Annotated in this window: 48 protein-coding genes (2 of these 48 running past the window's edge); 28 read left to right on the forward strand and 20 right to left on the reverse strand. The window is 56.5% G+C overall.

Annotation, left to right across the window (positions count from 1 at the left end):
- On the forward strand, positions 1 to 1,045 hold the 3' portion of the coding sequence (locus AC0L6S_RS19350; protein WP_473425757.1) for a lipid-transfer protein. It extends 146 nt beyond the left edge of the window; the window shows 1,045 of its 1,191 coding nt (coding positions 147-1,191); the start codon falls outside the window, past its left edge; its stop codon occupies positions 1,043 to 1,045.
- A gap of 56 nt (positions 1,046 to 1,101) precedes the next feature.
- Positions 1,102 to 2,748, forward strand: coding sequence for an AMP-binding protein (locus tag AC0L6S_RS19355; RefSeq protein WP_473425758.1), 1,647 nt, complete (start codon positions 1,102 to 1,104; stop codon positions 2,746 to 2,748).
- A 14-nt stretch (positions 2,749 to 2,762) separates the two neighbouring features.
- On the opposite strand, the gene AC0L6S_RS19360 is transcribed toward AC0L6S_RS19355, so the two are convergent.
- On the reverse strand, positions 2,763 to 3,041 hold the full coding sequence (locus AC0L6S_RS19360) for a hypothetical protein (RefSeq protein WP_473425759.1): 279 nt from the start codon (positions 3,039 to 3,041) through the stop codon (positions 2,763 to 2,765).
- 397 nt (positions 3,042 to 3,438) lie between these two features.
- Between AC0L6S_RS19360 and AC0L6S_RS19365 the strand changes: the two genes are divergently transcribed.
- From AC0L6S_RS19365 to AC0L6S_RS19390, 6 genes are read left to right on the forward strand one after another with little or no spacing between them, the layout of a single operon-like run.
- Complete coding sequence (locus tag AC0L6S_RS19365; protein ID WP_473425760.1) at positions 3,439 to 5,538, forward strand: TonB-dependent receptor; 2,100 nt, start codon at positions 3,439 to 3,441, stop codon at positions 5,536 to 5,538.
- Between the two features lie 55 nt (positions 5,539 to 5,593).
- Positions 5,594 to 7,315 carry an N-acyl-D-amino-acid deacylase family protein gene (locus AC0L6S_RS19370; RefSeq protein WP_473425761.1) on the forward strand — a complete coding sequence of 574 codons (1,722 nt, stop codon included), beginning with the start codon at positions 5,594 to 5,596 and terminating at the stop codon, positions 7,313 to 7,315.
- A gap of 29 nt (positions 7,316 to 7,344) precedes the next feature.
- Positions 7,345 to 7,755, forward strand: coding sequence for a cupin domain-containing protein (locus AC0L6S_RS19375; RefSeq protein ID WP_473425762.1), 411 nt, complete (start codon positions 7,345 to 7,347; stop codon positions 7,753 to 7,755).
- Positions 7,756 to 7,794: 39 nt separating this feature from the next.
- A complete protein-coding gene (locus AC0L6S_RS19380; RefSeq protein ID WP_473425763.1) occupies positions 7,795 to 8,607 on the forward strand; it encodes a TauD/TfdA dioxygenase family protein in 813 nt (270 codons plus the stop codon).
- Positions 8,608 to 8,648: 41 nt separating this feature from the next.
- Positions 8,649 to 9,920 carry an MFS transporter gene (locus AC0L6S_RS19385; RefSeq protein WP_473428646.1) on the forward strand — a complete coding sequence of 424 codons (1,272 nt, stop codon included), beginning with the start codon at positions 8,649 to 8,651 and terminating at the stop codon, positions 9,918 to 9,920.
- Between the two features lie 47 nt (positions 9,921 to 9,967).
- Positions 9,968 to 10,438, forward strand: coding sequence for a hypothetical protein (locus AC0L6S_RS19390; RefSeq protein WP_473425764.1), 471 nt, complete (start codon positions 9,968 to 9,970; stop codon positions 10,436 to 10,438).
- Positions 10,439 to 10,470: 32 nt separating this feature from the next.
- Here AC0L6S_RS19390 and AC0L6S_RS19395 read toward each other — a convergent pair whose 3' ends face one another.
- The 6 genes from AC0L6S_RS19395 to AC0L6S_RS19420 all read right to left on the reverse strand — a co-directional run bounded on the left by AC0L6S_RS19395 (position 10,471) and on the right by AC0L6S_RS19420 (position 18,231).
- A complete protein-coding gene (locus tag AC0L6S_RS19395) occupies positions 10,471 to 12,630 on the reverse strand; it encodes a molybdopterin-containing oxidoreductase family protein (protein WP_473425765.1) in 2,160 nt (719 codons plus the stop codon).
- 37 nt (positions 12,631 to 12,667) lie between these two features.
- A complete protein-coding gene (locus AC0L6S_RS19400; RefSeq protein WP_473425766.1) occupies positions 12,668 to 13,801 on the reverse strand; it encodes an acyl-CoA dehydrogenase family protein in 1,134 nt (377 codons plus the stop codon).
- A gap of 2 nt (positions 13,802 to 13,803) precedes the next feature.
- On the reverse strand, positions 13,804 to 14,931 hold the full coding sequence (locus AC0L6S_RS19405; RefSeq protein WP_473425767.1) for an acyl-CoA dehydrogenase family protein: 1,128 nt from the start codon (positions 14,929 to 14,931) through the stop codon (positions 13,804 to 13,806).
- Between the two features lie 118 nt (positions 14,932 to 15,049).
- A complete protein-coding gene (locus AC0L6S_RS19410) occupies positions 15,050 to 16,615 on the reverse strand; it encodes an AMP-binding protein (RefSeq protein ID WP_473425768.1) in 1,566 nt (521 codons plus the stop codon).
- A 12-nt stretch (positions 16,616 to 16,627) separates the two neighbouring features.
- The gene (locus AC0L6S_RS19415; RefSeq protein WP_473425769.1) at positions 16,628 to 17,875 is read right to left on the reverse strand and encodes a metal-dependent hydrolase family protein; all 1,248 of its coding nucleotides are present in this window, start codon (positions 17,873 to 17,875) and stop codon (positions 16,628 to 16,630) included.
- 110 nt (positions 17,876 to 17,985) lie between these two features.
- Positions 17,986 to 18,231 (reverse strand): hypothetical protein, encoded by a 246-nt coding sequence (locus AC0L6S_RS19420; protein ID WP_473425770.1) that lies wholly within the window; start codon positions 18,229 to 18,231, stop codon positions 17,986 to 17,988.
- 50 nt (positions 18,232 to 18,281) lie between these two features.
- Between AC0L6S_RS19420 and AC0L6S_RS19425 the strand changes: the two genes are divergently transcribed.
- The 11 genes from AC0L6S_RS19425 to AC0L6S_RS19475 all read left to right on the forward strand — a co-directional run bounded on the left by AC0L6S_RS19425 (position 18,282) and on the right by AC0L6S_RS19475 (position 29,207).
- Positions 18,282 to 19,349, forward strand: a complete 1,068-nt coding sequence (locus tag AC0L6S_RS19425; RefSeq protein WP_473425771.1) for an LLM class flavin-dependent oxidoreductase — start codon at positions 18,282 to 18,284, stop codon at positions 19,347 to 19,349.
- Complete coding sequence (locus AC0L6S_RS19430; RefSeq protein WP_473425772.1) at positions 19,346 to 20,461, forward strand: hypothetical protein; 1,116 nt, start codon at positions 19,346 to 19,348, stop codon at positions 20,459 to 20,461. Before AC0L6S_RS19425 ends, AC0L6S_RS19430 begins: the two co-directional genes overlap by 4 nt.
- Positions 20,458 to 21,177 (forward strand): SDR family NAD(P)-dependent oxidoreductase, encoded by a 720-nt coding sequence (locus AC0L6S_RS19435; RefSeq protein ID WP_473425773.1) that lies wholly within the window; start codon positions 20,458 to 20,460, stop codon positions 21,175 to 21,177. Before AC0L6S_RS19430 ends, AC0L6S_RS19435 begins: the two co-directional genes overlap by 4 nt.
- 25 nt (positions 21,178 to 21,202) lie before the next feature.
- Positions 21,203 to 22,813: an AMP-binding protein gene (locus AC0L6S_RS19440; protein ID WP_473425774.1), complete on the forward strand. Its 1,611-nt coding sequence runs from the start codon at positions 21,203 to 21,205 to the stop codon at positions 22,811 to 22,813.
- Between the two features lie 79 nt (positions 22,814 to 22,892).
- Positions 22,893 to 23,951 carry an LLM class flavin-dependent oxidoreductase gene (locus AC0L6S_RS19445; protein WP_473425775.1) on the forward strand — a complete coding sequence of 353 codons (1,059 nt, stop codon included), beginning with the start codon at positions 22,893 to 22,895 and terminating at the stop codon, positions 23,949 to 23,951.
- A gap of 38 nt (positions 23,952 to 23,989) precedes the next feature.
- Positions 23,990 to 25,162, forward strand: coding sequence for a thiolase C-terminal domain-containing protein (locus tag AC0L6S_RS19450; RefSeq protein ID WP_473425776.1), 1,173 nt, complete (start codon positions 23,990 to 23,992; stop codon positions 25,160 to 25,162).
- 24 nt (positions 25,163 to 25,186) lie between these two features.
- On the forward strand, positions 25,187 to 26,116 hold the full coding sequence (locus AC0L6S_RS19455; RefSeq protein WP_473425777.1) for a cyclase family protein: 930 nt from the start codon (positions 25,187 to 25,189) through the stop codon (positions 26,114 to 26,116).
- The gene (locus AC0L6S_RS19460; protein ID WP_473425778.1) at positions 26,116 to 26,535 is read left to right on the forward strand and encodes a Zn-ribbon domain-containing OB-fold protein; all 420 of its coding nucleotides are present in this window, start codon (positions 26,116 to 26,118) and stop codon (positions 26,533 to 26,535) included. The genes AC0L6S_RS19455 and AC0L6S_RS19460 overlap by 1 nt, the downstream gene beginning before the upstream one ends.
- A gap of 6 nt (positions 26,536 to 26,541) precedes the next feature.
- Entirely contained in the window at positions 26,542 to 28,092 is a 1,551-nt protein-coding gene (locus tag AC0L6S_RS19465) for a class I adenylate-forming enzyme family protein (RefSeq protein WP_473425779.1), read from the forward strand.
- A 33-nt stretch (positions 28,093 to 28,125) separates the two neighbouring features.
- Positions 28,126 to 28,611 carry a flavin reductase family protein gene (locus tag AC0L6S_RS19470; protein ID WP_473425780.1) on the forward strand — a complete coding sequence of 162 codons (486 nt, stop codon included), beginning with the start codon at positions 28,126 to 28,128 and terminating at the stop codon, positions 28,609 to 28,611.
- Positions 28,612 to 28,625: 14 nt separating this feature from the next.
- Positions 28,626 to 29,207 carry an NUDIX hydrolase gene (locus AC0L6S_RS19475; RefSeq protein WP_473425781.1) on the forward strand — a complete coding sequence of 194 codons (582 nt, stop codon included), beginning with the start codon at positions 28,626 to 28,628 and terminating at the stop codon, positions 29,205 to 29,207.
- Positions 29,208 to 29,211: 4 nt separating this feature from the next.
- Here the strand turns inward: AC0L6S_RS19475 and AC0L6S_RS19480 are convergent, their stop codons facing one another.
- On the reverse strand, positions 29,212 to 31,335 hold the full coding sequence (locus AC0L6S_RS19480) for a TonB-dependent receptor family protein (protein WP_473425782.1): 2,124 nt from the start codon (positions 31,333 to 31,335) through the stop codon (positions 29,212 to 29,214).
- Between the two features lie 527 nt (positions 31,336 to 31,862).
- On the opposite strand from AC0L6S_RS19480, the gene AC0L6S_RS19485 reads away from it, so the two are divergent.
- Positions 31,863 to 32,435, forward strand: coding sequence for an outer membrane beta-barrel protein (locus AC0L6S_RS19485; protein ID WP_473425783.1), 573 nt, complete (start codon positions 31,863 to 31,865; stop codon positions 32,433 to 32,435).
- 54 nt (positions 32,436 to 32,489) lie between these two features.
- On the opposite strand, the gene AC0L6S_RS19490 is transcribed toward AC0L6S_RS19485, so the two are convergent.
- Both AC0L6S_RS19490 and AC0L6S_RS19495 read right to left on the reverse strand, forming a co-directional pair.
- Positions 32,490 to 32,870: a VOC family protein gene (locus tag AC0L6S_RS19490; protein WP_473425784.1), complete on the reverse strand. Its 381-nt coding sequence runs from the start codon at positions 32,868 to 32,870 to the stop codon at positions 32,490 to 32,492.
- Between the two features lie 142 nt (positions 32,871 to 33,012).
- Positions 33,013 to 33,231 (reverse strand): amphi-Trp domain-containing protein, encoded by a 219-nt coding sequence (locus tag AC0L6S_RS19495; protein WP_473425785.1) that lies wholly within the window; start codon positions 33,229 to 33,231, stop codon positions 33,013 to 33,015.
- Between the two features lie 261 nt (positions 33,232 to 33,492).
- Between AC0L6S_RS19495 and AC0L6S_RS19500 the strand changes: the two genes are divergently transcribed.
- A complete protein-coding gene (locus AC0L6S_RS19500) occupies positions 33,493 to 33,939 on the forward strand; it encodes an ester cyclase (RefSeq protein WP_473425786.1) in 447 nt (148 codons plus the stop codon).
- A gap of 3 nt (positions 33,940 to 33,942) precedes the next feature.
- Here the strand turns inward: AC0L6S_RS19500 and AC0L6S_RS19505 are convergent, their stop codons facing one another.
- The 4 genes from AC0L6S_RS19505 to AC0L6S_RS19520 all read right to left on the reverse strand — a co-directional run bounded on the left by AC0L6S_RS19505 (position 33,943) and on the right by AC0L6S_RS19520 (position 39,792).
- Positions 33,943 to 35,853, reverse strand: coding sequence for a pyrroloquinoline quinone-dependent dehydrogenase (locus AC0L6S_RS19505; protein ID WP_473425787.1), 1,911 nt, complete (start codon positions 35,851 to 35,853; stop codon positions 33,943 to 33,945).
- The gene (locus AC0L6S_RS19510; RefSeq protein ID WP_473425788.1) at positions 35,853 to 37,775 is read right to left on the reverse strand and encodes a Vgb family protein; all 1,923 of its coding nucleotides are present in this window, start codon (positions 37,773 to 37,775) and stop codon (positions 35,853 to 35,855) included. Before AC0L6S_RS19510 ends, AC0L6S_RS19505 begins: the two co-directional genes overlap by 1 nt.
- Positions 37,776 to 37,957: 182 nt before the next feature.
- Complete coding sequence (locus AC0L6S_RS19515; protein ID WP_473425789.1) at positions 37,958 to 38,716, reverse strand: hypothetical protein; 759 nt, start codon at positions 38,714 to 38,716, stop codon at positions 37,958 to 37,960.
- A 101-nt stretch (positions 38,717 to 38,817) separates the two neighbouring features.
- Positions 38,818 to 39,792 (reverse strand): hypothetical protein, encoded by a 975-nt coding sequence (locus tag AC0L6S_RS19520; RefSeq protein WP_473425790.1) that lies wholly within the window; start codon positions 39,790 to 39,792, stop codon positions 38,818 to 38,820.
- 392 nt (positions 39,793 to 40,184) lie between these two features.
- Between AC0L6S_RS19520 and AC0L6S_RS19525 the strand changes: the two genes are divergently transcribed.
- Together AC0L6S_RS19525 and AC0L6S_RS19530 are read left to right on the forward strand one after the other, a co-directional pair.
- Positions 40,185 to 42,281, forward strand: coding sequence for a hypothetical protein (locus AC0L6S_RS19525; protein ID WP_473425791.1), 2,097 nt, complete (start codon positions 40,185 to 40,187; stop codon positions 42,279 to 42,281).
- Between the two features lie 25 nt (positions 42,282 to 42,306).
- The gene (locus AC0L6S_RS19530; RefSeq protein WP_473425792.1) at positions 42,307 to 44,073 is read left to right on the forward strand and encodes an alpha-L-rhamnosidase-related protein; all 1,767 of its coding nucleotides are present in this window, start codon (positions 42,307 to 42,309) and stop codon (positions 44,071 to 44,073) included.
- 37 nt (positions 44,074 to 44,110) lie between these two features.
- Here AC0L6S_RS19530 and AC0L6S_RS19535 read toward each other — a convergent pair whose 3' ends face one another.
- The 6 genes from AC0L6S_RS19535 to AC0L6S_RS19560 form a co-directional block, all read right to left on the reverse strand.
- A complete protein-coding gene (locus AC0L6S_RS19535; RefSeq protein WP_473425793.1) occupies positions 44,111 to 45,805 on the reverse strand; it encodes a hypothetical protein in 1,695 nt (564 codons plus the stop codon).
- Between the two features lie 78 nt (positions 45,806 to 45,883).
- Positions 45,884 to 47,230: a sensor histidine kinase gene (locus AC0L6S_RS19540; RefSeq protein ID WP_473425794.1), complete on the reverse strand. Its 1,347-nt coding sequence runs from the start codon at positions 47,228 to 47,230 to the stop codon at positions 45,884 to 45,886.
- On the reverse strand, positions 47,227 to 48,597 hold the full coding sequence (locus tag AC0L6S_RS19545) for a sigma-54-dependent transcriptional regulator (protein ID WP_473425795.1): 1,371 nt from the start codon (positions 48,595 to 48,597) through the stop codon (positions 47,227 to 47,229). The genes AC0L6S_RS19540 and AC0L6S_RS19545 overlap by 4 nt, the downstream gene beginning before the upstream one ends.
- Positions 48,598 to 48,614: 17 nt before the next feature.
- Complete coding sequence (locus AC0L6S_RS19550; RefSeq protein WP_473425796.1) at positions 48,615 to 51,071, reverse strand: ABC transporter permease; 2,457 nt, start codon at positions 51,069 to 51,071, stop codon at positions 48,615 to 48,617.
- Entirely contained in the window at positions 51,068 to 51,799 is a 732-nt protein-coding gene (locus tag AC0L6S_RS19555) for an ABC transporter ATP-binding protein (protein ID WP_473425797.1), read from the reverse strand. Before AC0L6S_RS19555 ends, AC0L6S_RS19550 begins: the two co-directional genes overlap by 4 nt.
- 9 nt (positions 51,800 to 51,808) lie before the next feature.
- Positions 51,809 to 53,056 (reverse strand): efflux RND transporter periplasmic adaptor subunit, encoded by a 1,248-nt coding sequence (locus AC0L6S_RS19560; RefSeq protein WP_473425798.1) that lies wholly within the window; start codon positions 53,054 to 53,056, stop codon positions 51,809 to 51,811.
- Positions 53,057 to 53,489: 433 nt separating this feature from the next.
- Here AC0L6S_RS19560 and AC0L6S_RS19565 point away from each other — a divergent pair, with 433 nt between their 5' ends.
- The 5 genes in view from AC0L6S_RS19565 to AC0L6S_RS19585 are tightly spaced (at most 28 nt apart) and all read left to right on the forward strand, a layout consistent with a single transcriptional unit that may run on beyond the window.
- Entirely contained in the window at positions 53,490 to 54,362 is an 873-nt protein-coding gene (locus AC0L6S_RS19565) for a sugar phosphate isomerase/epimerase family protein (RefSeq protein ID WP_473425799.1), read from the forward strand.
- Positions 54,355 to 55,368 (forward strand): fatty acid desaturase, encoded by a 1,014-nt coding sequence (locus AC0L6S_RS19570; RefSeq protein ID WP_473425800.1) that lies wholly within the window; start codon positions 54,355 to 54,357, stop codon positions 55,366 to 55,368. The genes AC0L6S_RS19565 and AC0L6S_RS19570 overlap by 8 nt, the downstream gene beginning before the upstream one ends.
- 27 nt (positions 55,369 to 55,395) lie before the next feature.
- Positions 55,396 to 56,256, forward strand: coding sequence for an ABC transporter permease (locus tag AC0L6S_RS19575; RefSeq protein WP_473425801.1), 861 nt, complete (start codon positions 55,396 to 55,398; stop codon positions 56,254 to 56,256).
- 28 nt (positions 56,257 to 56,284) lie between these two features.
- Positions 56,285 to 57,310 (forward strand): ABC transporter substrate-binding protein, encoded by a 1,026-nt coding sequence (locus tag AC0L6S_RS19580; protein ID WP_473425802.1) that lies wholly within the window; start codon positions 56,285 to 56,287, stop codon positions 57,308 to 57,310.
- Positions 57,307 to 57,671 carry the start of an ABC transporter ATP-binding protein gene (locus tag AC0L6S_RS19585; protein WP_473425803.1) on the forward strand. 430 nt of this gene lie beyond the right edge of the window, so the window shows 365 of its 795 coding nt (coding positions 1-365); the start codon lies at positions 57,307 to 57,309; its stop codon lies off the right edge, out of view. The genes AC0L6S_RS19580 and AC0L6S_RS19585 overlap by 4 nt, the downstream gene beginning before the upstream one ends.

Consider the following 57,671-nt stretch of genomic DNA (forward strand, 5'->3'; position numbering starts at 1 on the left):
CGACCCGGCTGAAGTGGACGGTATCAGCACCTTCAAATCCGACAACAATCCGGAGTCGGAAGTGCACCGGATTATCGGTGGGAAAAACCTCAAGTTCTTCAGTCGTGTCGACTACGGCGGTGGGGCAGCCTGCGCCGTGGTGATGCAGGCGGCTATGGCAATCGCCATGGGGATTTGTGAAGTGGCTGTGGTGTACCGGGCATTCAATGAGCGCTCGCAGTACCGTTACGGCAGTGGCGCCTCGCATAAAACCGCGGCGCACAACTACGACGGTGCCACCCGGGCCTGGGGCGGTGTACACGGACTGGTCTCGCCGGCATCCAATGTCGCCATGAGTGCAACGCGATATATGTACGAGTACGGTGCTACCAGTGAAGATTTCGGGCGGTACTGCGTGCTGGCGAGAAAGCACGCCGCCACCAATCCCAAGGCGTGGTTTTACCAGAAACCGATTACGCTGGAAGATCACCAGAATTCGCGCTGGATTGTCGAACCGCTGCGCTTGTTGGACTGCTGTCAGGAAAGTGATGGTGGCGTGGCGCTGGTACTGACGTCGCCGGAACGCGCTAAAACCCTGAAACAGACGCCCGCGCTGGTGCGCGCTGCGACGCAGGGTTCCTGTGATGACCAACACACCATGACAAGTTACTACCGCGAGAATATCGCGCATCTGCCGGAAATGAAGCTGGTGGCGGACCAGCTTTGGGCGATGTCGGGTTTGCAGCCAGGCGATATGCAGTACGCGACAATCTACGATCACTTTTCACCGTATGTCTTCCAGCAGCTTGAGGCATTGGGTTACTGCGAACTCGGACAGGCCAAGGACTTTATCCGCGAGGGGAATCTGGAACTGGATGGCAGCTTGCCGACAAACACCCACGGCGGGCAGCTGGGCGAAGCGTATATCCACGGCGTAAATGGCATTGCCGAAGCCGTGCGGCAAATTCGCGGCACCTCCTGTAACCAGGTGAAGCGAGTAGAGCACGCCATTGTCACCGCCGGTACCGGTGTGCCCACCTCGGGGTTGATTCTGGGACAACTGTAGCGCGGCATGCGGCTTGCCTCAGTTGCCTTAACTGCCACAACGCTGGAGATTCTGTGATGACGACTGTACGCGAGCTGATTCAATCCCGCGCCGACGACGACAATATTGCGCTGCTGTTTGAGGATGCCAGCTGGACGTACAGGGAGTTTGTCCGCGAGTGTTCGGTGCGGGCGAACTTCCTGTTGGCGAACCGGCTTGAGGGGCCGTTTCATGTTGGTGTGTTGTTGCAGAATGTACCGGAGTATCCGATGTGGCTGGGCGCGGCAGCGCTCGCCGGTGCGGTTGTTGTCGGTATTAACCCCACACGGCGCGGCGCCGATCTCGCCCGCGATATCAATCATACCGATTGCCAACTGCTTGTTACCGAGCAGTGCTATCACGCTGATCTCGCCGGTCTTGATCTCAATGTATCCAGTGCGCGGATATTCAATGTTGACGACGCGCGTTACGACCATGCGCTTGCCCCTTACCGTGGCGCTGCGATACCCGACGTATCCGTAACGGAAAAAGATACGTACCTGCTTATTTTTACCTCCGGTACCAGCGGTGCACCCAAGGCCTGTATCTGTTCGCAGGGGCGACTGGCGGTAACGGCTGAGAACATCGTGGATCGCTGTCAGATCAATGCAAGCGATGTGCTTTATCAGGTTATGCCGATGTTTCATTCCAATACCCTGATGGCCGCCTGGGCACCCGCACTGGTGGCCGGTGCCACCAGTGCCCTGCGTAGAAAGTTTTCAGCGTCCGGATTTCTGCCCGATGTGCGCAAGTTCGGCGCGACCTACTTCAATTATGTCGGCAAGCCTTTGGCATTCATTCTCGCCACCGAAGAAAAGCCGGATGATGCATCCAACAGTTTGATCCGGATTTTCGGCAATGAAGCGGCCGAGCAGGACAGGCTGGAATTCAGTCGACGTTTTGGCTGTGAGGTCACCGATGGTTACGGCTCTACCGAGGGCGGGGTGAGATTGGCGCTCGATGACAGTACGCCGGCAAACGCCATAGGCCGGGCCACGGCTGGTGTCGCGATAATCGATAGCGCCACCGGCGAGCCCTGTGCCATCGCCCGGTTTGACGACCAGGGACGATTGCTGAATGCCGATGAAGCGGTGGGAGAGTTGGTCGACACCAGCGGCGCACGGATGTTTGAGGGCTACTGGAATAACGAAGAGGCAACCAGCAACCGTGTCCGCAACGGGTATTTCTACAGTGGTGATCTGGCGTACCGCGATGCCAACGACGTGATCTACTTCGCCGGGCGGGATTCAGAGTGGCTGCGCGTTGATGGCGAGAATATAGCGGTCACCCCGATTGAGAGAGTCATCAGCCGGCACCGGGATGTGGTGTTGGCCTGCGTGTATGCTGTCCCCGATGCAGTGGCTGGTGACAATGTGATGGTCGCCCTGCAGTTGCGTGAAAATGCCGATTTTGATCCTGCGCAGTTCATTGCATTTCTCGCCGAACAAAACGATTTTGGTACGAAATGGATGCCGCGCTACATTCGTGTCGACAGGCAACTGCCGGTGACACAAACGAACAAGATCATTAAAACAGAGTTGAGTAAACAGCGCTGGAGAGCGGATGCCCCTGTGTGGGGACAACTGGAGCGCGATGGCGAATATGTTGCCATCGGCGCCGAAGAAATCCGACTGATTGAAGAGGCGTTCGAGCAGCGAGGTCGAGGGCAGGTTCTCGCGCTGTAGCCTCATCGAGCCGCTTAGCCGGCCTGGCCCGAGCGCGCTGCCAACCGCTCCAGCGGTGTCTCCAGGCCTCTGCGCAGTGCGTCCCCAAGGAAATAATCGGTGTTATTCCAAGCAAGGCCAAGTGATTGCTTGGTCATTGGGTTGATATTGATTGTGTAACGTCGCCAGATGCTGCTGATCAGTTGCACGCCTATTGTGATGGTGGGCTTTGCGCGCGGCACTTCTTCGAACAAACATAGTTCTAAGTATCTGTTATATATATCAAATAGTTTTTTATTTCCTCCAAATTCCAACTCGAATCCTGACATCGCCGTAGTGATAAAGCCCCGTCTGTATGCGTACAGTAGGCGCACAGTGGAAGCGGGCTAATTGAATAAAAATGACACTTGTAATAGCAACCAAGTGTTTGCTAGGGTATTGGTCCTGCATCGCAGCACTGCCCGGCAAGTGGATAGCTTATCTCCGGGAAGTCGGTGTTCATATGCAGTACTGATGCGCGTTTATCTGATTGAAGGGTAATCAGCGCTTTAATAATAAAGGTGGCCCCGGAGTGCTTATCGCATGGGAAGTTCCAGCATAAAAACCAGATTAGATCGACCGCTTAACCTCGGCCGGGTTTCCAAACTACTCGTCCTGCCATTAGCTATGTCGACCAGTTCGAGTTTCGGCGCAGCCCTTGAGGAAATATTGGTGACAGCGGAAAAGCGCGCTGCCAATATTCAGGATGTACCGATCGCGATCAATGCATTCGATGCGGCGGATATCAACCGTCTGAACATCGTTGACACCAAAGATGTCAGCCGTTACACGCCTGGCCTCGTGATTGTAAACAGCACGGGCGGTAGGGGGCAGATGCAGGCCTACTCGCGCGGACTGGGAAATTTTGATTTGAATCCCGGTGGCATGCAACGAATCGGTATGTATCTCGATGGCGCGTATCTGGGTACAGGCATCGGGGGGATCTTCGACCTTGTGGATATCGAGCGCATCGAGGTACTGAAGGGACCGCAGGGCACGCTCTACGGACGCAATACCATCGGTGGTGCCATCAACATTATTGCGGTTAAACCCGATGAAGAGTTTTCAGCTCATGGCATGGCGCTGTACGGCGATGACAATCAGCAGTCGCTTCAGGGCTCGGTGAATATTCCGCTCACCGACACTGTGTTTGCCAGGGTTTCTGCCACTTATGCCCACATGGACGGACTTTATGAAAATACCAATCCCGGTGCCGATGATCCATCGGACCAGGATAAGGCCGAGTCGGGACGAATTGCACTGCGCTGGTTAGCCAGTGATGATCTGACACTGGACTACAGTTTTGACGGCTCCAACACCCGCGACTCAACGGCCGCATTCTGGATCACCGGCTACGAAGATCCTGCTGCGGGCTCATGTGCGAGGCTGTATTTCCCCGCATGTGTCAACGATACATACCCTGATCTGTGGGCCGACAATATTCTGGTAGGCCACCCCGACAAGATCGCGATGAACGATACGTACTTTAAGTTTGATAGTTATCGGCACATCCTGACGGGTGAATACGACCTGAATGACAATCTCACAATAAAATCCGTATCAGCGGCGTATGGTTACGATCGCAAGCAGTCGACTGATGTCGACGGCACCGCAGAAAGGCTGTTCAACTCCACGAAGCATGGCCATTACAACTCCATTCAACAGGACGTGAATTTTATCGGGACGGCATTTGATGATCGCCTGGACTACACGGTGGGCGCCAATTTCTTCAAGGAGTGGAACGAATCTACCGATACCAATTACATATTTGTCGATGTTCCACTCCCGTTCGGGCTGGATATCTCCAGCGCGCGACGATCGAACAATACCAATATCTCCTGGGGTATTTACGGTCAGGTGACAGGGTATATCACGGAGGCCCTGCAATTGACGCTGGGCACGCGGTACAGCGAAGATCACAAGGAATCCTCGACCGGAGAGAACAAGCTTGACGGTACTGTCGACGTACCTTGGAAGAAATCGGATCACAGCTGGGACAATGTGGCCTCAGTGGCGCGTCTGGCATACGACTGGACGGACCAGGTAATGACATATGTCTCGTGGTCTCAGGGTTACAACGCAGGTGGCTATCCGACCCGCGTGAGCGAGGTGTACGATCAGATTCCCTTCGACGAGGAAACTGTGGATACCACGGAGATCGGACTTAAATCCACCTGGTTTGACCGCCGCTTACTGATCAATGCTGCGGCGTACAACAACGACTACAAAGACCAACAAGTTGGCTCGTTCACAGAGGGTGTTGTGCGGATCGTCAACGCGGGCCAATCAACCATCAAGGGGCTGGAACTGGATGTCAAAGTGGCTCCGATCGAGGATGTGTTTGTCCTGCTCACCTTTTCCTATATCGATGCCAAGTACGATGAGTTTGGCGACGAGGATCCGGATTTGTTCGAGGCCGTACTGTCACCCAAATACACGGCGTCCGCTTTGGTGGAATATACGCTGTTGGACTCTGATGACTACGGGCGCTGGGTGGTATCCGGCGTGGCGGAGTACAAGGACAAGCAGAATTTTCTGTTGACCGTTGAACAGAATGATCATATTCGCAGCGAGTCGTATACTATCTATGATGCCTACCTGAAGTGGGAGCGAGCCTTCAAAGTCGAAGGCCTGGACTTAACTGTCAGAGGTCTCAATTTGACCAACGAGGTGTATAAAACCTCGGGTATCGATTTCGACGCGTTGGGATGGTGGGGGAACAACTTCGGTGATCCCCGCCGGTTTCAGATTGAAATGGAATACAGATTCTAGCGCGACACACCGTTACGCAAGTATCTATACATAGTGTGATGAGATGGAAAGTATGATGTATGACCTGATTTTAAGGGGAGGTACCGTTATCGATGGTACCGGGCTTGCGCGGCGTCGCGCCGATGTTGGTGTAAAAGATGGCATCGTGCAACAAGTGGGGGTGATTCCTGAATCTGCCACTGCCACCAGTACCATGGATGTCACCGGTATGATCGTGGCGCCCGGCATAGTTGATCTGCACACGCATTATGATCCGCAGTTGACCTTTGATCCCTACGCAACCAGTTCCTGTTATCACGGCGTAACGACTGTCCTTGCCGGAAACTGCGGCTTCAGTATTGCGCCCACCAAAGCCGATCAGCGCGATTTCATTGCGGCGCTGTTTGCCAAGGTCGAGGGTATGTCACCCCGTGCCCTCGAGGGTGTCGATTGGGCGTTTGAGAGTTTTGCTGAGTATCTGGAGTATCTGAAGGGTCGAACTGGCGTAAACGTCGCCTGTTATGTCGGTCATTCCAGTTTGCGACGCTGGGTGATGGGTGATGCCGGTTCCGAGCGTAAAGCCACGCCAGATGAAATCAAGAGCATGCGTGAACAATTGCGCGAGGCGCTGCAGGCAGGTGCCGCCGGGTTTTCATCGTCCCATGCGCCAACTCAGGAAGATGGGCAGGGCCGCCGAATTCCGAGTTGCTTTGGCGATCTTGAAGAGCTTAGGGAGCTGGTTGAAGAAGCGGGCTTGTGGGGGCGGGGGACAATTTCCTATCTGCCCGGCAGTGTTATCGGTGGTCTGGATAAGGATGACAGCGAATTGCTGTTGGAATTGGGCGAGCTCAGCCGCCTGCCGATCATTATTCAGGGGCTCGGTGGTCGCAATAAAACAGACGTGCCCGGTGCGGGTTGGCCTGAGGCGCTGAAACTTCTACAGCGAGCTGAGGATCGCGGTGTTGCGCTGTATTCATTGCTGCGCAACCATCCATTTGATCGCCCGATTAATCTGGCCAAGGGCTGTCCCTTGTACGCAGGTGTTCCCGCCTGGCACGCTATTATGTTTTTGCCGCACGCGGAAAAACTGCAGAAATTGAACGATCCGGCGTACCGAGAGACTATGCGCAACGCGGTGGAAAATCCAAACCGCGACAAGTCCAAGGGCTCGACTCTGCCACCGCCCGGTTGGGACAGCGTGTATGTCGATGTTGTGACCAAAGAAGAAAACCAGAAGTATTTTCGTCGCACCATATCGGAGATCGCCGAAGAGTTGGGCAAAACGCCCGCCGACACGATGCTGGATCTGGCGTTATCGGAAGATCTGGCGATGCGATTCCGCTGGGAGAATATTTCCGAGACCTGGGATCAGAGCGTGCGAGAAAGCATGCAGCATACGGCGATGCTGATGGGCGTCTCTGATGGCGGTGCGCATCTGGATCGCGATGACGGCTCGGACTGGTCCAGCTTCTTCCTGCGCTATTGGGTGCTGGAACAGGGGATCTGGAGTCTGGAGGAGGGGGTGCGCAAGATCACACAAGTGCCCGCTGCGCTTGCAGGGTTCAACGACAGGGGTATGTTGTTACCCGGGCTGGCCGCTGACATTATGGTGTTTGATCCAAAAACAGTGGGCCCGTACAGCAAGAAGCCGGTGAATGATATGCCGAACAATGAACACCGGTATTCTTCCCGTCCCAGGGGTTTCTACGCGACCATAGTGAACGGCGAACCCATTGTTGTGAATGGCGAATTAACCAAAGCGTTACCTGGCAAGGTGCTGAAGCCTCATCAGGTATAGCGAAGCATTGTAAAGGGAGAGACCGAGCGATGTCGGAAGAATCAAAGAGCGGTGCCGAACTAAAGGGCCCTGTGGCAATTAAATACGATGAGGTGCCCTGGGATATTAGCCGGCGACCGGTAAAAGAGCTCACCGGCCTGATGAAAAAAGCCGCAGAGATGGGAGCCAAGCGTAAGAAAGTTATTACCGGGCAGGCGGGTTTCTATATGAACCGCTCGGTGATGCCGGCAGGTTTCAGGGTGCCGGTACACAGCCACAGTCACGATGAATTTTTTGTTGTGATGGAGGGTGGTTGCACTTTCGACGATGGCATTGAACTGGGCAAGGGGGATTGTATCGTCTTCTATGCGAAGTATCGCTACGGTTTCACCTGTGGTCCCGAGGGCATGGATTTCATGACAATTCGAACTGGTGAAGCCACTTATGAGATGGGTGAGTGAACGGTAGTCGAATAGCGAACATTAAGAGAGGTCACGTTAGTGTCTAACATTGTTGTCAAGCCCATTACAGCCTGCATTGGCGCGGAGGTAGAAGGTATTGATCTCACCGGGGAACTGTCGCAAGACGATATCAAACTCGTGAAAGAGGCCTTGCTGAAGCACCTTGTTCTGTTTTTTCACGATCAGGATATCGATCAGGATCAGCACATAGCATTTGCCCGCTATTTCGGTGAGTTGAGTATTCCTCCGCTGAAGACCAAGTATATGGAGCGTCCCGAAATCACCGTGCTCGATCAGGTCAAACCGCTGGGAGAAGGCGCAGACCAGTGGCACAACGATAATACGTTTATGGCAAATCCACCGATGGGCTCGATACTCAAGGCTGAGTTGTTGCCTTCCGTGGGCGGCGATACCTGTTTTGCCAATATGTATGCAGCCTTTGACGCCCTGTCAGAACCCATGAAAACACTGGTTGAGGGGCTGACGGCGGTGCACGATATTACACGGCCTTTAACCAAGGCGATTCGCGATGGCCACAGCACCGCCGACCTCGCTGAAATGCAGAAAGCCTGGCCGCCGGTTGAGCATCCCGTGGTATTGACCCACCCGGAAACCGGGCGCAAAGCACTCTATGTCAATCGCAACTCAACGGTCTATCTGAAAGGGGTGTCCGAACGCGAAAGCGAGCTGCTGCTTCCATTTTTGTGTGATCATGTGCGATCACCGGATTTTCAATGTCGCTTCCGTTGGCGTGAAAACTCTATCGCTTTCTGGGACAACCGTTGCCTGCAGCATTTTGCTGTTCCAGATTACAGCGAGCGACGAGTGATGCAGCGGGTGACCATCAAATAGCAGATGCCTGCGCTGGCATGGCTACTGGAGCGACGTTGGACGTGAAAACTGGTAGTCGTGGTGCAGGGGGCGATACTGATAGCCCCCTGTTCTATGGTTGGCGAATCGTCGGTTTAACCACGCTGGCGCAATTGTTTGCTGTCGGTTGTACCTCCTATATATTTGGCATCTATGTAGAGCCGATAGCGGCTGAGTTTGATGCCTCGAGATTCGTCGTCACATCGGGCATGGCGGCCATATTGTTGAGCATGACACTCATAGCACCTCTGCTGGGACACTGGCTGGACAAGCACTCAATTCGAAATACTATGTCCATCGGCGCACTGTTGATGGGGCTGGGTTTTGCCTGCCTCTCTCAAGCCACTGCCGTATGGCAGATGGGGCTGGTTCTGATATCCGCTATCGCCTTGGGTGCTGCGATGCTGGGGCCTCTGCCCAGTTCCAAGCTGGTGACGAACTGGTTTTCGGCGCGGCGTGGAAGGGCACTGGGTATCTCTACATTGGGGACATCGTTGGGTGGCTTTACATTACCACCGATAGTGGCCTGGCTTATCGTCTCCATCGGCTGGCGCGGCAGCTTTATCTGTCTATCGCTGTTTATTCTTATCGTTGTACTACCGCTCGTTTTCTTTACCGTGTTCGATAAGCCCAGAGACAAAGGCTTGCTGGTGGATGGAGGGACAGCTGATGCTCTAACGGCACCTGTGGAGGATGCGCGAGCAGCCGATGTTCCGATGTCCACGGTACTGTCCAATCCAAGTTTCTGGGGTATTGGTCTCTGTGTCGGCTGTCTCTCTTCGGCGGGTGCCATTTTGCTGACGCACTTTGCCTCCTACGCCTCGGAGTTCGATATCACGCTTACCGGAGCGGCGATGGTGATTTCCTTCTACTCCATGATGGCGATGGTTGGAAAGCTGGGATTTGGATATCTGGCAGACATATACGACAAACGCGTTTTGTTGCGCATTGCCATTGTCTGGAACAGCCTATGGTGGATGACATTCCTCAGCCCGCACAGCCTGCAGTCGATGATTCTGGGCGGTGCCGTTCTGGGTCTTGGCGCTGGGGCCACAATGCCGCTGTGGAACGCGCTGGTTGCCTCCTGCTTTGGCCGCCTGGTGTTCGCACGCGCTATGGGGTACATGGGGCTTCTCGTACTGCCGCTGACGCTTGTTCCCATGCCACTGGGCGGTCTTATTTTTGATCACACCGGCAGCTATCTGCCGGTCTTTCAATTGGCTCTCTTGCTATTTCCGCTGGCCTTTGTGGCCACGTTTCTCATTAGACTTCCACAAAGAGAACCCAGTAGCTGAGAGGCTCTCCACTTCCACTTTACTTCAACTGATACAGGGCGCTAATTATGACAGAGAAAAAGAAACCCGAACTTCGCTTCCGTCACCGCGACGATGAAAAATGGCAGGAGGTGCGCGCACAGCAGCACGGCGAGCGCAGGGTATCCGTATGGGAGAAATGGCTGGAGTTCACACCGGACTTTCTGTGTCTGTATGCCAAATGGGATCCGGGTATGATCGTGCATAAGCATGGACACAATAGTAACCACGTGATTTATGTACTCAGTGGCAGTATGCATTGCGGCGATGTGCTCTGTACCGAAGGGATGCACATCACGCTTGAGAAGGGCGCAGCACTGGGGCCATTGGAAGCAGGCCCCGAGGGCGTTGAGCTCTTTGAGGTGATGATGGGCGACCCCAGATCCTGGCCGGCAGACCCTGAAGGCTTTGAGGCTTTGCTGGCCAAGCGCGGTGCGAAGAAACTGCCCAATCCGCCGATAGAGTTGCCTGATTGGATTCAGGATACTCGCAGCGAGTAGCCCGAACGCAATCCCGCGCTCGGGCCGGCGGCTCAGACAGCAGCGAGTTTTACGGCGAAGCCCGTCATCCTGGGCATACCCATCAGGGGGTCAAAATCCTTGTCTACCGGAATTAGCCGGGAGGAATTGGCGCCGAACTGAGCGATGTCTTCCGTTTCTCCCGGGTTGCTGCCAAAGCAATGCGACATCGAGACGATGCCTCTGCGCAAGGTATCGTCTGATTCCAGCATAACCTGAATACTGCCGCGCTCCGATTGCAGTTCAATCGTCTGTCCGCTACTGAATCCTAACTCGCTGATGTCATCGGGATGCATAAATGCGGGATTGCCCGGCGGGTTTTTGGGGAAGTCATGGCAGGAGGAGTTATAGACATGTTTGACACGCCGCACTGTCAGCAAGTGAGTAAAGGAGCCGTCTTCGCCATAGCGTCCCTCTGCTGTCTCAGGCGTTGCTGAAAGCTCAGCCAGATCTTCCGCCACCTCTGGCGGTAGCAGCTGCAACTTGGCGTCCAGCCCTTCATAGGGAGGGCCCACTCTAATATTCGCAAACTCTTCGAACACTTTACCGCCTTCGTACTTGGCAAGCTCCCTCAGTGGCACTTTGACTTTGTCATTGGGGAACATGAGTTCCAGAATATCAATGGTCTCCAGATTCTCGTTGTGCAGGTCAATGGGGCCGCCTTCCAAGTGAATCTCGGTGCCTAACCTTCTGGCCAGGCCGACCAGATAGCGCCACTCTTCCTGCACCGCGCCCCTGGGCTTGAGTATCGGTTTGCTGTATTGCCCGAAGGGTTTGTCGTAGAGTCGGTCGGTAAATTCAGCAAGACCATCGCGTTCAAATGCGTGTGCGGCGGGAAGGAGATAGTCGGCGAAGCGAGTTGTGGCCGTGTGGTTGATATCAATGCATACCAGCAAGTCCAGCGCCGCCAGGGCCTCGAGCGTTTTGCCCTGATCCGGCCACGACATCACGGGGTTGCCGCCGATCACGATGAGCGCTTTTACCTGTCCTTCACCCGGCGTTAATATCTCCTCGGCGGCGACAGGTGTCGGCATCTCCTGAAAGACTTGCTTAATGCCGCGGATGCGCGATGTCTTGGTATTCAGTGCCGGGTTGAGCATCGCGGGTAGAAACTCGGTGGGGATGACCTGTGCGGGCGGTGCAATATTTGGGGCCAGCAGGCTTGGAGCGGTGACTGGGTCGCCCTCGCGGTTCCAGCGACCGCACAGGGTATTCAGGGCCAGAATCAGGTGTTCTGATAAATGCGGAAACCTGGCCATATCGGGGCCGGTGCCGGAGCTGGCAGTACCGCGTTTGGATGTCGCGAAGAGTCTGGCAGCCGCCGCGATATCTTCCGCCGGCAGGCCGCAGCGCGCGGCAACCACGTCAAGCGTGAAATCGTTTACCGCGGCCTTGAGCGCAGCAAAACCTTCGGTTTGTGCATCGACAAACGCCTTGTCGAACAGCTCCTCTTCAATGATGAGTCGCACCATGCCTGCCAGCAGATTGGCGTCTTCACCGGGACGTATCGGCAGATAGATATCCGCGTGTTCTGCCGTCTCAGTGCGGCGCGGGTCGATGACTATCAGTTTCAGGCCACGCTTTTTCTCCGCCTTCAGTGACGTGGGGTTCCAGCCGGGAGGCCCACCTGTCATGTTCAGTGCCGAGATGATCGGGTTGTTGCCGATCAGCATGCAGACATCCGAGCCGGCAAAGCCGTGCGCGCCGCCGCCCCACGCACCGTGGCGACCCACGGCTATAATTTTAGAGGGCTGATCGAGGCTCATACTGCTGAAGTCCATCTCCGAGCCGATGCCCGCCAGCCAGGCCTGCGCGACCTGATTGCCATTGGAGCTGACCGACAGCCCGTTACCTCGATAGGTCGCGACAGCGCGTGGACCGTACTGTTCGATAATCTTTTTCAGCTTGGTGCCGATTTCGTCCAGCGCCTGCTCGTTATCGATAGTAGTAAAGGGCTGGCTGCGATCAGCTCTGCTCTGCGCATAAAGCAGGCGGTTGTCGTTGTGATACTGGTGAGCCCACTGGCGACCTTTGATGCAGGTGTAGCCCTTGCTCATCGGGTGAGACTTGTCGCCTCGGATGTCGAGAATTTGTTCGTCGGCAACATCGACCTCGATGCCGCAATACGCCGAACAGATTTTGCAGAAAGTCTTGACCGTTCTTTTATTGTCCATTAGCTGCCTCTGCTTCCTAAATCATTTTGGGATTACATCAGTCTTTAGGTAACCCCAGTGTTCTCTCCGCAATAATATTGCGCTGGATATTGGGAGAGCCGCCTCCTATTACTGTACCGTGGAAGTTGAACGAATCAAACTGCCATTCGCCCATGCCACAGGCGTCGTTACCCAGCAGACCCATTGCCAGGTCTGACATGGGGATCTCCAGCTTTCCGCGCAGCAGTTTGTTCACCGAGGTTTCACTGCTGGGTTGAGCGCCCTTGATCTGTTTCGTCAGGTTGCGCAGGCCATTCAGCCGCATCGCAGAAATCTGCGTCTCGAAACGAGCGATTTTGCGCCGTACCTCGCTGTCTTCCAGCGCGGGTTTGCCGCCCTTGAAAGAATCGCGTGCCAGCGCTTTCAATTTTTCCAGATGCCTTTCCATACCTGTGGATTCAGAGATGCCAGAGCGCTCATTGGCGAGGGCTCCCATGACCACTTTCCAGCCTTCGCCCTCTGCGCCGAGTCGAGCAGAGACGGGTACTCTGACATCGGTAAAGAACACCTGATTGAAGTGGTGCAGGCCGACGATATTGACGATTGGCCTGACTTCGATGCCGGGCGTATTCATCGGTGTTAACAGTACGCTGATTCCCCGGTAGCGCGACTCGGCTTCAGGATTTGTGCGTACGGTAAGAAATATGTTCTTGGCAACGTGTGCCTTGGTTGTCCAGATCTTTGAACCGTTGATGACATAGTCGTCGCCATCTCTAACGGCGCGCAATTTCAAAGAGCCCAGGTCGCTACCCACATCGGGCTCGGAATAGCCCGTGCACCAGCTCGATCGGCAGTTGAGAAGATCCGGCATAAACTCGTTTTTCTGTGCTTCAGTGCCGTGGCGAATGAGTGCTGGCCCGACCCAGGTCAGGCCCATGAAGTCGCTGCCGAGGTCTGGCGCCAGCGCCTTGGACATTTCTTCTTTCAGAATAAACTGCTCAATCAGTGTGCCGCCACCACCACCGTGTTCTTTCGGCCAGGAAAAGCCAATCCATTTCTTTTCAATCAACTTGGCGTGCCACTGGTCTATAAAGTCATCTCCGCGTGCTTCAGGTGGGGGAAGATTGTCCGCGATGAACGATTTCACTTCGGCCCGGAATGCTTCTTCTTTTTCAGTAAAGTCAAAATCCATAGCTATAGACCTCCAAGGCTGGCGACTCGATCATAGTGAAAATCCTCGTCACCATAGGTGGCTCGCGACCACTTCGAGCGCTTTATATAAAGTTGCATATCGTATTCATCGGTGTAGCCGATGGCGCCGTGTAATTGCACCCCTGTCACACCGGCATTGCAGGTGCTTTCGGATGCATACGCTTTTGCCCTGGCAATTGCGGTCGCTGCCTCTTCCGATTCTTCGTCCAGCGCCCAAGCGGCGTAGTACACCAGTGATTTCATGCACTCGATGTCTACGTATATTTCCGCCAACGGGTGCTTTACGCCCTGGTAGCGGCCGATGGGAGAACCGAATTGTTTGCGATCCAGTGCATACTGGCTGGTCAGGCTTAATATACCCTCGCAAACGCCAATGGCCTCCGCACTGACCGCCAGCGCGCCACAATCTATCAACATTTCTATCGCCGGTGCTCCGTACAGTGTTTCGCCCAGTATGGCGTCAGTCGGGATTACTGCGCCATTGAGCTTAAGTACACCGGTACGCTTGGTGCGATCCCAGCCTTCGGTTTCTTCAACGGTGACACCATCGGTGTCGCGCGAAACTATAGCGAGGCCGAGATTGTCATCGGCGGGGCCGGTGCGAAAGGCGACAATAAAAATATCCGCCGCCGTTGCATCCTGCACAAAGCGCTTCTCGCCGCTGAGCCGGTAGCCGCCCTCAGCGGTTTCTGCCGTCAATTGAATAGCGTGTGGTGCCAGAAAATCCTGTTCGTCCAGTAGTGCGAGCGTTCCGATACATGAACCGTCAGCCAGGCCGGGTAGCCAGCGTTGCTTTTGTGCCGCCGTGCCAAAGTCATTGATCGCCGTGGCGGCCAGCGTGGTAGATAGCAGCGGTGAGGGAAACAGGCTGCGCCCGGTTTCTTCCAGAACAACTACCAGGTCGACCCAGGACAAGCCGACACCACCATACTCTTCGGGCAGAGTCAGCCCGAGCCAACCCAGTTGAGAGAGTTTTCCCCAGAGCTCGCGACTGAAGCCTTCTTCGCTGGCTGCAATAGTGCGAACCTGTGGCAGCGCACACTGGCCGTCAAGAAACTTGCGTACCTGTTCCCGCAGCAATTCCTGTTCTTCAGAGAAACCGAAATCCATTAGACATAACCTTATCAGGAGGGAATTAACATTCTATGCATGACTTAAAGCACTGAACAATGTGTTCTGGCATCAAGATTGATTGCCATTTTCGTTTATCGTGTATCCATTTTTTCCGTTAGTTGCGATCCACTCCCGGATATCCACCTCCGCCGAAATCGCGATCCAGTGCAGCGTAGTCGATGGCGCTACCATTTCTGGGCAATAACTCAACAAACGCGACGAGCTTGGGTTTTTTGTAGGACGCGATATGTTGTTTACAATAATCGATGATGCCTGCTTCGGTGTTGTCCGGCGCATCCGCATCGATACCTTTTTCCAGCACCACGATGGCTTTGACGCTTTGATCCCACTTTGGGTCAGGAACGCCGATGACGGCCACCTCGGCTATCGCCGGATGTCCCGCCAGACAGAGCTCAACTTCAACCGGGTAGATATTCTCCTGCCCGGAGCGAATCATTCTCTCCTTGGGGCCAATAAAAGTGAGTGTACCGTCCGTCTCTATTCGCCCGAGGTCATTACACAGGTGCCAGTCGCCGAGGCGTCGCTGCTGGTTCAGTTCAGGTCTGCGCCAGTACTCTGTCAGCACGGTGGCACCGCGCACTGCTATCTCGCCCGTTTCGCCATCAGGCAGGGGCGCACCCGTGTTGTCGAACGTACGAATCTCTACTACCGGCGAGGCCTTGCCCATGCCGCCAATGCCATCAGTGGCCAGCGCTCGGTAGCTGGCGTAACCGAATGTCTCTGTTTGGCCGAAACCATAGGGAAATCTGCCCCACAGGGAGTCGTCCACGGTGATCAGGGCATTCCACTGTGGGCTGCCTGCCAGTGCGCGCAAACTTTTAATGTTTACGGTATGCTGCTGGCTGTATTCAATGACCTGCTCAATCAGCGGTGGCAGAAGGAATGCACCGTCGCAGGATTCCTCCTCAATGGCCTCGCAAATGGCCTGTGCATCGGCGCGGCGAATAAATACGTTGCACCCACCCGCCTGAAACGTCGCCATGGTTTCAAGCAGCGTTGCGACATGAAAAAGCGGACCTACATTCAGATACTTCGCGCGCGCATCGATATTGCGCACTGCGGCAAAGGTGGTGTTTTGCGCCATGATTGCCGAGTGTGAGAGCAGTGCGCCGTTTGGTTTGCCGGCAAAGGCCGCCGTGTAGAGCATCAGTACCGGCGTCTTGGGGGCTATGGCCGCTGCCGGTGGTGCGGAGCCAGCTGCTGCCAGCGCAGCCTCGTACTGATTGGCCTCGCCATCGTGTTGTAGCCAGCGCTGTGTCGCGCCGTTGTATTTATCATGCAGCGCCTGCAGGCCTTCACCCACCTCCTGTTGCTGCCAGATCACCAGTGTCGGCTCGATATCCTCCAGTACAAATTCAAGTTCGGCGCTGGTCTGGCGCCAGTTGACTGGACAGAAGATCGCACCCAGGCGCGCACAGGCAAGAATGCCTTCCAATACTCTGGCGCTGTTCTGCCCAAGCCAGGCAACACGGCTGCCGGGTGCAACCCCCCATTGCTGCCAGGCGGTGGCGAGCGCATCGACGCGGCCCAGCAGTTGTGCAAAGGTACTGTGCAGCCCGAAGCTCCTGTCGATCGCTGCTACGGCATCGGGCGACTGCTGTGCAAGCTCGGTTAACTGCGTGTAGAGATCCGGTGCCTGAGATGTGGTTTCAGATGACATCTGCATTTTCAATCAGCCCATGGCCTTGATGAATTGTCCGCCTTTCATAATGGCTAGAAAATTGTCCTGCGCGCCCAGCACGCTGATGTTCTCGCTCGGGTCGCCGTTGACAACCAATATATCTGCCAGCTTGCCTTCGGCAATGGTGCCCAGTTCATCGCCCAGCCCCATAAACTCCGGCCCGTGTTTGGTTGCCCAGCGAATAACGTCCAATGCCGGTACGCCAGATGCCACATACAGTTCCAGCTCTTTGTTGTAATCGCCGTGTAACGTCATTGCGGTGCCCCAGTCATCGCCGATCATGAATTTGGCGCCTTTTTTGGCGGCATAGGGGAGCACCTTGGCCATGCTGGCCAGATCCTCCTGAATAGCCAGTCCCATGGGGCCGTTCTCCAGGCCATTGCCATCGCGAATAAGCCGTTCGATCAGTGCTTTGGGGAAGTACATGGATGGGCAGACATAGGTGCCGGCGTTGACGATGGCGTCGATACACTCCTCGTCCATCTCATCGGCGTGATCGAGCAGGTCAACGCCGGCCTCAATGGACATTAATACGCCTGCCTTGGTGTCGACATGGGAGCGTACTTTTTTACCGCGGTGATGGGCTGCCTCGACCACCGCATCGAGTTCAGCTCTGGTCATGGAGTTATGGCCTTTGCCGTAGATCAGGGCGTGCCCGCCATCAGCGAAGACTTTCACGACTTCGGCGCCCTCCTTGATCTCCTGTCGCACGCCTTTGCGAAACTCATCGGCGCCATCGCAAATGCGCTGTGCGCCCATGCTGCCGATATCCCACCACCAGAAACTGGGATCGTCATTGCAATCGCCGGTGGTAATCAGCCAGCGACCGCAGGCCATAATGCGCGGCCCTTCTACTACGCCATCTTCAATCGCCTGTTTTAGCTGTGCGTCCAGTGCATCGCCGACAGCGGCGCCGATCAGGTTGGTGTAGCCGAGCTGAAGCGCCAGCTGTGCATTCTTGAACGCAATCAGCATCAGGTAGCCGGGTGGCTTCTCCAGGCCGACCGGCGGGGGTGTGAAATCTATGCCCTCGTAGGAGCCATGCCAGTGCGCTTGTGTCATGCCTGGCATCAGTGTCGCGCCCGCAAGATCAAACACCTGGTCGGCGTCGACCTTTGTCATCTCTGTGTCTGCCGCGATGCGACTGATGCGCTCGCCTTCCACCAATACACTCATTCCCGGACGTGCCGGATTGTCTCCGTCGAGCAGGTTGGCGCCCCTGAACAGAACTCGATTCATCGTCTCTCTCCATGTTTTTTTGTGCTTTATTGGCAGTGAAGCGAAAAAGCATAGCATAGCGGACCGTGTCCGCTGCCAGTCTATCCGAGCCCTTAGATTATATAAACCTATTACTTGCTTGGTAAAGAAAAAATGGCAAATTGTTGTCTTTGCAGGCTGTTGGGTCGACTTAATCCTGATGCTGAAAGGCGCGGCCAAGTTGTAGTTTTGTCCCAATAAACCTCTAATTTACTGGCTTTTATCGACGCAGTGCCGCTCTTGTGAATCGCTTTTGGATAATGCTGGCCTGGGTGTGGAGAGAGAAAATCGACCTCGGACTTGACTTCAATATAACCAAGCGATAGATTGTTTTTCATAATTTTCGGACCCTTTCGGGTTTCAGCCCACCCACGAGGTAGTAAGCACAATGAATAAACGACGCTTCGGCATCTATCACGAACTGGAAGTAAGAGGCCGTTCGGGAGAAATAGAACAGCAATCATTTGGTGAAACCATGCATCAAATTGAGCTGGCTGATCAGTTGGGGTACAGCAGCGCCTGGTTTGTTGAACACCACTTTACACGCGGTTTTTCGCACTCATCAGCGCCCGACCTTGTGCTGGCTGCAATCGCCCGTACCACCAAGAATATTCGCCTCGGCATGGGGGTCAGCCTGTTGCCGTTCCTCAGCCCGATCCGTATAGCTGAACGCATCGGTACGCTGGACGTCATCAGTGGTGGGCGGGTTGAGTTTGGAACCGGTCGCGGTGCGTCTCCGCTTGAGTATCAGGCATTTCAGCGGCCTTTTGAGCAGAGCCGGGAAATCTGGGAGGACCATCTGGCCGCAGTGGAGGAAATATTCGCTGCTGACGGCGCGGAAGTCACGCGTGAGGGGACTTACTACAATATTCCCGGTGTCTCCATCTTGCCGCGTCCGGTGCAGAAGCCCGGGCCGCCGGTGTGGGTGGCGTCAACCAGTCTCGCCGGTTTCACTGCGGCCGCCAAAGGTGGCTACAACCTGTTGTGTATTCCCATTCTGAAGGGGCTGCCCGCACTCGCCGAGGATATCGCCGAGTACAAACGCGTTCTCGCCGAGAACGGACACGACCCCGACAAGGCGCGCATTGGTTGTCTAGTGCCGTGGTTTGTCAGCGGCGACGGCAGTGGTATGGATGAAGCGGTTGCGGCCTTTATGTGGTACATCCGCCGTCAGGTGAACCTGGTGACTCCGCCAGACTACACCGATGCCCAGCACGCGACATACAAGGTATTTGGGCAGTTGGCCGCCGGCATGTCGGAAGAGAAGGCGATAAAAACACTCAACGAACACCGCATGGTGGTAATGGATGACATCGCTGGCTCGAAGAAAGCGATGGAAGAATTTTTTGATGCTGGCGTCACCGATATTCTCGGGCAGTTCCGTGTCGGAGGTCTGTCCAATGAACTGGTTTGCCGCTCCATGGATCTGTTTGCCAAAGAGGTCGCCGCGATATGAGTTCTGATTCAGCCGCCAGTGATGTGCAGTGGGCAAACCGGACGACGCTGCCGGCCAGCAAGTGTCAGCACAGCCTGGTGTTTGGCGGCGACCCCGCCGACAGTCTGGTGCCGGTGTCGCTGGAAGAACTCGGTCTGCTGCGTAATTACTCCGCTGCCACATGGGCGCTGGCGGGAATCAAGCCCAGCGACCGGATTCTGGTGTCTACTGCGCAGGATGGTGGGTTTCCTGTTGCCACAACAGCCGAGGTTCTGGCGCCGTTGTGCAGTGCCATCACCTACGCGAGCCCGCGCGGCCGCCTGCGTTTGCTGCACACTGTCAAAACATTCAAGCCCACGGTGTGGGTAACTACGCCCTGTGCCGCGCTGGATTTTCTCGCGCGTTTGTACATGGAGTTCAACGTCGATCCGTTTGAACTTGGCATAGAGCATATTGTACTGGTCGGCGAGGTCGCCTCAGCCGGCGCACACAAGCGTCTGGCCGATGAGTTCGAATCGGTAGTGACAGATCTGTACTGTGAGCCGATCTTTGGAGCGGCACTGGCAGTGCGCACCAAAGAGGGAATGCAGTCCGGGGAAGCCGGCCTGCTTGCGCTGGCCTCGCTGACCGAGGATACGATCCTCAGCACCGACTGGAGTGTCGACAGCAAGGCGGAGATTGTCCTGACCCTGACGCAGATCGATGCGCTCAAGGGTTATGTGGTGCGCACCGGGCATGTGGTTTCACCGGATCAGGCCGTGAACAGCTTTCATCACACTGTTGGTGATCGCCTGCTGGCCCGGGGGCGTTGGATTCCCCTGTCGCTGATGGGTCGATCCCTGAAGCTGATCGATGGCCTGCAGGCCTGGCAGTTGCAGGTCGAGCGCGGCGAAGGAACGCTGGACCGGATCACGCTCAAAATGGGGCTGAACCGTGAGTCGCTGATCGGTAATCCCATGTGGAATGCACGTATCCGCGAGGCTGTCGCGGCGGTAACGCCGTTGGCCGTCACCACGGAAACCTACTATCTGTCTGAGGACGATGAGCAGCCACAGGGTCTGGTTGTCGATCTGCGCGAACATCATCTGGGCGGTGGAGACGGCCTAAAACCCGATGGTGGGTGGCCATTGTGAGTGATGGCGCCCAGGGCACTGCGCTGGTCACCGGCGCAGGAGGGGGTATCGGCGGAGCCATAGCCGACGCGCTTCACCGTGCTGGCTGGCAGGTGATCGGTGTTGATCGCCAGTTTGCACAACCCGATGCGGGGTATCTTGCACAGGCCATCGTTGTCGATCTCTCTGATCAGGCGCAATTGCGTCGCACACTGGAACAACTCCTGGAACAGATGGCCATTGAATGTCTGGTTAACTGTGCTGGCATCAGCGAAGTGAAGCCGTTTGCGGAGCAGGAGCCGGCGATGTGGCAACAGCTGCTGGACGTCAACTACCTGGCACCACTCACCGCCTGCCAGACATTGCTGCCTGCAATGATAGCGCGGCAGCGCGGCTGCATTATTCAGATAACATCTGACTCATCCCGCACTGGTGCTGCGGGTGAGGCGGCGTACGCCGGCAGTAAAGCGGCGCTGGTGGCCTTTTCCAAAAGTCTGGCGCAGGAAGTGGGGCGACATAATGTACGCGTCAATTGCGTATCGCCGGGTGTGATACTCACTCCGATGTCAGCGCCCAACAAAGATCTGCTGGAAAAATTTGCCAAGCGTGTGCCTTTGAAGCGGTTGGGTAACCCCGAAGATATTGCTGGCGCGGTGAAATTCCTTGCCAGTGATGAAGCCAGTTACATCACCGGCCAGATTATGAGTGTGGGCGGCGGCTTGACCATGGTCGACTGAGACAAATGCGGCAGGCGAACCACTAATGACAACATTACACAATCCAGCGCCCTGGCAAACGATTCCGCAGATGCTGCGCGATAGTTGTCAGCGCTATGCGCAGCACGCGGCAGTGATTGATGGCCATGTCACGATCAGCTATGTCGAGTTGGGCCGTCGGGTTGAACACTGTGCGAAGGCAATGGCGTATCACGGCGTCAAACCCGCAGACCTGGTGTGTATCTGGGCGCCTAACAGTTGGCAGTGGATTGTCTGCGCGTTCGCCTGCTGGCAGCTTGGTGCTGTCGTGGTGCCGGTGTCATCGCGCCTGAAAGCCCGCGAGGTCGGGCCGGTGCTGCAGCGCACGGGAGCGCGCCTGCTGTTTTCTGTTCAGGACTGCGGTGGTACGGATCTGCCCATGCTATTGGCCAACCACTATGGGCGGCACGATGAGCGCCCCGTCCACGGGCTGTCAGCACTGGAGCAGGTGATCTGCTTCGATCAGCCCTCCGACCTTGCGCACTGCAGTTCCTACGAGGCGTTCCTTGGCGAGGCTGGAGAAGCGGCGGGCTCAAATGCACAGGATACCGGGGATCAGCTGGCGGAAATTCTGTTTACCTCCGGCACCACCGGCGAGCCCAAGGGTGTGATGCTGAATCAGCAGCAGGTGTTGCAGGCTTTCTGGGACTGGAGCGACCTGGGTGGACTCAATGAGCATGACAATTTTCTGGTGATACCCCCGTTTTCTCATGGCTTTGGTATCAATGCTGGTATTCTCGCCTGCGTGATGCGCGGTATGACGCATGTCGTGGTCGACTTCTTCGATCCGGAGGCTGCACTGGGGCTGATTCAGTCGCACGCCGTATCGGTGATGAGTGGCCCACCTGCGCTTTTCACCGCGCTTGCGCGTAAGGTCGCTGAACCCGAAAACGGCAGTGCGTGCAACACATTGCGCGTCGCTTATGTCGGCGCTGCCCATGTGCCGCAGGAAACCATTTCTGAAATGCAGACCACGCTGGGCATCACACGCGTGATCAATGCCTATGGGCTTATCGAAGCCTGCGTTGTCGCGATGACCCGGGCGGATGATGACAATGCCACGATCTCCAGAACGGTCGGTCGTGCCCTGCCCAATGTGGCACTGAAAATTGTTGATGACGCCAATCGGGAACTTGCCAACGGCGAGGCGGGCGAAGTGTTGGTGAGCAGTTACGGTGTCATGCAGGGCTATTTCGAAGCGCCTGATCTCACGGCTGCTGCGCTGACTGAAGATCAATGGTTACATACCGGCGACATCGGCGTGCTGGATCAAGCTGGCAACCTGACCCTCGTGGGTCGCAAGAAAGAACTGTTTATCTGCAATGGCTTCAACGTGTATCCGAGTGAAGTGGAAGATCTGTTGTTGCAACACCCCGACGTCGTACAGGCGGCGGTGGTCGGTATACGCCATCCAGAGAAAGGTGAGGTCGGCGTGGCATTTGTCGTGTCCAGTCCCGCCAGCGTCGATGAGTCGACGCTGATCCACTGGGCCAAAGAGAACATGGCGGCCTACAAGGTTCCGCAGCATATCTATCCCGTTGACCAGTTGCCGTTGAATGCTAATGGCAAGGTACGCAAGGACGAGCTAACCCAACGTGCAATACAACACAGTAATTAATGAATAGACTGGAGTTTACACCGTGGCCGAAGTAACAGAGTCCAACCCTAACGTCCGCCCTTCGAGCGCTGGCAAGCAAATGAAATTTTCATCGTTTCATTTGTTCAACAGACCCGACAATTTGAGCGTCAAGGAAGTCTATGACTATCAGATTGAACTGGTTGAAACGTTGGAAGAGTGTGGTTTTGACGGCATCTGGTTGGCCGAGCACCATTTTCGTGATTACGGTGTCTGCCCCGATACACTGGGTATGTTGATGCATCTGGCAGGGCGGACGGAAAAGCTCAGGCTGGGTACCGGCGTTGCCATTTTGCCGCTGCACAACCCGGTATCTGTTGCTGAGGCGGCAGCGCAACTGGATCTGCTCAGTAACGGTCGGCTGGATTTCGGCGTTGGCCGCGGTTACCAGGGCTCGGAGTTTGAACGCTTTGGTGTTGACATCAAGGAAGCTCGGGGCCGTTACAACGAAGCGTTGGATATGATTATCGGCCTGTGGACGCAGGAAAATTTTTCCTACGATGGCCAATTTTATCAATGCAAAGACCTCAGCATTATCCCCACGCCATTACAGAACCCACACCCTCCTATACATGTTGCTTCGATCAGTCCCGAGACGATTGAACTCACCGCCAAGCGCGGCTTGCCGCTGCTGATCGACCCGGTTGCGACCTACAAGAATGTGGGGAGAGCAGCGCACAACTGGCGTGAGGCTATGCTGAAGAACGAGCGGAACCCCGACGAGCACGATTTGTGTGTGATGCGCAGTGTTTACGTGGCCGAGACCAATGAACAGGCCAAGGCTGATCTGGCCCAGTTCGAAATCGGCTTTGACCGCTCAAAAATCGTCAATGAACAAAGTGCGCCGATTGATCCCAAGACTGGGAAAATAGCCGACGGCTTTGAATTCTGGCAGAGTCGCTACATGAAGGGTGGCACCATCAGTGATGACTTCCGCTGGGATCAACTCGAAATTGCCGGTGACCCAGAGCGCGTCGTCGGCCAGATAAAAGCCCTGCAGGATTTTGGCATCAGTAACCTGATGTGCGATTTCGGCAGCACCAGGCCTATGCCGATCGCTGACATGAAGCGTATTATCCACTTCTTTGCGAAGGAAGTGATGCCCGCCTTTAAGGATTAGCATGACGACAGACAACCTCACGCAGGACACACACTAGCATGCCTGCGAGCGCTATGGACAGTCGCGCTCACGGTAAGGCGGCAATTGCCGGGGTTGGCTTTACATCCTTCAGCCGCAATGCGCCAGAGAGTGTGCTGGAACTGGCACTGGCAGCAATCGATGCTGCGCTCGCAGATTGCGGCCTGCCCGCCGAGGCCGTCGACGGAATCCTCAGCTACCACCTCGGTGATTCGGTACCGGTGACGACTGTTGCCCGCTCGCTGGGCCTGCCCCGCCTGCGCTGGCACAATGAAATCTATGGCGGCGGCAGCCAGTGTGCATCGATACTGTGGGAAGCAGCGCAGGCCATTGAGAGCGGTCTGGCAGAAACTGTGGTGATTTTCCGCGCGCTCAAGGGCCGCAGCGGCAAGCGCATGGGGCAGATCAGTCACGGTTCTGCAGATGGGCTTGAGGAGCAGTTTGTGACGCCCTACGGTAATCGCGGGCCGGTCAACACCTTTGCGCTCACCGCCCAGCGCTGGTTGCATGAACGCCAGTTGAGTGAAAATGCGCTGGCCAGTGTGGCCATCGCGCAGCGCAGCCATGCACAGAGTAATGAGCGCGCGATGTTTCGCGAGCCGCTGGATACCAGTCAATATTTTGCCGCGCCGATGATAGCCTCACCGTTGCGGCGACTCGATTGCTGCCTGGAAACGGACGGTGCCTGCGCGCTGGTGATTACCAGCACAGCGCGGGCGCGACAACTTTCCCGGCCGCCGGTGCGCATTCACAGCGCCGTGCGCGGAGGCGGTGCCGGTGGTAGTTACTGGGACAAGGCGGAATCGCTGGACAGCGTGTTCTCCCAATATATTGCGGATGAATTGTTTCGCATCAGCGGTATCGGTGTCGCCGATATCGACATCGCCTATCTTTACGACGCCTATACTTTCCTGATCCCCGCACAGTTGGAAGACTTCGGCTTCTGCGGTCGGGGTGAGTCAATTGATTTTATCAGCAGCGGTGAGACACTGGCGGCGGGGTCGTTACCGGTGAACAGCAATGGTGGCATGTTGTCAGAAGGCTATGTGCATGGCATGAACAATATAGTCGAGGCCACGCTGCAGGTGCGCGGCTCCGAGGGAGCGCGGCAGATAGCAGGAGCCAGTACCGCATTGTGCACCGGCTTTGGCGGCCGCTATGGCTCGGCCGCCCTGCTCACCGCAGATGGATAACCCCATTTTTGACGAGATATTTTGATGAGTGATTCAAACAGCAAGGGCAATTGGGGGCGCTGGGGTAAAAACGATCAGCGCGGCGCGGCGAATCTGGTGACTGCCGATGTTACCCGGCAGGCGACTGGTGCCGTGGCGAGCGGTAGTGTGCTCAGCCTCAGTCTACCCATTCGGGGATCGACATCTTCCAATGCCGCCAGTCGCGTGCCGCATATGAAGGGACGCCCATTGCCGCAGCATTTTATGTCAGTAGACGGTGGTGATTACGCCGCGGGTGCCAGCCATCCCGCCGGGGGGCGCGCCATTGCTGATGATGCCCTGATGCTCTCGCCGCACGGCACCACGACGCATGTCGATGCGCTCTGCCACATGTGGCGCGGCGATGAAATTTACAATGGCCACAGCGCCAATCGCATTCGCAGTTATGGGGCGACGCGATGCGGCATCGAAAACCTGCAACATCTGGTAACGAGGGGGGTATTCCTGGATATTCCCGCGCTCGATGGGCGGCGCCACCTCGACCCGCTGGAGCAGATCAGCGTGGCGCAGCTGCAGGCGGCCTTGGACGCGCGTCAACTCACGATTCGATCGGGCGATGCGATTATTTTTCGCACCGGTTGGACGGAAGTATTCTCTACCGATCCGGATTTGTATTGGTCCGGAGAGCCCGGTCTCAGTCCGGAGGCGGCGCTGTGGTTGGCCAAGCAGGATGTCAGTCTGGTCGGCTCCGACAACTCAGCCATCTGCAGCCTCAACCAGAGCGGGCTGTCCTGCGACGAGCTCGATGATGACATCCATATGATCCTGCTGTGGGAGCACGGCATCTACTTGCTGGAGATGTTATGGCTGGCGGAACTGGCCGAAAGACAGGCGGGTGAATTCCTGTTTATGTTGGCGCCACTCAATATCAAGGGCGGTACCAGCAGCCCGGTCAATCCACTTGCGGTGCTCTAGTGTCTAAACCTCACCCCATTGTCACGCCGCTGACGCAGCCCTATTGGGATGCCATTGCACAGGGCACACTGGCACTGCAGCGCTGTAGTGCGTGTCGACACTGGATTCACTTCCCCGAACCCCGCTGCCCGAGCTGTGGCGGGCATGAACTGGGCTATGAGGCCGTCAGTGGGCGCGGCGTTGTAGAATCGTTTTCCATTATCCATCGCAGTTTCGTGCAAGGTTTCGGCAGTGAGCCCTATGCTATTGCCTGGATTGCACTACCGGAGCAGGCGGGGCTGCGAACAATGAGCAATATCGTCGATTGCAATATCGACGACATTGCAATTGGCTCGAAAGTCACAGTGTGCTTTGAGCAGCGCGGTGATTTCGGTGACATCCCTCAATTTACGCTAACGAATAATAACCAGGAGGACTAGCACGCAATGACAACAAAATTTAGCAATTATGGTTATGCAGTCACCACCGCCAATGCACTGCGTATACCGGACGCGATCGCGCTGAGCTATCGCGGACAACAATTCAGCTTCTTTGAACTCAATGCCAGGGTAAATATCACCGCCAACGCATTGCTTGCCGTAGGCGTGAAGCCGGGCGACAAGGTGGCCGTGTTGATCCACGATGCGCTGCCGATTGCGGAGTGCTATCTCGCGCTGGCCAAGATCGGCGCTGTCATCGTCGCGCTGAACCCCTATTGGACTGATGAGGTCATGCTGGCGATGCTCAAGCACTGCGAGATCGATGCATCTCTAACCCAGGCACAGGATAGTGAACGCATAGCGGCGATGCGTGCCGAGCTTCCCGCCGCGATTACCTGGCTGCAACTGGAGGCTGACAACCTGCCTGCGGATACTGCAAGCCTCGTTGCTGCGCAACAGAATGCTGATGACAGCGAGCCCGACACAACCCGGGGCGGCGATGACCCGCTGGCCTACTTCTTCACATCGGGTACTACCGGGCTGCCCAAAGCGGTGGTGCACACGCACAACAGCTGCCGCTCAATGGCGGACATCTGGCTGGCCCTGCCACGGGACGAGGATTCGGTGTGGGGTACGGGCACAATTATTTGGGGTGTTGGCTTCCCCTGTACCATTGGCGCCGCGCTGTACGTCGGTATGCGGGTGGCGCTGGAAGATGATTTCGGCCCCAAAGGCTTGCTGGATGCCATCACCCGTGAGCCGATATCGCATTTTTGCGTGATCCCCAGCTTTTTCTCTGACCTGCTGGCCAATCACAATCATTCTAATATTGACCTGAGTTCCATTAGCGTCGTCCTGCTCGGCGGAGAGCCGTTGGCGACCAATCTTCTGAATAAGATCAAGGAGCGCATCCCCAACGCCGCGCTGTACGCCTTTTACGGCCAGACAGAGGCGCCTTACACCTGTTTTGGCAGGCTGGACGATGGCAGCCAAGCGGCCAATGTTGCCGGTCTGGCGCGCCCCGGGTGTGCCGCACAGGTGCGCGATGGCAACGGTAACAGGGTCACAGATGTTGTCGGAGAACTCGCTGTTACCGGGGGGCACTGCATGCAATGCTACTTCGGCCAGCCGGACAAAACCGCGCAGGACTTGCGTGATGGCTGGTTTTTCAGTGGCGATATTGCTGTTCAGGATGTACAGGGGCGCATAACTGTTCTAGGGCGCCGAGAGGATTCAATTCAGCGCGCCGGACACTTTGTTCAACCACTGGATATCGAAGACGCCGCCATTGGTATTGCGGAGGTCACCGAGGCCGGCGCCGTTGGCGTTGATCGGGAGGGGGCTGAGCGCGCCATTTTACTGGCGGTTACCACAGACGGTGACATCACTGAGGCCGCAATACTGGAGCAACTGCAGCGTACTCTTCCCGCTCACGCGGTACCGGACCACGTGGTGATCGCCGATGAACTGCCGCATAGCAACGACAACTCCGGCGGCAAAGGCAAGTTGCTGCGCAAGCAGATCAGTGCGCAGTTTGCGCATCTGCTGGCGTCCTAGTTTATTGTTTACAGTCCAAAGGATTACTGAATAATGTCAACAAGCGAGCTGGTATCGCGCACTGCGGGTGCGTTCAAACAGATGGCAAAGTCTGTTTATATTCTCTCATGTTTTAAAGAGGGCGCTCGTTATGCTAGCGTTTCTTCAGCTGTGTGTAACGTCAGTAACGATCCGCCGTCGCTGCTGATTTCCATGGAAAAGTCCGCTTCGTTCAGCGGCCTGCTTACACCGGATACCCCATTTGCTGTTAACATTCTGGGGGCAGAACAGCAGGGCATCCTCGAGCATTGCATGAGTGCAAAGGGAGAGGCGCGCTTTGATGCCGGGGAATGGGCAGCGGTGAATGAACAACCCGTGCTGTCGGGCGCCCAGGGCAGTTTCATCTGCCGTGTGAGCGAAGTCATCAGCGTTGAAACGCACAATATCGTCATTGCCACGATTGAAGAGTCGATGTGTAATGACAACAGTAATGCACTGGTTTACGTTGGTGGAAAGTTTATCCCGTTGCATTCGCTGTAATATGGAATCTGCTTATGGGTTTTTGTTATCGGTGTGGAAATCCACTGGAGATGCGAACGCCCATAGGCGATGATCAACAGCGCGAGTGCTGTACCGCCTGCGACTACGTCCACTATACCAATCCGCGTATACTCGTTTCCTGCCTGATACACAGCGCCACGAGAATTCTCTGGATCCGCCGGGGCCTGGAGCCCTGCCGGGGTCTGTGGGCGATGCCTGCAGGGTTTATGGAGCAGGGCGAAAGCCTGCAACAGGCCGCGGCACGTGAACTCAAGGAAGAGACCGGGCTTCGGATTGATCCCGGCGACCTGCAGCTCAGTGTGCTCAGCTCACTGACCTTTATCGATGAAGTCTATATTGTGTTTCGCTGTTTTCACGAGGAAGTGGCGCTACCGCTACGCAACGACGAAATACTGGATGTCGCCTGGTTAGAGGAGTCGGAAGCGCCCTGGGAGCAGCTGGCCTACCCGGATACCGAGCCGTTCATGCGCAGCTTCTACCGCGAAGTCTGCAGCGGCAAATTCGGCATTTATCTCGGTGAGTTCAGCCGCCTGCAACAACAACTGATGAAGTTGTATACAGACGCGAGTGCCTAGGTGCTCAGAAGCTCCATTCTACGCCTACCGATGCAGTGCGTGGCTTGTTGGGACGAGCGCCGTCGGGAATGCGTGACACGATGGCGACTTCGTCAAACAGGTTTTCCACTTTCAGGTAGACCGTGGTCTGCTCCTGTAGTGTGTAGCGACTGATGTAGTCCACTACCCACAAGTCTTCGCTGCGATCGTACTGGTCGCCACTGTCGTTGCAGCCCACTGTCATGCACATCTCATCGATATATTTCACGGTCAGGTAGTTGTTCCACCCCATCGCGGTTTCGACACCCGCACGCAGGCTAAACGTGTTTTCGGGGATTTGCGCCAGCTTGTCGCCATCCTCGAAGCCGTTGTCGGGGTTGTCCTTGCTGATCTGGCCATCGGTATAGGTGTACATAATCTCCACGGGGAAGGTGAGTGAACCCGCGTTGAAAATGCTGTTTGCCTGCAGTTCCAGACCGCCGATCTCGGCGTTGCCGGTATTGAACGAGCCGGATGTGTCGCCGTTGCTGCAAGGGGAGGCGTTGGAGCAGTACTCAATCTTGTCGTCGAAATCACTGTAGAACACGACGGCTTCCACAAACCAGCTGCCGCGATAGCGCACGCCAGCTTCATAGTTGTCGCTGGTTTCCGGGTCGATATTATCAGTTGCAGAGCCGCCCAGCGGTGCGAAACCGCGGTGGGCCCCGGCGAGTATCTGCCAGCTATCGCTCAGATCGTAGGTAAATGAGGCACCGGGGAGCCACTCGTCATAGTCAGCACTGATTTTACGGGAGACGGTATTCTGGCTGGTATCGGCGTAGCGTTTCTGCCATGAATCGATATCTTCGTAGCGCAGCGCCAGATTCACCAGCAATTCATCTGTCACCTGCCAGGCATCGACGGCCCATACGCTCAGCGCCTGCGCCTGTTCCTTGAGGTTGTCGCTGCCTGTCGGCGTCGTGGTTTCCACATACACCAGTTCGCCATTGATTTGATCGTATATTTCAGTGGGTTGGAATCGATTCATCTCATCCTGGTGAGGCCGCACGCCCACGGCCAACTGGTGGTTGTCCACGGTGATATCGAAATTGACATCCAGTCCGAAGGATTTGTATTTACGGTTGTTGTGCTTGTATTTCAAACCGGCTTCATCTTTAGTGCCGTGCAGCACGCCCAGCGCATCGGCATCGCCCGCGTTGCCGGCGTCGATATATGCACTGCCGCCGCTGAGTTTGAACCAGTCGCGGGAGAACTTGTTGTAGTAGCCGGTGGCGGTCATACTCACCATGTCGTTGAACGCGAAGCGATAGACCGCACTGTAACCCTCGTGGTCATTCTTCATCTTGTCGATGCTCGACAGGCCGTAGCGGCGCTTGTCATCGCTGTTGAAATCGTCGTCGGTGAGGCCGAGGTAGGTCTCGTCGGACGTCTCTTCGGAGTACTGGGCTTTCAGCAGGATGCTCTGCCGGTCGTTTTCCCAGCCCAACTTGCCGACGTAGTCGTGCAGATCGAAACCGGTGTCGGCGTGGGTGCGGTCAATCTTCTTGTAGCCGTCGCTGCGCCGCTGCGAGGTTTCCACCAGAAAGCTGAAGCCGTCCACACGGCCACCGTAATTGGCCAGCAGGTTGCCCTCGTTATTCTCGCCATAGGACAGGTTCAGGTTACCGCCCATGTCATCGGGGATCGGGGTTGAGACCATATTCACCACGCCGCCGGTGGTTTGCGGCCCGTAGCGCAACAGCGGCGCGCCCTTGAGCACCTCAATGCTATTCATGCGCAGCGCGGTGGGAAAATAGTAGGCAGCGGGGTTCGAGTACGGCGCCGGCGAAATCAGGACACCATCTTCCATCAGGGTGATCTTTTCGGAGCGCTCTGCCGTTGCGGCGCGGATACCGATATTTGGGCGCAGGCCGTAGCCGTCCTCTTCGAGAATGTAGACACCGGGCACGGTTTTCAGCAGTTGATTGATATCGCCAGTAGCCTGCAGCAGTATCTGCTCGTGGCTGATCACGGATCCGGACCCTGCCAGTTTTCGTGCGTCGTCGACGCTGCCCACAATGGTCATTTCTTCTATTTGATGATTGTCCGCGAATGCGATGTCAGTGGACATAGCCGCAATAATTGCTGCGCCGATTGTGTGACGTTTCATAATATTCCCAATTAGAGATAGCCGTGGAGTTGCGGTTGTCGTCCAGCATTCCCGAATTATTCGGGTAACGACTATTATAATGATAACCACTATCAATAATAAATGAGATTAATTACCGTTACTACCCTATTGGCCACAGTATAAGTTGTTGAACTGAAAGTCATTGGCCGCCGCACTGGCCCATACCCCGGCCCCTGTACTGGCCCCGCACTGGCTCCCGATAAGGACGTCGAACGCATCCGGCTGGCTGTCTCCGCACTGGTCCCGCACTGGTCCCGCACTGGCTCGGCAGCATGAAATAGTCCCCGCGGAGGTCATGGCCGCCGCAGGTGCCAGAAGCCGACTGGAGTGCGACGCAGGCATGTGGCGATGAAGCGTCTCTTTTTCCCCCATTTTCCATTCCTCACAGTCATGTAACGTGCCCGTCACATTTGCTACTTACTATCCATGCACTGACGTGAACCCCGGTGTCCAGCACTCGCTCCCGAGTGAGGTGCACGGGCAACAACTATTTAAGGAGTAGTCCTGTGCTCAAGCAGAATGTGCTGGCAGTGCTGGCCGCAATAGCCCCCGTTACCCTATCGACCACTACCTATGCTGCAGATGAAGGTATTTATATAGGTGCCAGTATCGGTCAAACCAACGTGAAGCAGAATGCGGCCCACTACGGTTACTCCGGCCCCTACGATGTGCAACTCAATGATGACGATACCGGCTGGAAGGCCTATGTGGGCTACAACTTTTTTCCCTGGCTGGGCGTAGAGGGTGGTTATATCGATTTTGGCAGCATATCGCGCACTGTTTTCACCCAGAATATCGATGTGGACTTTTCCGGCTGGGATGCCTTTGCGGTTGGCCGCTTGCCGGTCGGGCCGGTCGATATCTTCGTCAAGGCGGGCTTCATCGCCCTGAAGTCAGAGCTCGATGTCAGTGATGCGGGCTCCAGCAACAACACCGATACAGAATTCGCCTTCGGCGCTGGCATTGCTTACGACTACGAAAACTGGTCGGTGCGCGTGGAAGCTGAGAGCTTTGACAGCAGCGTCACGAAGGACTTCTACTTCGTTTCCGGCGGTGTCAGCTATTTGTTCGACCTCTAGCCGACGCCTTTGGTCAGGCGCGCGGCCACCTGCTGCCGCGCGCCGCGACAGCCGTTACGCCATTCGGTGCAGCGCGCAAACCTTGTTGCCGGAGGGATCGCGCAGATAGGCCAGATACAGCTTGCCGATGGCGCCATCGCGCACACCGGGAGGATCTTCGCAACTTACGCCGCCATTGGCGATTCCCGCTGCATGCCACGCTTCCGCTGCCGCAGGGTCTTTTGCTGCAAAACCGATGGTACTGCCGTTGCCGGGCCCCGCAGGCTCGCCATTGATGGGCTTGGTGATTGAGAAGATACCGCTGTCGGTGAAGTAGAAACAGCGGCCCTTGTCGTCGAAGACACCGGGTGCGTGTCCCAGCGCGCCGAGTATCGCATCGTAGAAAGCCTTGGATGCCTCGATATCGTTTGCACCCACCATGATATGACTGTACATCGTAATTCTCCCTTTGATTGGCTCGGGGTACGCTGGCTGCACGCGGCAATACCCTCACTGCGTTTGGGCCGCGTTATCACCCCGGGGGGCAGTGATTATACGGAGTGTGCAGCCTCTGCGTATACCTGGTTGCGGCTGTGGGTTACCAGCTGATTTCGACCTCGATACTGGATTCATCGCTTTCGATCTCAACCTCAAACTCGACTTCGACCTCATCGGGCACCCGGATGTTGACCTTGACGCCGTCCTGGGTAAAGTCCACGCCGTTATGGCGGGCAAGCGAGTCGGCCAGCTTGTGTAGTATGCGGGCGGCTTCTTCGCGGCCCATTTTTCGTTTTACTGAGATTTCCATCAGGTCCATATCGGTTTCTCCAGATGAGTGTCGACGAGGTAAGCAAAAGCATACCGTGCTCCAGTGTTCGCTTGCGTCTATTTGAACAGATCAAGCCAACTTGTCCAAACCTCTGCTACAGTTACTGGCGCTGGCTGCGAGATCAATGCGAATTTCAGGTGAGCAAGGCTTTTTTCACGCCGTACTGGAAAAGCGTCGGTGGTGAACGATGAAGCAACCAGTGCAGACACATACTCTAATAACCCCAATGTAAGGATAAGGACAACAGAAATGGATCAGGAGCTGCAACGGCGTCGAGAGCAGGTAGTGCGCGAACATTTTGACTCGGAGGTGTCGCAGGAGTTTGAGCGCACACTGGATACCTTCAACAAACCGCACTACGAGATAATGGCTACAAACGAAGTCTTTGATGGAGCCGAGGCGGTGATGGAATATTATCGGGCTACCCGGACCGCGTTTCCGGACCAGCGCCACGATAACGTCCGAATGCATTTTGCCGAGGACTGTGTGATTACCGAGTTCGACCTGCTGGGCACGAATAACGGTGTGTTCTACGGGCTTGAACCCACAGGAAAAGCGTTTCGGGTTCCCGTTTGCGCCATTTTCTTTTTTGAGGGTGACCGAATCGTCAACGAGCGCATCTATTTCGATTCGGCCAGCCTGGTCACGCAGATTGGCCAGGGTGAAGCTCTGGCGGCGCGGCTCGCCGCCAGCTAGTCGCTATTCCGGCAGGGCAAACGCGTACAGATAGTCTCCATAGCCGCGCTGGAACATAAAATGCCCGCCCGCGTTAATGACCACGTACTGCCGCCCGTTGTAGACGTAGGTCATGGGGGTTGCTGTGGCATCGTTGGCGAGTGTGTACTTCCACAGTGTTTCACCGGTATCCACATCAAACGCACGAATCTGCCTGTCCATGGTGGCACCGATAAAGAATACCCCGCCGTCGGTTGCGATACCGCCGCCGAGGTTGGGCGTGCCCCAGTCGATATGAAACGGCGCGCTGATCGGCCCCATTTCATGCACTGAGCCCAGTGCGGCCTGCCATTTGACAGACCCCGCATACAAATCTACCGCAATCAGTTTCCCCCAGGGTGGTGGATTGCAGGGGATGCCCAGCGGTGAGGTCAGGGCGCCAATTTCAACATTGTAGGGCGTGCCCTCCATGGTCACTTGCATGCGCTTGCCACTTTGGGGGTGATCCGTTCGGGCGCTCGAGCCATCGCCCGAGGCAGTGGGGATCAACTGTCCGGTAAACGCGGTGTTGTTGATATTGACCAGCAGTACGCCGGAATCTCCTAGCAGCGCCCCGCCGCCCCAATTGGCACCCCCAAGGCTGCCAGGGTACATCAAGCTCAGCTGTTCACTCAGCGGGGTGAACAGGCCCAGGTTATTCAGTGCTGCCACTTGTTTCGCGCAGTGCCCCCTGTCCCATGGCGTCAGACCCCAGACGTTGGACGGTATCAGGAAGGAGTCTACCAGCGGTGGCGGGGCGATAGGCTTGGGTTGTGTCAGTGCGATTTGCTCGCCGGGAATATCTGACGGCGGTGCCGGATGCTCGGTAATTTCCCAGAGTGATTCACCGGTCAGGCGGTTGAGTACGAACACAAAGCTCTGCTTGGTCACCTGCACCAGTGCGGGTATGGATTCGCCATTTTTTTCCCACTGAAACAGGATCGGCTGTGCCGGCGTGTCGTAGTCCCACAGGTCATGGCGCACATGCTGGAAGTGCCAGCGCACGGCACCGGTTTTCAGATCCAGGGCGACAATGCTGTTGGCGTACAAGTCATCGCCGGGGCGGTCAACGCCGTAGTAGTCCGGCGAGGGTGCGCTGGTGGGCAGGAACAGCAGCCCGTTCTCCTCATCGACTGACATCGGCGCCCAGACATTGGCAGACCCGCTGTTGGGATGGCCGAGCAGGGGGTCAAATTGCCACACCGGCGTGCCGGTATCGGCATCAAAAGCCATTACTGTGCCTCGCGGTGTGGTGGCGCGGGCAAAATCGATAATGCCTGAGCCGACGACAACCACGCCGCCGGCAATAGTGGGTGCCGACGAACTGCTCAGGTCGCCCGCTATGTAGCCCTCTTTCCCGTAGAGTTTTATCCTGCCTTTGCTACCGAAGCGCGAGCAGGGTTTACCGTCGCGCGCATCAATGGCCCACAACTTTCTGTCGTGCGTCGCGAGAAACAGGCGATGGCGACAGTGAGCAGCCTCCGCGACGCGTGGCTCCTCTGCATAACTGACGCCGCGGCAGCGGAAGGTCCTGTCTCCACTGCGATCTATCTCCGGGTCAAATTCCCAACGCTGTGCTCCCGTGCCGGGGTCCAGCGCGATAACCCGGTTGAACGGCGTGCAGTACACCAGCGACTGGCCAGCGGGTTCTGGCAACAGTATCGGTGTGGACTGTGTAGAGGTGTTCTCCATGTCTTCACCGTAGCGTTCAACATCACCGCTGCGGTGTACCCAGGCGACGTCCAGATCGGTGACATTGTCCCTGTCAATCAGCGCGGCGCCAGAGTAGTGACGACCGCCCTGGTCCCCGCCGTAGTAGAGCCAGCCATCATTGGCAGATGCTGCCTGGGCCAATAGCAGGGTGGCGAGGGGCAGTAGGGCATTGCGCAACGACATCAGTTCAACGATGCCTGCTCAGGCAGGTTTTCAGGTGACAGGCTTTCGTCGGATTCGGCCTGTGGCAGCGTTGTGTCCGGTACCTCTGCCTCAGGCGGTGTCACCTCTGGCGTTGATATTTGCGGCGAAGGGGTCTCAGGTAGAGGCGTAATGCGCAGCAGGGACGGTACGCCGCCCTCCGATTGCCAGGTAGGGAAGTGTGAGTTGGTGGTGTAGATGGCGCCATCCTCCTCGGAGATCTCGATGTCGCGGGTAAAGAAACGCTGACGAGGCATCGGATACACCTTCCATGTTTCACTCGCGATATCAAAACTCAGTATCGTGTCTGACTGATTGCCGTTCACCCAGACAATTCCGCGCTGCTTGTCGACATTGAGCGCATAGGGTATTTCATTTACTACTGGCAGTTCATAGGATGTGAACGTATCGGTGTTCGGGTCATACTTCACCAGCAGTGAATCCTGGAAAGCGACAATCCATACCATGCCGTCGGCATCCACGCGAAGTCGTCGCGGCCCTTCGAACGGGAAGTCGACCATTGTCACTTCCAGCGTCTCCGGGTCTATATGCGCGATGTCATTTGCATACAGGCGAGTTGCCCAGATACCGCCGTCGGGCGCCACGTCGATACCATAGGGCATCGGCAGCCCGATTGACTCGCGGCTGGGGCTGGGCTGTGGTCGGTTCGCGGGGTCGAAGGCAAAAACCAGAGGCAGCGATTTGAGAATCAGCCACTCCTGAATACCTCTGGCGGGCAGGTCAATCAGTGTGAATTCATTCGTTGTGCGATCGAATTTTGCAACTTGCGAGGAAAGGGCCAAGGTGAACCAGACTCTGTCTTTGGCATCGATGCGGATGGTGTGTGGGTAATACCCACCGGGCATCTCGTGGGTCGTAAATTCCTTGTTTTCAGGGTTGAACTCCAGCAGTGCCTGCTGCATGGAGGGCGTGACAAAGATATTGCCGTCTTTTGGCGATACGGCAAAGGAGTGCACGCCCAGAAAATTGTGCATTTTCGGGAAGGTGACGAACCGGTTTCCGAGAATGCCGCCCGGTGTCTGTTCGTCGGTGTGCGGGACTTTGTAAACGGTATACTCGCCGCTCTCGGGGTCGATTTCATACAGGCGATCAAACAGGTTGTCGCCGACATAGATATAGCCGTTGGGGTGGATCAGGAAATCGTGCATCTGCGAAAAGCCGTCACCGATGATCCACTCCTTCATTTCGATGCCGGAAAGGTGATCCTCCCAGGCTCGCGGCTCAGGTACTACCTCAGGATTTTCACGCAGCTCGCGATACTCTTTTTGCAATAGCTCGGCCAGTTGCTGGTGTTCGTCACCTGGTAGTCGCGCCCCGTAGCTGTTCATTCGCTCAAACACAGCGATCCATTGCTCCACCGTGCGCTCATTGCGCATAAAGGGTGAGGCTTGCTGGTGGCAAAAAGAACAGTTCAGTTCGAAGCTGTCTTTCAATTCCTTATCACCGCCGAGGCTCAGCTGCGACAGCCAGACATTCGAGGGAAAACTCGCGATATACTGCTCCTTCGTCATCGGCACCATCGTCACATCCAGCGTTGTGGAACCGGTTCGCTCGCCGTTGTTTTCCTCGCGGATAACCTGATCGACATACCCCTGGCTTCTGATTCGGTACTGCACAGCACCATCGGGCGATGGGAAGCTGACCAAACCATCGGCGTTTGTGAATCGAGTAGCGGTTGTATCAGCAGGTGTCAGCACGCCGTGAGGTGCGTAGCCATCGTCGCTCAGATCTGCCACGACCTTTTCCGTCAGTGTTTGCGTCACCATCACGCGCGACAGGGTTTCACCCGCCTCGTTCCTGACGACGATATGGGTGGTTTGATTGGTGGCATGGCTGATTGCAGAAAATAAAAGCAAAACTGCGAGTATCGTGCGTTTTGACATGGCATCACTCCCTATCAGAGAGCAGGAGATTATCATTGCAAGCAGGTATTTTCACGGTATTTGTGGCTTGCCAGCGAGGTGCGTCGGCACTGGCTGGATAGTGCATTGTCAGTGGGCTTCAGTAACTTCGTGATGCAATCGTGTCCGCCTCGGGTGTAACTTATCGTGGAGAAACCGTCCCCTCAGTCTTCCCGTTGCGAAAGTACAAATGCCCCGTCGCTATTGTCGCGCTGGGCATAGAGGTCTGCGAGAAAGAACTGTAGGCTGGCGACTTCTTCTATCTGGTGGCGTTGCCACTGCTCCAGCATTCGGGGGTGAAACACCTGGTGCCTCAGGTACCCGTTTAGCAGCGTCCCGACTACGGGCAACGATGAGCCGATAACAGTTTGAACGCGATATTCAGTGCCGCCGTCTTTGGGGGTGAATATATGGCGCACTTCACCAATCGGGATACCGGCTACTTCGGGTATGGCCAAAAAACCGGCATCCGAGTACTCGACAATTCTGGCCGCGCCGCGACTGTCATAAATCCCGAACCACTCTTCACGGCTCACCAGGGCACCCAGCCCCATTCCGACGGAGCCATCGCTCGCCGCTTCCAGCACCCGGATCGTGCCGTGTTCGGTTGGGTGAAAAATATGGTATAGCGGGTAGCTTGCGCCGTTGAGTTCGACCGTGGATATGGGCAGGTTGCGATAGAACCATGAGATCATCGCCGGTGATATATCGGGAAGAAAGAAATGCTCGACTTCAGCGTATATTCTGCCGTCCTCGCCAACGTTCCAGTCCGTCTGAGCCAGCCGGTAGTCGGGCAAGGTCCAGGGCAGATCGCGGGGTGAGTCCCTTTCTATCTGCCCGGGTAAAAGCAGTATCAGTACTGCCGCGAGCGCGGCAATGCAGACTATGAGTACTGCACCAATCGATTTGCTCAGCGAAGCCATCACAGTCTCCAGAATCGTCCGGTTTCTTCAAGCCTGTGATTGTAACCCGTCAATGCCGCAAGGTGCCCGCGAGGACACCAGCGGTATTTTCTTGGTCGGTTTTATGTGCGGCGACGCTTCGCGTTTACGCCGATCAGTGCCAGGCCCAGCGCAAATAGCGGAATAGTGGCCGGTGTAGGGACTGAAATAAGCGATTTTTGCAGTGAGAAGTCGGAGCTGAACGTCCCGATACTGTCGACGGTGACTAGCAGTGCACTGCTATCAAGGCCATTGAGAACGTCATTGCAAATACTCTCTCCGATACCCAGGCCGCCACAGGGGTCGCTGGCAAGCAGGGCTTGCAGGGCGAGATCGGCAATCTCTGATGTGTTGTCATTGATGAGGTCCAACAGCGTCGCTTCGAGTTCAGCCAGCAATTCGGGGCTGTCGAGATTCAGCAGGTAGTCACCGAGAATCGTTTCACCATCTGGCTGCAGGACACCCTCGTAATCATAGCTGCCCATCAGGGGGCCGATGACTGTGCCGGACTCGCTGACACTGGTAGCGCCGGATTGAAACTGTTCCCGCACCAGGTCGTCGACGGTCAGTGCCTCACCGAGTAGCGGTGTGCCAAAGTCTGTCAGGAAAATATCCCCGAGTGGAATCTCGCCATTGGTGTTGTAGGTGTAGTTATAGACAGTGATGGGGTCGGTGAGCGAGACAGATGGCGTCAATGGAATAATCTGGGAGGGCAGTGTCACGTCGGGCGTAGTAAAGCAGCCGATAATCGGGATGCAGGTCTCACTGCCAGGAATCAGTACAATTTCCGGTGTAGTTATCGTCACTTCTGGCGTGATTGTAAGTGAGCCAAACTCGAGGCTTGTGTTGAACTGGTAGGGGCGAGGTGGTGCCGGTGGTGAGCGGTACAGTGCCTCTACGCCGCCGATCACCGAAAGCCCATTGCTCAAGCTGAAAGTAACCGCACCGTTGTAGTCTGCCGAGGCCGTGGTCACGGGCACAGCGGCTGCCGGCGTCGCCAGCATTGCGGCGCCGAGGGATGCTGTGAGTATTGTTATCGTATTTCTAACCAGTTTCATTCGTGTCTATCTCCTATAAGGTTTTGGCTGTGGGTGAGGCCAGTTGTGGCGCTGTGTATCCTTCCAATCACCCCGATGAAAGGTTGGTAAGCAAAAATCAAGCCAGAACCTGTAGATGATTGATATACAGAGTATTGTTTCTAAAGTCCTTCGGCGCTACTACATTGATTTGTAAAGAAATTTGACGCCTAAATTTCATTCAATTGCGCAGTCAGCGCAGCACCGAAAAACGTGGTTGCGCTTCACAGCAATGGGCGCTTTGCAGCAGTGCTAGCCGCCTGTCTCTCGATTGCCAGGGCGGCGAACTATGCCCGGCGGCAGTTGTCCCATAGTTTGGTGCACTGTAAAATGCCATGTTTCTTTTCTGTCTATACCTCCCCGGGGAACCCTGAATGCCCAGACTCCATCTGATCCTGGTGATTGGCTTGGTCGCCTGTATCACAGCCTGTAGTAATAGCGGCGGATCATCTGTTGCCGCCACGCAGCAGCCGCTTGATCCCGTGGATCCGGTTGACCCGGTTGACCCGGTCGATCCCGTGGACCCGATTGAACCATGGGCACCCATTGACTCAACAGCCTATTACCAGGCGCAACAGGATTTTATCGACCAGGCTGTCGCTGACGGCAGGGGAGGCACCTACGGTAGCCTGATTCATCTGACAGCTGGTTTGACACCGCCCTCGGGTGGTTTTGATCGCGACCTGGAACTTATGAATGCACGCGAGGATACCGCGGATTTTGCGCTGCCCGCACTGGTGAGCATTCTCGCCAAGCACGGCGATAACCCCGCAATGGACAGCTTACAGTTGCAGTTGATCGAAGACGCGATCATCAATTTTAAATATTGGCCCGATGAGATGCGGGAGGTGCCGGGAACGACGGACGCGAGAAACATGGTGCAGTGGACAGAAAATCATTACATCCTTTTTGCTTCTGGAGCCTACATTGCGGGTCAGCTCTATCCCGACCGTGTATTCCCGGCGTCAGGCAGAACAGGCAGCGAGATGATGGAGGTCTACAAGCCACGAATTCTGCGCTGGCTTGAGTTGCGCTACAAGAGCGGTTTTAGCGAGTGGCTGTCCAATGTGTATTACGATGAAGATATGCCTGCGCTGTTGGCACTGATCGATCTGGCGGATGACGAAGAACTGGTCAATAAGTCTCGCATCGTTCTGGATCTTATGATGGCAGATATGGCCCTGAATAACTTCAATGGCAGTTTTGCCTCTACGCACGGTCGCAGTTATATCAGAAGGATGCGCGGTGGGTCGGACTCTACTCGCGGTGCAATGAATCTGGCATTCGGACTGCACAACCGACATACCGCCAGCACTACTGCGACCATGATGGCCGTCTCCACCAAGTATGTGGTGCCGGCGGTGTTGCAGTTGATTGCCAATGACGTTAGTGCAGAGGGAATGGAGAATCGCCAGCGCATGGGGATACGCATGGAGGAGGCAGTCTACTGGGGCCTGGATCCGACAGATATTGATGATGGCATGCTGTTGCTGACGATGGAGCCGTACACACACCCCCTGTTTATCGACACTTTCATCGAAATGCTTACGACCTATGATTTGTGGGATTTGCGGGATTTCCAGCCATTCAATGACAACAGGTCGCTGCTGGAGGACCCAGTTATACGCGCCATTGCCGCCAGTACCTATGAATGGGATATAACCCGCAATATGCGACCGGAGGCAAATCTCTATACTTACCGTACCCCCAATTACATGTTGAGTACCGCGCAGGACTGGCGCAAGGGCTTTGGCGGCGACCAGTCTTCCATCTGGCAGGCGACACTCGGTATGGACGCTGTGGCATTTACTACACACCCGGCGAATGAAAAAACCGATGGCGGTACGCCGAACTACTGGGAAGGTTCCGGGACGCTGCCTCGGGCCGCGCAGATCAGGAATGTGGTGATTTCGCTCTATGATGTGGAAACCCGCGAGGGTCTCTACGTTACCGACCAACCGTTGTACACACACGCCTATCTGCCCCGAGACAGATTTGATGAGGCGGAGAAGGATGGCAACTGGTTTTTTGCCAGCTTCGGCGATGCCTATCTGGCGCTGTGGTCGTCCGACCCGACGGCCGACTGGCTGCCCAACGCAGACCGCACAATTGGTGGTGGCGGTGACTACGATATTGTCGCACAGGGCGAAAAAACCATCTGGCTGTGTGAGCTGGGTGACGCAGACGCGTACGGTGACTTTGAGGGTTTCAAGGAGGCAGTCAGATCAGCCCCGCTGACGGCCGACGCCCAGAAGCTGCAGATCAGCTACGACTCTCCCTCGCAGGGCCTTATCGAAATGGGCTGGGACGGCGATGTCATGCACAATGGTGAGCCTGCGCGACTGGAGGGCTACGGGCGCTATGAGAACCCCTGGAGTGAATCCGGTTTTCCCGCTGATGACATCTCTTTTGACTATGGTGAGCGTCACCTCGAGCTGAATTTTGATGCCGGCACCCGGCGCGTAAATTGAGGCAGTGCCCTGACGGCGTCTTCAGGTGAGTATCGTCATACTGCGCGTACTGCTTATCGGGCTATGCCTCGTCCCTTTGGCGCAGGCTGCTCCCACGCAGCTGGTGGACGAAGCCCCGGTGATTATCAGCCAACCCGAGCCCGGCGTCATATTGGTGGATTTCGGGCGAGTCGCGTTCGGCAATATCACACTGCGCGCTGCGCCCGGTGCCAGTGACGAGCTGACAGTGCACTTCGGTGAAGCGTCACTGGACGGCCGTATCAACCGAGCGCCGCCTGGCACCGTGCGTTACAGCGCGACACAGGCCGTGTTGCAGGGAGACACCCCCGTTGTCGTTCATCCACGGGTGAATGAGCGCAATACCCAGCAAGGTGGCTACAAGCAGCCGCCAGCTATCCTCACGCCGCAGGAATGGGGTGTGCTGCTACCGTTTCGGTGGGTGGAAATAGAGGGCTGGAACGGCGCATTGCATCCTGAGCAGATCACGCGCCGCGCGGCATACTCCGCGAGTTGGGATGACGATGCCGCCGCGTTTGAGTCTTCAGATAGCATGCTGAACCGTATCTGGGAACTCAGCCGCTACTCCATTAAAGCCACCTCCTTCGCCGGGGTTTACGTCGATGGCGATCGCGAGCGCATACCGTACGAGGCCGATGCCTATATCAACCAGATCAGTCATTACTACACGGACAATGATCTGCAGATGTCCCGCGATACCTTTGATTACCTGATGCAATACGCCACGTGGCCAACCGAGTGGGCATCTCACATGGTGTTTATAGCCTATGCAGACTGGATGCAAACCGGCGATATCCAGTGGCTGCAGCCGCGCTACGAGGCATTGAAAGACAAGTTATTGCTGGAACGCGCGGGCCGCGATGGGCTCATTACCAGCGATTGGTGGCAGAGACGCAAAGGCGACATCGTCGACTGGCCCCAGGCAGAGCGCGATGGCTACCAGTTAACCCGTGTGAACACAGTGGTCAATGCTTTTCACCTGAAGACGCTGGAGAAAATGGTCACGTTGGCCCGTGCGCTAGGACAGGAGGCCGATGCAGCGGAGTTTGCACAGAGGCGTGAAAAGACCTATGCCGCGTTTCAGGACAAGCTATTCCTGACGGAGCAGGGCCTTTATCGCGACGGCACGGGGACTGACCATATATCGCTGCACGCCAATCTGTTTCCACTGGCATTCGGCCTGGTGCCGCCCACTGACCGCGATCCAATGGCAGACTGGCTGGCCGATCGGGGCATGGCCTGTTCCGTGTATGCGGCGCAGTATCTGTTGGAGGGCCTATTCGAGAATGGCGCTGGCGCGCAGGCCGTGGCGTTGATCACCGCGCCCGGTGATCGCAGTTGGCGGCACATGGTTGAAAGCGGCCTAACGATTACCTCCGAAGCCTGGGATATGAAATACAAACCGAACCAGGATTGGAACCATGCCTGGGGAGCAGCCCCGGCCAACCTGTTGCCGCGCTATGTCCTCGGTGCTGAGGCCAGCGCTCCCGGCTGGGCGGTCGCGCATATTCGACCTATCACATCAAACCTTGAATACGCGCGGGGTAAAGTCCCCACTCCCCGCGGCCCGATACTCATTGACTGGGAAAATGGCGAGCGATTCACACTCGAGCTGACGCTGCCGAAAAATGTATTGGCTGCCGTCAGTCTGCCGACAGTGCAGGGCGCCAGTGGCGTTTACCTGAACGGTCATCCGGTTAAGGCTACCGTGGTGGATGATCGCTGGATACTGGACAGCCAGATTCTCGGTAGCGTGACATTGGAAGTAAAGTAGCCACGCCGGGATTGGCGCGTCGCTGGGCATATAATCCCTACAGACTGCCTGTGCCGTTGAGTGCTTTGCGCAATAGTTCCAGCCCTTCATTGTTGTTGGCCTGCAAGCCAGTACGAATCGCGTTGAGCATGGCTTCATACGCGTCAAAATCGCTCGCCCCGTTCCAGGGTGCGGTGTCGGCGGTCGGCCATACACAGGTGAACGCATGCAAAGTACCCTGTGTACCCGCCACCACGCCCAATGTCGGGTTGTCGACAGTCACGACCTGGTATTGTGTGTAGCTCAAGGTCGGCCCGGTCGCCCCTGCGGCGCTCCACGACCATGTCGCGGCGGTTGTCGTATCCGCGCCAGCTAACGCAAAGACCTCCTGCGCGGGGACTGAAACGCAGAACTCGTCACTACCGGTGCCGGCGCAGACTTTGGTTTGCCCGCCTTCACCAAACAGCAGTGCAATATCAAGACCCATCTCGGCGCCCGCTGGTACCGAGCCCGAGGGCGCTGTATACAGCTCCTGCACATTGTCAAAGGCCACGAGTTGGAAATCATCCGCTGCATTATTGGACTGCAGGAAACTGACCAACTGTGCCACCGCCGAATTGTCCTGATAGCCGCCGTCAGCGAAGCGTGCAAACTTTGAGGCGGCCAACTCGTGGACTGTCAGTGGCAGGTCCTCGCCGGCGGCAATCGGCGAGCGTAACGTGACGGGCACTGCAAGGTCAGACAGTTCATAGGCCAGTTGCCAGGTAAAATCATCGTAACCATTGGCCTCCAGCACACTGTAGCTGGCGAGAGCACCGACGGCAGCGCTTGAGGCAGCGGTTGCCAGCAGTACAGGAACGCTGTCGGTACTGAGCTCGCTGTTCATCACGTTCGCCTCGGCCGAATCTCCCCAGTCAGCATCCTGATAGGTAAGCTCAAAGGTTCCGGCACTGAGAACAGGGGGTGGAGTGAGCTCGCTTGCGACACTGGCGAAGGTCACTGGCGTGACATTTACCTGCTGCGGCCCGCTGCCGGACAAAACGGCATCGTAGTACAGCTTGTCCAGGGTATAAGTCTCGGTGAGAATGGCTCGATCTGTGAGCATGGTCGCAGCGATCAACAGGGATTTGTCCGCAGCCCAGTTCTGGCGGCTGCTGCTTAACAGGGTGGGGGATGCTTGCAGCGCCCGATTCATGCTGAAGGGCTCGAACACAATATTGTTTACAATCTCTGTCCATATTAGACCGCCGCTACCAGCCAGTGATGCCAGGCGACAATAGAAATACAGCAGGGGCTCGGACTGTTGGAACGGGCACCAGTTGGACTGTACCAGTGCCGCCTCGAAATCATCGAACAGGGCGCGCTCCTGCCCGAGGTATCCCTGTGGCGATATGAAGTTGGCAAATGCATCCTGGCCTTCGAGCGACGCGCGAAAATCGGCGGAGTAGGTCAGCATGCTGAGAAACCACGTACCACCGGAGTTCGAGGACAGCGTATCCACATTCCCAAAGACATCGTTCACCGTGTAGGCGCCATCGTCCAGCAAGCTCATCAGCCAGCCGGAATGCGCCGTGTGGGCGCGCCAGCCACCGCCTGCGAAAGCCACATGTACAGTAGTGTTTTCATCGGCATCGGTGTTTGCTGTGGTGTGCCCCGAGATGTTGTCGCTGCCATCTGAGCTGCAGCCCGTAAACCACAGCATCGCCAGCAGCAACGGCAACCGAACCGCCCTGTCTGCCCCGAATAATCGCATTGATTTTCCTGTCCTCTATTCTCTATTCGTTAGCGCCCAGCTAAGCGTGCCTAAAACCGGCACCCATAAAAACCCCAGCTAGGCTAACTCCAGTGTTGCCACCGTGCCAGTCTTATCCTTGCGGTTCTCCAGTCGCAGTCGTCCCCCGTGGGCATTGGCGATTTGGCGACAGAGTACCAGGCCGATCCCCGAGCCCTTGTCCTTGGTGGTGTAGAAAGGTACGAATAAATTCGCGGGGTTGGCCAAGCCGTGGCCGCTATCCAGAACCTGAACAGCGACTTTGTTCTCCAAATTACCCAGTTTTAGCTCAACTGGCTGGCAGGTGTCGCCCATTGCTTCCAGACTATTCTTGATCAGATTGATTAGCAGTTGTTCGATTAGCGTTGGATCTGCATGCACGATAGCCTGTGACTTCTCTTCACGTCGATACACCACTTTTTCACCATAAAGCTTTTGCAGCTTTTCCAACAGGGACGCGAGGTCGAACGGGCGCTTCTGTGGTTCGGGGAGGCGTGCGATGCGGGCGTACTCCGCGATAAAGCGGGTGAGATCCTGCGAACGCTGTCCAATCAGCCCCAGTCCCTTCACGAAATCATCATCGCCACGTGCGACATCGGCCAGCGCCACACGCGAGGCCAGTGTCTGGCTGATCGAACTGATCGGGGTCAGGGAATTGTTGATTTCGTGGGTGATGACTCGTATCAGGCTCTGCCAGGCACGTGCCTCCTGCTCACTTAAGACCTGCTTAAGGTCGGTGATGAAAAGCAGCTTACCCGGTCGGGCGCCGGTGCGGTATTCCTGCCAGCTTATCTGCCAGTGCCCGCTGGCACCGGGAAACTCCTGTTCGATCAGGCTTGGCTCTGTTGTGAAAACCAGCTCGGCGAAGGGTGTAATTGTGATACTGCGATTGATTAAATCCGCGGCAGGTAGCGCGGCCAGCTTCGCCGCCTGAGGATTGACCAGTTGAATGTTTTGTTCACTATCAACGGCGAGAATCGCAACCTGTATCTGCGCAATGATTTTTCCCAGCAACCCGCGCAGTTCCTGCTCCTGTTGCTCGGAGCGTTGCAGGCAGTCGGCCAGTGCATTGACCTGCTGGTACAACTCGCCCAGTGCGCCGGGCTCGCGATAGCGGCAGGAACGCAGGCTATAGTCCTCCAGTCTGATGGCCTCGACCAATGTGCTTGCCGTGCGAAGGTGGTAGGTAAAGTGTTGCCGTACGCGCTCGGCCAGCAACACTACCCACAATAGGGCGAATGCGCTGATGACCAGCTTGGATGTCAGGGGCTCGGAACTGCTCAACCAGAACCACAGCAGAAGTAATAGTGTCGGTACTGCTACCAGTAGTACATCCAGAAACAGTCGAACATCACTGGCGATGCGGTAGCGGTGCGGTTTGTCGCGCTTTCTGTAACTCGCGTTCAAGTGGACAGGCCATGCTTTTCCAACCGGCGATACAGTGCGGACCTGCTCAGGCCAAGGTGTCTGGCGGCCTCTTCGGCGTTACCCTGATAACGAAGTAGTGCCGCATCGATCAGGTAGCGCTCTGCAGCTTCCAGCGTGAGGTTGGTGAACTGTGGCTGAACTGTGACGCGGCTTTGTCCTGCAGTAGGCAGCTGCATATCTTCTGCGCTGAGACTGTCGCCCTCGCAAAACAGGCTGGCCCGCGCGACCACATGCTGTAGTTCGCGGATATTTCCCGGCCAGTGGTACTCAGTCATGGCCTTTACCGCGCTGCTGGAAAAGCTCAGTTTGCCGTCGCGATGATTGCGGGTTTCTCCCTGTAGAAAACTGTTCGCCAATGGCAATATGTCTTCCCGCCGCTGTCGCAGCGCAGGCATATGCAGGCTGACACCCTGTAGTCGATAGAGCAGGTCCTGTCGGAAAGCCTGTGCCTCTATTGCGGCGTCGAGGTCGGCATTGGTAGCCGACAGGATACGTACATTCGCTTGTTGGGCGCGCGAACTCCCCAGTTTTTCATAGCGCTTCTCTTCCAGTAGCCGCAGCAGCTTGCTCTGCTGGCTCATGGGGGTATTGGCGATTTCGTCGAGAAACAGCGTACCGCCCTCTGCCAGCTCCACACGGCCCACTCGCTCCTGACGGGCATCCGTGAAGGCGCCCCTGATGTGGCCGAACATCTCGCTCTCAAATACCTGTTCTGCGATGCCGCCCATATTGATCGACAGAAAGGCCTCCCCGGCGCGGGCGGACCGAGCGTGGATATAACGGGCCAGTAAGCCCTTGCCGCAGCCGTTTTCTCCGGTAATGAGAATGGGAATGTCGGAGCTGGCGAGCTTTTCTACCTGTCGCAGCAGCGCTCGCATAGCGGTTGACTCAGCGCAGGGTGTAATATCTGCGCCCAACTCCTGGCGCAGCAGGCTGTTCTCGGCACGCAGGCGACGTTGTTTCTGTTTCGCAGTGGCCAGCTGTAACTGTGAGCGTAGAACGGCCAGCAGGCGTTCATTCTGCCAGGGCTTTTCCACGAAGTCTGCAGCGCCCCGGCGCATCGCTTCCACCGCCAGGGCGACGCTGCCCCAGCCCGTCATGACGACAATCGGGAGAAACTCATCGCGCTCGCGCAGGGCAGATATCAACTCCAGGCCCTCCATGCCCGAGGTGGTATCCCGGCAGTAGTTCATGTCGATCAGCGCAGCCTGGATACCACCCTGATCCAGCCGTGCCAGAGCCGCAGCAGCATTGTCGACTTCCGTAGTGTCCAGGCCTTCACTGCGCAACAGCATCGATGCCGACGTGCGGATACTGGCGTCATCATCGGCAATCAATACAGTCATCGCAGCCCCGGAAGTTATTATTCGTGATGCAGTGCGGCCGCGGGCTCCATGCGCACCATTTTCCGTGCGGGCAGGTAGCTGGCACCCAGTACCAGTGCGATCATCACTGCGCTGATGATGATAACAATACTGACCATGGAATCCAGAAGGCTGGGGAATTCTGCGGTAAGTAACCAGGCTGCCGCCACTGCTCCGCCGCCACCAACGAGAGCACCCGCCAGCAGAAACAGGCTGCCCTGACGCAAGAAGAACCTCACTGTGTCGCGGTCGGTCTGGCCGAGTGCGCGCCGAATCCCCATATCCCGTGTGCGCAGCAGCACGCTGCGCGACACCACGCCGTAAATGCCCGTCCCAGCTAACACCAACGCGATCAATGCTACCACGATAAACAGCTCACTCAGCGTTCCCAGAATACGGGTATTTACGGACATGGATTCATTCAGCGGGCGTACAATCATGATCGCGGTGTCGCGGTCTACACGGGTACCCACGCTGCGGACCTGCTGCTCAAACCTCTTGGGTTGCTGCTCGAACTTCACCACGACCATGCCGAATTCGGGGGTAAACTGGGCCAGCGGGTGATAGAGGTTGAAGATATCACGGCTGTGACCCAGGGCCTGCCCCTGGTCGATATGCTGGATGACGCCGACGATGGTTACTTCGCGAGTAGGCGGCCGGCCGGGCACTTCCTCGGGGTTTATCTTCACCTTTTTGCCCAGTGCCGATTCCCCGGGCCAGAAGTGCTCTGCCATGTCTCGATCAATAATAGCCACTTGCAAATTATCGTCAGAGTCTGTGGTGGCAAAGTAGCGCCCCTCCAATAGCCTGACGCCGAAGTCCTGAAAGTAGTCGGTGCTCACGGGGATGCCCTGCAACTGTGGCAGTTCTCCTGCCTGCTGCAGATCGAGGTCGGGAAGATCGAAGGCCGCACGCCACCAACCAAAGCCCGGCAGTACGGTGGTGACTGCCGCATGCTGTATGCCGGGTTCTGCTTCCAAAGCGTTCTCAAGGTTTTGGAAGTAGCGCAGGCGATCGCCAGTATCTTTGTAGCGCTTCTCATCCAATACGACCATTCCTGAAACGGTGTTCTCAGCGGACAGGCCGAATTCCACGCCCGACACCTTGTTGACCGTGGCCACGAATGCTCCACTGAGCACCAGTAGGAAAAAAGACAGCACGACTTCCACTGCCACCAGAGTCGTGGAGACTCTCGAGTTTCCGCGCCCGGCAACGCCCTTGCTGCCACCGGCCAGTGCCGTATTGATCTCAACCCGGGATGCACGCCAGGCGGGAATGCCCCCGGCCAGTATCCAAATGAGCAAAGTGGCACCGATGGCGATGAACAACACATCGGCGCTGATATCAAAGCGCATCCAGAACGGCAGAAATGTGGAGCCCACGACGACTTCAGTCTGGTATTTTACAAAGCGCGCGCCGTAGGTCCCCAGCCACAATCCGAGCCCGCCGCCCAGTAGTGAGATCAACATCGATTCCAGTAGTACCTGGCGCATGATGCGCGCCCGGGTGCCGCCCAGCGCGCTGCGAATAACCAGTTCCTGAGTACGTTCGCTGGCCCGCACCAGTAGCAGATTGCCGACGTTGAGGCAGGCCAGCAGTAGGATAGAGGTTGCGGCAGCCAGCATCACGATATTCATCACGCCGAAGTCGGTGGTCGAGGCGGCATCGATGAAGGGGATCGCAGTTGCGGTCACGTTCTCGTATTCATCGGGGTACTGTCGCTGCAGATCTGCGATGATGCCAGCCACCTCGCGGCCGGCCTCTGCCTGGGTTACTCCCGGCTTGAGGATGCCGATGGGCGTATAGTGTGCGCTGTGGTCTCCCGGCGGGCTGTTGGGCGGGAGTTGCAGGGGGCGCCACAAGTGGTGATCGGTGGGGTAGCGAAAACCCTCAGGCATCACGCCTATTACCGTGTGCATCTCGCCCTCGATGCGCACCCGATATCCGATGATATCTGGTCGGGCGCCAAAAAAGGTCTGCCACAGCTGGTGTCCGATGAGGACCACCGGCGGAGCACCCGGTTCGCTGTCCTGCTCGTTGAGCGCGCGGCCCAGAAACGGTTTAATGCCGGTGAGGCGCATCAGTTCGGGTGATATCTCGGTACCCCAGGGTGCCTCCGTGATGCCGCCGTCATTGATGGTGGTTGAGCCGTTCAGGCGCGCAGCTCCCAGCACATCAAAGCTCTGCGTGCTGGCCGCTAACGTCTGCAATGTGTTCGCGTGGAACCGGTCGCCTTTGGCGATACGACCGCTGTTCTGATAGATGTGTTGAAGGGCCACATAGCGATCACCATTGGGCAGGGGCAGGGGTTCGATCCCCTGATTGCGCACGATGACGTAAATGGTGAGCGCCAGAGCCAGCGCGAGTGCGATCACCATGACACTCAAGGCAGCGAAGCCGGGCGAACGACCCAGTAAGCGCAACGTATAGCGCAGATCAAACCACAGCGTACTCACGAGGCAATCTCTGCTTCGCGGCTGCGCTGGGCCGCGTCTGTGGTCTGGTCGTCGACAACCTTGCCATCGTGCAGTTGCACGGAGCGCTGCGCGCGACCGGCACTGGCGGGGTCGTGGGTGACGATGCAGATGGTGCTTCCCCTGGCGTGTAACTGGTCCAGCAGGTCCATCACAATGGCCGCATTTTTGGAATCGAGGTTGCCGGTGGGCTCATCCGCCAACAGTACCTTGGGTTGACCGGCCAGTGCGCGTGCGATCGCAACGCGCTGCTGTTGGCCCCCGGACAATTGCGCCGGAAAATGGCGGCTGCGGTGGGGTAGTTCCACCCAGTCGAGTGCCTCCTCCACGCGGCGACGCCTCTCCCGGTTGTTGAGATCAGAGCGATAGCTCAGTGGTAACTCGACGTTTTCATAAACCGTCATTTCTCCAATCAGGTTGAACGCCTGAAAGACGAAACCGATCTCGCGATTGCGAATACCCGCGCGTTCGCTGGAACCGAGACCGGCGACATCGCGTCCGGCGAGTTTGTAGCTGCCACCTGTGCAGGTATCGAGTAAACCTATTAGCGAGAGCAATGTGGACTTACCACAGCCCGATGGTCCGGAGATTGCAACGTACTCGCCCCTGCAGATATCAAGGTGTATCGCATTGAGCGCACGGGTTTCCAGCTCCTCGGTGTAAAACACTTTGCTGATGTCTTGCAGTTCTATCAGTAAGTCCTGTGCCATGGTGTCACCTCAATCGATGTGAATACGTGAATGGTCCTGCCAGTCGCTGGTATCAGACAGGATGATACGATCGCCGCTATCCAGCCCGCCGACGATTTCGATCTTGTTGACCGAGGCCTGCCCGGTCTGTACGGCGACGCGTTCCGCAATGTCCTGGCCCGGAAGTAGGCGGTATACGGTCAACTGGCTTTCGGCACGGGCATAGGCAGGTTTTTCTACGATCAGGGCATCGTTCAATTGGGCAATTGTAATGATGCCTTCAACTTGCAACTCCGGCCGGGTGCCCGGGGGCAGGGTATCCATCAATATGACGTCGACCACCACAGTGCCCTCGTTCACGGCCGGATCAACCCGACTGACGCGGCCCGTCACCGTGCCGTTACGCGTATCGATGATTGCCGGCTGCCCCACCGCTATGTGAGTGGCCTGTCTGGCGAGTACTTTCAGTTCTGCGTAGAGGTCTGCCTGTTTGGCAATGCGCGCAACCTGCGCACCGGGGAGCAGGCGTTGACCAATTTCCAGGTCGAGTTGCTGTACCATACCTTTCATTCCGGCTCGTACCGTTAGGGATTCCACTTTGTTCTGCGCCCGCTCCATGGCGCGGGCCAGTTGCTCCACCTGCGCCGTGCGCGCGGCGAGTTGCGTCTGGATATTGGTTTCCTGTTTCGTGGCACGCTGTTGCTCAATCTGGTGGCTGGCGCGCAATTGCTCTACTTCCAGTTGCGTGCGTCGATAGTCAATGTCGGGAATGATGCTGGAGGTTTCCCTGAGCCGGGTTTCAGCATCCAACTTCAGCAGAGCACTCTCGTGCGCGAATTTTGCGCGCAGCGTGGCAGATTGCTGATCCAGCAATTGATTCTGAAGGTCAACCTCGTAGGACACTAGGTTGGCCCGGCCACCCTCCAGCGCCGCCCGCGCCTCTTCAGCGTTATTGACGAGCTCAGGGTTGCTGAAGGTCACCAGAACATCGCCTTTCTCAACCTCCTCGCCGGCGCGCCGATGAATGGTCAGCACACTGCCCTCAACTTGCGCCGCGATCCACTGGACCTCGCGTGGCAGTAGTACCCCACTCGCGCTGATATCAATGGCAAGGTTCTGGCGGGCCACGGTATCGATGCGCAGCGAGTCACCGTCGACGCGACGCGTCGCCAGGTCGATGGAGAGGATCGCCCATACGACGGCGCACAGTGCTGCAACCAACAAGGCGATCCTGAGGCGGCGGTTGGTCTGGCTTTTTGGTGGTCGGAGGCTGTCCATGCCGGTACCTGAAGTGGGTGATTACAGCTGACAACGCAAAGCCTGTGCCAAGTTCTATCTATATGATTTATATAGAAATATGGGTATCGGACGCGCTGGATAGATGACGCCTGTCCCACAAGCGGGATTGCAGCGTCCCAATACCGGCATGTATGAAAGGCGTTCTCCTCGCACGCATTCCCCTCCGAATGGTCGCCTGAAAGCCAGATTTGCCATGGCGCCAATGGCATGAAAGTCTGCCCCCTCTGCGATCTTTCGCACCAAAACAATACACTTTCAGGCGATTTTTCGGTGCATGGCTCTTGGTATTCAGCGCTACGGTAAATCGACGATAAGTAAAAATATTTAATTAAATCAATAATTTAAAATTATACATACATTCTGGCATGGTAATTGCGATGGTCTACTGCAACAGCAGAACTAAGGCAGGATTATGCAATTACTTAATTTCAAAACGCTTTGGGGACATACCGGCTCAATAGAAGAAGCCGCTGTTCTGGCCAAAGCCTCTCATTTTTCCGGGCTGGAGGCTCCGGCTGTCAGTGACAATCCGGCTTATGTGCAGGTGCTGGGTCAGGTATTGCGCGATCACGGCCTCGACTGGGTTCAGGAAATCTGCACGGCGGGTTCCTATGTGCCCAGACGGCGCGCCACTGTCAGTGAGCACCTTGAAGATCTCGAGGCGCAACTGGTCCTCGGTAAGTCGCTGAAACCCCGTTTCGCAAATGTGATGGGGGGCTGTGATGCCTGGCCTGTTGCCAAAAGTGTTGAGTTTTTCAAGGCGGCGATGGACATCGCAGACAAGCACGGTGTGATCTGTTCATTCGAGACCCACCGCGGTCGCTCCTTTTACTGTCCCTGGAATACCGTTGAGGTTCTCGAACAAATACCCGACATCAAAATCACCTGCGATTTCAGTCACTGGGTAGTGGTGTGCGAGCGACTGATGGACAGTGAGTGGGACGCCATTGAAGTCGCGGCGCAGCACGCGCACCACGTGCACAGCCGGGTCGGATACGACCAGGGCCCGCAAGTGCCGCACCCGGCTGCGCCGGAATACGCGGAGGCACTTGCCAGCCACCAGCGCTGTTGGGAGGTGATCTGGGCTGCGCAGATGGCGCGTGGTTATCAGCAGACAACCATGACGCCGGAATTCGGCCCCGATGGTTACCTGCACCACCTGCCGTTTACCGATGCGCCCATCGCAGATCTCTGGGATATCAATGCCTGGATTGGACTCACTGAACAACATCACTTTGAACAATGGTCACAGGAGACCACAGAACGGGAGGCGCAGCGTGCTTAAATCACTCGGACTTCGAGACCCCGCAGGCGCGGGCTACACCGCCGCCGTACTCTTGTATATCGCCGTCGCCTATATCGGTGGCTGGATAGCGATTTTTCAGGACGGAGCGGTGATTAATACTTTCGGGGTAATCCTGTTGGCGCACGGCATGTTTATCGCCTCCTACCTGCTCCACGACTGCGGCCACAACGGGGTATTTCTATCCTCGCAACGCAATGCGCAGCTGGGCGAGATTCTGAACTGGATAGCGGGCAGCTGCTATGGGCGGTATGAGGATATTCGCTACAAACACATGCGCCACCATGTCGACAACTATGACCCGGTGGTGTGGGACTACCGCAGCTTTCTGAAACGCCATCCGGCGCTTGAAACTTTAGTTAAAGCTGCCGAATGGGCCTACATACCGGCGGTCGAAATCCTGATGCATACCATGCTGGTGCTGGCGCCGTGGTGTATCGAGTCCAAGCGTGAGCAGCGCGCCAGAGTGCTGAAGGTGCTGCTCGTGCGCGGCAGTCTGTTGGCGTTGGTGTTTGTGCTCAGCCCGACGGCGTTTTTCCTGTATATGCTTGCGCAGTTGTTGTTGTTCACCGCACTGCGTTTCATGGACTGCTACCAACACAACTATGAGGTGGTGTTCAATCTTGATGAGAAAGGTGTAGAGCCGCCTCACCGCGGTGATGCAGAGTATGAGCAACGCAATACCTACACCAATCTGTTGTCGTCCCGCTTTCCAAAGCTGAACCTGCTCGCGCTGAATTTCTGCTACCACAATGCGCACCACGAAAAGCCCACGCTGGGTTGGTACCGCTTGCCGGAGCTGCACGCGCAGATGTATCCGCAGGTTGAACCCCAGGTGCTGGGCTTTGTCGAGCAGGCGCGATCGTTTCATAAACACCGCGTGGCGAGGATCTACGCTGAGGACTATGGCGATGATGAGGTGAAGGCGTCGCTCTCCGAGGGGCGGGCCGTCGGTGCCGATGCGCTCAGCTTTCTCACCGCGTTTTAACTGTCAGCCATGGATTCCTCTACCACAATGTCTCATTCCGTATTAACCGAAAGTGCTGCACCCGCTAAAGCCGAGGCTGTTAAAGCGGAGCCCAGCAGTGCTGCGCCCGTATCCAATATGTCGCTGAAAGCGTTGCTGGGTTCCCGGATATTTCTGGGTTGTCTTGGCTGGACGCTGTTTGTCGGCGGTTGGTGGTTTGCTGCGAATGCCGACCTGGCACCGGAGCGCCTGTTTCCCGGCCCCGACAAGGTGTTTGTCAGCCTGTACGAATTGCTGGCCGAGAAAGATTTTGCCGCTGATATCTGGGCGAGCGTCAAACGTATTCTGACGAGCTTTTCGATCGCTGTACTACTGGCCCTGCCCTTTGGCCTGTTGATAGGCGCGTACCGCCCGGTGGATCGACTGCTGGCGCCACTGGCGGGGGCATTCCGCTATCTGCCAGCACCGGCCTTTATTCCGCTGCTTTTGATGTGGCTGGGTACTGGTGAGGCGCAGAAGATCGCACTGCTGATTATCGGCGTCGTGTTTTTTCTTATCATCATGATTGCAGATGTGACCCGCCAGGTACCCAGGGTCTATATAGAGACTGCCCGGACACTGGGGCTGCGCCCGATACAAATACTTGGCTCGGTGATTTTTCGAGCCAGTCTGGCTGGCTATGTCGATGTATTCCGACAGTTGTTGGCCGTCAGTTGGACTTACCTGGTGATCGCCGAGATTGTGGCGGCTACCGACGGCATAGGCGCGATGATGATGCGCGCCAAACGCTTTGTTCACGTCGACGACATTATGGCGGGCATTCTGGTGATCGGCCTGCTCGGCCTGTTGTTCGATGCGCTGTTTAAAGCGCTGCATCGCAGCGCGTTCCGATACCTTCAACCGAAGTAGCAAGACCCATCAACCGAGGAGAAACACTATGCATTACGTTAGATTAGGCATCGCCATTTTGGCGCTCACCCTGTGCTCTACGGCACACAGTTCGGACCCGGTCAGAGTGTCATTGTTTTCATGGCCCGGCTATGGCTTCTGGTTTATCGCCAAGGAAAAAGGTCTCACCGAAGGGCTGGATCTGGAGATCAGTATCATCGAGGATCCCTACCAGAGCTTTGGACTGATGACAGCCGGAGAGCTTGAAGCGACATCGAGCACGGCAGAATACGGACCTATCGCCGCCGACAAGGATGTGGGCATTAAGCTGGTGACGTATACCAACCCGTCCTACGGCACTGACAAAATTATTCTCGCACCCGGTATCACCAGTGCAGAACAGCTTAAAGGTGAAACCGTCGCTGTGCTTGAGGGTGGCTTGACGCAGATTTTTATGGCGGAGTGGTTGACTGACAACGGTGTCGGCATCGACGAGGTTACGTTTACTAACCTGATTATGGACGACGCTGTTGGTGCCATGGTCGGCGGTACCGCGGCAGCGGCAGAATTCTGGGAACCGTTTGGCTCTCAGGTACTGGAAGCCATGCCCGGTGCAACAGTTGCCGCCGATTCTACCGAGGAAAAATACATTACCACCGCGATGCTGGGTGATGCGATGTATATGAGCACCGCGTTTCTGGAGGAGCGACCGGAAGATGCTGCGAAACTGGCACGCGCCTATTTCAACGCAGTGGACTTCTGGAAGGCCAATACCGCTGAAGCCAACCAGATTATTGCCGATGGCCTGAAGTTTTCTGTGGCCGATGTGGAACAGGTGCTGGGCAGTACCGGTGAAATTCACAAGGGTGGTATCTTTATCTTTGATCGCGAACAGGCAGCGATTTTCATGGGGCTGATTCCGGGTGAACTGCCGCTGAATATTGCAGCCGACGGCATGAAAGCGCACTGGGATGTCACTACCGACTGGTGGTTGCAATTCGGTTTCATCGACAAGGAGATGCCGATGTCAGCTGGCGTCGATACTGCACCGCTGGCGGCGGCGCTGAACAAATGAGGGAATCCAGAGACAATGGATTAACGGTTTCGGGCGTTAGCAAGACGTTTACGCTGCGCTCGGGCCAGATCCTCAAGGCACTGGACAATATCGATTTCGAGCTGGAAAAGAACTCAGTGGGTGTACTGCTGGGTCCTTCCGGCTGCGGAAAGTCTACGCTGCTGCGGATCATCGCCGGCCTCGAATCCCAGGAGGAGGGCGATATCTCTGTGGCAGGTACCTCTATTCACGGTCCCGGTGTGGACCGTGGCATGGTTTTCCAGAACTACAGCTCCTTTCCATGGCTGACGGTGGAGGAGAACGTGGCGTTTGGCCTGAAGGCTCGCCACGAGTCGCTCACCCTGCGCGAGGGCGTGGTCGA

It is taken from the genome of Halioglobus sp. D3-4 (assembly GCF_055809315.1).

What these genes read in the sequence shown, in the direction of transcription:
- AC0L6S_RS19355 (WP_473425758.1), top strand. Translation starts at nt 1,102, where the DNA reads ATGACGACTGTACGCGAGCTGATTCAATCCCGCGCCGACGACGACAAT.
- AC0L6S_RS19370 (WP_473425761.1), top strand. Translation starts at nt 5,594, where the DNA reads ATGTATGACCTGATTTTAAGGGGAGGTACCGTTATCGATGGTACCGGG.
- AC0L6S_RS19375 (WP_473425762.1), top strand. Translation starts at nt 7,345, where the DNA reads ATGTCGGAAGAATCAAAGAGCGGTGCCGAACTAAAGGGCCCTGTGGCA.
- AC0L6S_RS19390 (WP_473425764.1), top strand. Translation starts at nt 9,968, where the DNA reads ATGACAGAGAAAAAGAAACCCGAACTTCGCTTCCGTCACCGCGACGAT.
- AC0L6S_RS19395 (WP_473425765.1), bottom strand. Translation starts at nt 12,630, where the DNA reads ATGGACAATAAAAGAACGGTCAAGACTTTCTGCAAAATCTGTTCGGCG.
- AC0L6S_RS19400 (WP_473425766.1), bottom strand. Translation starts at nt 13,801, where the DNA reads ATGGATTTTGACTTTACTGAAAAAGAAGAAGCATTCCGGGCCGAAGTG.
- AC0L6S_RS19405 (WP_473425767.1), bottom strand. Translation starts at nt 14,931, where the DNA reads ATGGATTTCGGTTTCTCTGAAGAACAGGAATTGCTGCGGGAACAGGTA.
- AC0L6S_RS19410 (WP_473425768.1), bottom strand. Translation starts at nt 16,615, where the DNA reads ATGTCATCTGAAACCACATCTCAGGCACCGGATCTCTACACGCAGTTA.
- AC0L6S_RS19415 (WP_473425769.1), bottom strand. Translation starts at nt 17,875, where the DNA reads ATGAATCGAGTTCTGTTCAGGGGCGCCAACCTGCTCGACGGAGACAAT.
- AC0L6S_RS19420 (WP_473425770.1), bottom strand. Translation starts at nt 18,231, where the DNA reads ATGAAAAACAATCTATCGCTTGGTTATATTGAAGTCAAGTCCGAGGTC.
- AC0L6S_RS19425 (WP_473425771.1), top strand. Translation starts at nt 18,282, where the DNA reads ATGAATAAACGACGCTTCGGCATCTATCACGAACTGGAAGTAAGAGGC.
- AC0L6S_RS19430 (WP_473425772.1), top strand. Translation starts at nt 19,346, where the DNA reads ATGAGTTCTGATTCAGCCGCCAGTGATGTGCAGTGGGCAAACCGGACG.
- AC0L6S_RS19440 (WP_473425774.1), top strand. Translation starts at nt 21,203, where the DNA reads ATGACAACATTACACAATCCAGCGCCCTGGCAAACGATTCCGCAGATG.
- AC0L6S_RS19445 (WP_473425775.1), top strand. Translation starts at nt 22,893, where the DNA reads ATGAAATTTTCATCGTTTCATTTGTTCAACAGACCCGACAATTTGAGC.
- AC0L6S_RS19450 (WP_473425776.1), top strand. Translation starts at nt 23,990, where the DNA reads ATGCCTGCGAGCGCTATGGACAGTCGCGCTCACGGTAAGGCGGCAATT.
- AC0L6S_RS19455 (WP_473425777.1), top strand. Translation starts at nt 25,187, where the DNA reads ATGAGTGATTCAAACAGCAAGGGCAATTGGGGGCGCTGGGGTAAAAAC.
- AC0L6S_RS19465 (WP_473425779.1), top strand. Translation starts at nt 26,542, where the DNA reads ATGACAACAAAATTTAGCAATTATGGTTATGCAGTCACCACCGCCAAT.
- AC0L6S_RS19470 (WP_473425780.1), top strand. Translation starts at nt 28,126, where the DNA reads ATGTCAACAAGCGAGCTGGTATCGCGCACTGCGGGTGCGTTCAAACAG.
- AC0L6S_RS19475 (WP_473425781.1), top strand. Translation starts at nt 28,626, where the DNA reads ATGGGTTTTTGTTATCGGTGTGGAAATCCACTGGAGATGCGAACGCCC.
- AC0L6S_RS19480 (WP_473425782.1), bottom strand. Translation starts at nt 31,335, where the DNA reads ATGAAACGTCACACAATCGGCGCAGCAATTATTGCGGCTATGTCCACT.
- AC0L6S_RS19490 (WP_473425784.1), bottom strand. Translation starts at nt 32,870, where the DNA reads ATGTACAGTCATATCATGGTGGGTGCAAACGATATCGAGGCATCCAAG.
- AC0L6S_RS19495 (WP_473425785.1), bottom strand. Translation starts at nt 33,231, where the DNA reads ATGGACCTGATGGAAATCTCAGTAAAACGAAAAATGGGCCGCGAAGAA.
- AC0L6S_RS19500 (WP_473425786.1), top strand. Translation starts at nt 33,493, where the DNA reads ATGGATCAGGAGCTGCAACGGCGTCGAGAGCAGGTAGTGCGCGAACAT.
- AC0L6S_RS19505 (WP_473425787.1), bottom strand. Translation starts at nt 35,853, where the DNA reads ATGTCGTTGCGCAATGCCCTACTGCCCCTCGCCACCCTGCTATTGGCC.
- AC0L6S_RS19510 (WP_473425788.1), bottom strand. Translation starts at nt 37,775, where the DNA reads ATGTCAAAACGCACGATACTCGCAGTTTTGCTTTTATTTTCTGCAATC.
- AC0L6S_RS19515 (WP_473425789.1), bottom strand. Translation starts at nt 38,716, where the DNA reads ATGGCTTCGCTGAGCAAATCGATTGGTGCAGTACTCATAGTCTGCATT.
- AC0L6S_RS19520 (WP_473425790.1), bottom strand. Translation starts at nt 39,792, where the DNA reads ATGAAACTGGTTAGAAATACGATAACAATACTCACAGCATCCCTCGGC.
- AC0L6S_RS19525 (WP_473425791.1), top strand. Translation starts at nt 40,185, where the DNA reads ATGCCCAGACTCCATCTGATCCTGGTGATTGGCTTGGTCGCCTGTATC.
- AC0L6S_RS19535 (WP_473425793.1), bottom strand. Translation starts at nt 45,805, where the DNA reads ATGCGATTATTCGGGGCAGACAGGGCGGTTCGGTTGCCGTTGCTGCTG.
- AC0L6S_RS19545 (WP_473425795.1), bottom strand. Translation starts at nt 48,597, where the DNA reads ATGACTGTATTGATTGCCGATGATGACGCCAGTATCCGCACGTCGGCA.
- AC0L6S_RS19555 (WP_473425797.1), bottom strand. Translation starts at nt 51,799, where the DNA reads ATGGCACAGGACTTACTGATAGAACTGCAAGACATCAGCAAAGTGTTT.
- AC0L6S_RS19560 (WP_473425798.1), bottom strand. Translation starts at nt 53,056, where the DNA reads ATGGACAGCCTCCGACCACCAAAAAGCCAGACCAACCGCCGCCTCAGG.
- AC0L6S_RS19565 (WP_473425799.1), top strand. Translation starts at nt 53,490, where the DNA reads ATGCAATTACTTAATTTCAAAACGCTTTGGGGACATACCGGCTCAATA.
- AC0L6S_RS19575 (WP_473425801.1), top strand. Translation starts at nt 55,396, where the DNA reads ATGTCTCATTCCGTATTAACCGAAAGTGCTGCACCCGCTAAAGCCGAG.
- AC0L6S_RS19580 (WP_473425802.1), top strand. Translation starts at nt 56,285, where the DNA reads ATGCATTACGTTAGATTAGGCATCGCCATTTTGGCGCTCACCCTGTGC.